This is a genomic window from Microcoleus sp. K5-D4 (assembly GCF_036704575.1).
Lineage (GTDB): Bacteria > Cyanobacteriota > Cyanobacteriia > Cyanobacteriales > Microcoleaceae > Microcoleus.
In genome coordinates this window covers 1-46,186 of sequence record NZ_JAUBSD010000050.1, presented here as the reverse complement: position 1 = coordinate 46,186, position 46,186 = coordinate 1, and the positions used below count along the sequence as shown (strand labels likewise).

33 protein-coding genes, 2 tRNA genes and 1 pseudogene are annotated in these 46,186 nt (G+C 45.6%); 25 read left to right on the top strand and 11 right to left on the bottom strand.

Translation table 11 applies throughout. The annotated features are described in order from the left end of the window. The first annotated feature begins 97 nt into the window (after nucleotides 1-97). The 3 genes and pseudogenes from QUA77_RS16840 to QUA77_RS16830 all read left to right on the top strand — a co-directional run bounded on the left by QUA77_RS16840 (nucleotide 98) and on the right by QUA77_RS16830 (nucleotide 3,473). Complete coding sequence (locus tag QUA77_RS16840) at nucleotides 98-823, top strand: hypothetical protein (RefSeq protein WP_333451325.1); 726 nt, start codon at nucleotides 98-100, stop codon at nucleotides 821-823. Nucleotides 824-963: 140 nt separating this feature from the next. Further along, nucleotides 964-2,376, top strand: a pseudogene (locus QUA77_RS16835) (DUF3370 domain-containing protein). A gap of 77 nt (nucleotides 2,377-2,453) precedes the next feature. Then, complete coding sequence (locus tag QUA77_RS16830; protein WP_333451323.1) at nucleotides 2,454-3,473, top strand: S-layer homology domain-containing protein; 1,020 nt, start codon at nucleotides 2,454-2,456, stop codon at nucleotides 3,471-3,473. Between the two features lie 95 nt (nucleotides 3,474-3,568). Here QUA77_RS16830 and QUA77_RS16825 read toward each other — a convergent pair whose 3' ends face one another. After that, on the bottom strand, nucleotides 3,569-5,149 hold the full coding sequence (locus tag QUA77_RS16825) for a peptidoglycan-binding protein (protein ID WP_333451321.1): 1,581 nt from the start codon (nucleotides 5,147-5,149) through the stop codon (nucleotides 3,569-3,571). Nucleotides 5,150-5,283: 134 nt separating this feature from the next. Here QUA77_RS16825 and alr point away from each other — a divergent pair, with 134 nt between their 5' ends. From alr to QUA77_RS16805, 4 genes are all read left to right on the top strand, one after another. Then, nucleotides 5,284-6,486, top strand: coding sequence for an alanine racemase (gene alr / locus QUA77_RS16820; protein WP_333451319.1), 1,203 nt, complete (start codon nucleotides 5,284-5,286; stop codon nucleotides 6,484-6,486). Between the two features lie 156 nt (nucleotides 6,487-6,642). Next, complete coding sequence (locus QUA77_RS16815) at nucleotides 6,643-7,581, top strand: mechanosensitive ion channel family protein (protein WP_333451317.1); 939 nt, start codon at nucleotides 6,643-6,645, stop codon at nucleotides 7,579-7,581. A 47-nt stretch (nucleotides 7,582-7,628) separates the two neighbouring features. Continuing rightward, on the top strand, nucleotides 7,629-8,768 hold the full coding sequence (locus QUA77_RS16810) for a patatin-like phospholipase family protein (RefSeq protein ID WP_333451315.1): 1,140 nt from the start codon (nucleotides 7,629-7,631) through the stop codon (nucleotides 8,766-8,768). A 98-nt stretch (nucleotides 8,769-8,866) separates the two neighbouring features. Beyond that, a tRNA-Ser gene (locus QUA77_RS16805) sits at nucleotides 8,867-8,955 on the top strand. Nucleotides 8,956-9,200: 245 nt separating this feature from the next. On the opposite strand, the gene QUA77_RS16800 is transcribed toward QUA77_RS16805, so the two are convergent. Together QUA77_RS16800 and QUA77_RS16795 are read right to left on the bottom strand one after the other, a co-directional pair. Beyond that, a complete protein-coding gene (locus QUA77_RS16800) occupies nucleotides 9,201-10,964 on the bottom strand; it encodes a macro domain-containing protein (RefSeq protein WP_333451313.1) in 1,764 nt (587 codons plus the stop codon). A gap of 219 nt (nucleotides 10,965-11,183) precedes the next feature. Continuing rightward, complete coding sequence (locus QUA77_RS16795; RefSeq protein WP_333451311.1) at nucleotides 11,184-12,122, bottom strand: serine hydrolase; 939 nt, start codon at nucleotides 12,120-12,122, stop codon at nucleotides 11,184-11,186. A 95-nt stretch (nucleotides 12,123-12,217) separates the two neighbouring features. Between QUA77_RS16795 and QUA77_RS16790 the strand changes: the two genes are divergently transcribed. Further along, nucleotides 12,218-12,949, top strand: a complete 732-nt coding sequence (locus QUA77_RS16790; protein ID WP_333451309.1) for a C40 family peptidase — start codon at nucleotides 12,218-12,220, stop codon at nucleotides 12,947-12,949. 52 nt (nucleotides 12,950-13,001) lie between these two features. Next, nucleotides 13,002-14,006 carry a glycosyltransferase family 2 protein gene (locus QUA77_RS16785; protein ID WP_333451307.1) on the top strand — a complete coding sequence of 335 codons (1,005 nt, stop codon included), beginning with the start codon at nucleotides 13,002-13,004 and terminating at the stop codon, nucleotides 14,004-14,006. A gap of 133 nt (nucleotides 14,007-14,139) precedes the next feature. Here QUA77_RS16785 and QUA77_RS16780 read toward each other — a convergent pair whose 3' ends face one another. Next, nucleotides 14,140-15,312, bottom strand: a complete 1,173-nt coding sequence (locus QUA77_RS16780) for an IscS subfamily cysteine desulfurase (RefSeq protein ID WP_333451306.1) — start codon at nucleotides 15,310-15,312, stop codon at nucleotides 14,140-14,142. Between the two features lie 96 nt (nucleotides 15,313-15,408). Between QUA77_RS16780 and QUA77_RS16775 the strand changes: the two genes are divergently transcribed. Then, the gene (locus QUA77_RS16775) at nucleotides 15,409-16,077 is read left to right on the top strand and encodes a hypothetical protein (protein ID WP_333451304.1); all 669 of its coding nucleotides are present in this window, start codon (nucleotides 15,409-15,411) and stop codon (nucleotides 16,075-16,077) included. A 192-nt stretch (nucleotides 16,078-16,269) separates the two neighbouring features. Then, nucleotides 16,270-17,592, top strand: a complete 1,323-nt coding sequence (locus tag QUA77_RS16770) for a four-carbon acid sugar kinase family protein (RefSeq protein WP_333451302.1) — start codon at nucleotides 16,270-16,272, stop codon at nucleotides 17,590-17,592. Between the two features lie 87 nt (nucleotides 17,593-17,679). Here QUA77_RS16770 and QUA77_RS16765 read toward each other — a convergent pair whose 3' ends face one another. Continuing rightward, nucleotides 17,680-17,835: a hypothetical protein gene (locus QUA77_RS16765; protein WP_333037303.1), complete on the bottom strand. Its 156-nt coding sequence runs from the start codon at nucleotides 17,833-17,835 to the stop codon at nucleotides 17,680-17,682. A gap of 183 nt (nucleotides 17,836-18,018) precedes the next feature. Here QUA77_RS16765 and ldpA point away from each other — a divergent pair, with 183 nt between their 5' ends. The 5 genes from ldpA to QUA77_RS16740 all read left to right on the top strand — a co-directional run bounded on the left by ldpA (nucleotide 18,019) and on the right by QUA77_RS16740 (nucleotide 26,124). After that, nucleotides 18,019-19,170, top strand: coding sequence for a circadian clock protein LdpA (gene ldpA / locus QUA77_RS16760; RefSeq protein WP_333451300.1), 1,152 nt, complete (start codon nucleotides 18,019-18,021; stop codon nucleotides 19,168-19,170). 122 nt (nucleotides 19,171-19,292) lie between these two features. Further along, the gene (locus tag QUA77_RS16755) at nucleotides 19,293-21,062 is read left to right on the top strand and encodes a R3H domain-containing nucleic acid-binding protein (protein ID WP_333451298.1); all 1,770 of its coding nucleotides are present in this window, start codon (nucleotides 19,293-19,295) and stop codon (nucleotides 21,060-21,062) included. A 497-nt stretch (nucleotides 21,063-21,559) separates the two neighbouring features. Then, nucleotides 21,560-23,128, top strand: coding sequence for a CheR family methyltransferase (locus QUA77_RS16750; RefSeq protein WP_333037300.1), 1,569 nt, complete (start codon nucleotides 21,560-21,562; stop codon nucleotides 23,126-23,128). A gap of 3 nt (nucleotides 23,129-23,131) precedes the next feature. Further along, nucleotides 23,132-24,262, top strand: coding sequence for a chemotaxis protein CheW (locus QUA77_RS16745; RefSeq protein ID WP_333037299.1), 1,131 nt, complete (start codon nucleotides 23,132-23,134; stop codon nucleotides 24,260-24,262). 401 nt (nucleotides 24,263-24,663) lie between these two features. After that, nucleotides 24,664-26,124, top strand: coding sequence for a methyl-accepting chemotaxis protein (locus tag QUA77_RS16740; RefSeq protein WP_333451295.1), 1,461 nt, complete (start codon nucleotides 24,664-24,666; stop codon nucleotides 26,122-26,124). A 205-nt stretch (nucleotides 26,125-26,329) separates the two neighbouring features. Here the strand turns inward: QUA77_RS16740 and QUA77_RS16735 are convergent, their stop codons facing one another. Continuing rightward, nucleotides 26,330-26,452 carry a hypothetical protein gene (locus tag QUA77_RS16735; RefSeq protein ID WP_333037297.1) on the bottom strand — a complete coding sequence of 41 codons (123 nt, stop codon included), beginning with the start codon at nucleotides 26,450-26,452 and terminating at the stop codon, nucleotides 26,330-26,332. 241 nt (nucleotides 26,453-26,693) lie between these two features. Here QUA77_RS16735 and QUA77_RS16730 point away from each other — a divergent pair, with 241 nt between their 5' ends. From QUA77_RS16730 to cheB, 3 genes are all read left to right on the top strand, one after another. Next, a complete protein-coding gene (locus tag QUA77_RS16730) occupies nucleotides 26,694-28,403 on the top strand; it encodes a methyl-accepting chemotaxis protein (RefSeq protein WP_333037296.1) in 1,710 nt (569 codons plus the stop codon). A 126-nt stretch (nucleotides 28,404-28,529) separates the two neighbouring features. Further along, nucleotides 28,530-31,028: a hybrid sensor histidine kinase/response regulator gene (locus tag QUA77_RS16725; protein ID WP_333451329.1), complete on the top strand. Its 2,499-nt coding sequence runs from the start codon at nucleotides 28,530-28,532 to the stop codon at nucleotides 31,026-31,028. Nucleotides 31,029-31,317: 289 nt separating this feature from the next. Beyond that, nucleotides 31,318-32,403 (top strand): chemotaxis-specific protein-glutamate methyltransferase CheB, encoded by a 1,086-nt coding sequence (gene cheB, locus QUA77_RS16720; protein WP_333451293.1) that lies wholly within the window; start codon nucleotides 31,318-31,320, stop codon nucleotides 32,401-32,403. Between the two features lie 149 nt (nucleotides 32,404-32,552). Here the strand turns inward: cheB and QUA77_RS16715 are convergent, their stop codons facing one another. Next, the gene (locus tag QUA77_RS16715; protein ID WP_015175702.1) at nucleotides 32,553-32,939 is read right to left on the bottom strand and encodes a response regulator; all 387 of its coding nucleotides are present in this window, start codon (nucleotides 32,937-32,939) and stop codon (nucleotides 32,553-32,555) included. A 741-nt stretch (nucleotides 32,940-33,680) separates the two neighbouring features. On the opposite strand from QUA77_RS16715, the gene QUA77_RS16710 reads away from it, so the two are divergent. Both QUA77_RS16710 and QUA77_RS16705 read left to right on the top strand, forming a co-directional pair. Further along, nucleotides 33,681-36,488, top strand: coding sequence for a GAF domain-containing protein (locus tag QUA77_RS16710; protein ID WP_333451291.1), 2,808 nt, complete (start codon nucleotides 33,681-33,683; stop codon nucleotides 36,486-36,488). Between the two features lie 101 nt (nucleotides 36,489-36,589). Continuing rightward, nucleotides 36,590-36,661: transfer RNA gene (locus QUA77_RS16705), tRNA-Gln, on the top strand. Between the two features lie 527 nt (nucleotides 36,662-37,188). Here QUA77_RS16705 and QUA77_RS16700 read toward each other — a convergent pair. Next, on the bottom strand, nucleotides 37,189-38,691 hold the full coding sequence (locus QUA77_RS16700) for a serine hydrolase (protein WP_333451289.1): 1,503 nt from the start codon (nucleotides 38,689-38,691) through the stop codon (nucleotides 37,189-37,191). A gap of 192 nt (nucleotides 38,692-38,883) precedes the next feature. On the opposite strand from QUA77_RS16700, the gene QUA77_RS16695 reads away from it, so the two are divergent. Further along, nucleotides 38,884-39,990, top strand: a complete 1,107-nt coding sequence (locus QUA77_RS16695) for an N-acetylmuramoyl-L-alanine amidase-like domain-containing protein (protein ID WP_333451287.1) — start codon at nucleotides 38,884-38,886, stop codon at nucleotides 39,988-39,990. Nucleotides 39,991-40,132: 142 nt separating this feature from the next. On the opposite strand, the gene QUA77_RS16690 is transcribed toward QUA77_RS16695, so the two are convergent. Both QUA77_RS16690 and QUA77_RS16685 read right to left on the bottom strand, forming a co-directional pair. After that, entirely contained in the window at nucleotides 40,133-41,464 is a 1,332-nt protein-coding gene (locus QUA77_RS16690) for a D-alanyl-D-alanine carboxypeptidase (RefSeq protein WP_445242213.1), read from the bottom strand. Between the two features lie 439 nt (nucleotides 41,465-41,903). Next, the gene (locus QUA77_RS16685) at nucleotides 41,904-42,239 is read right to left on the bottom strand and encodes a ribbon-helix-helix domain-containing protein (RefSeq protein ID WP_039886507.1); all 336 of its coding nucleotides are present in this window, start codon (nucleotides 42,237-42,239) and stop codon (nucleotides 41,904-41,906) included. Nucleotides 42,240-42,332: 93 nt separating this feature from the next. On the opposite strand from QUA77_RS16685, the gene QUA77_RS16680 reads away from it, so the two are divergent. The 3 genes from QUA77_RS16680 to QUA77_RS16670 all read left to right on the top strand — a co-directional run bounded on the left by QUA77_RS16680 (nucleotide 42,333) and on the right by QUA77_RS16670 (nucleotide 43,960). Continuing rightward, the gene (locus QUA77_RS16680; protein WP_333037290.1) at nucleotides 42,333-42,587 is read left to right on the top strand and encodes a hypothetical protein; all 255 of its coding nucleotides are present in this window, start codon (nucleotides 42,333-42,335) and stop codon (nucleotides 42,585-42,587) included. A 220-nt stretch (nucleotides 42,588-42,807) separates the two neighbouring features. After that, a complete protein-coding gene (locus tag QUA77_RS16675) occupies nucleotides 42,808-43,323 on the top strand; it encodes an HNH endonuclease (RefSeq protein ID WP_190660760.1) in 516 nt (171 codons plus the stop codon). Nucleotides 43,324-43,561: 238 nt separating this feature from the next. Continuing rightward, on the top strand, nucleotides 43,562-43,960 hold the full coding sequence (locus QUA77_RS16670; RefSeq protein ID WP_333037289.1) for an alr0857 family protein: 399 nt from the start codon (nucleotides 43,562-43,564) through the stop codon (nucleotides 43,958-43,960). Nucleotides 43,961-44,060: 100 nt separating this feature from the next. Here QUA77_RS16670 and QUA77_RS16665 read toward each other — a convergent pair whose 3' ends face one another. After that, nucleotides 44,061-46,103 carry a CHAT domain-containing tetratricopeptide repeat protein gene (locus QUA77_RS16665; protein ID WP_333451327.1) on the bottom strand — a complete coding sequence of 681 codons (2,043 nt, stop codon included), beginning with the start codon at nucleotides 46,101-46,103 and terminating at the stop codon, nucleotides 44,061-44,063. Nucleotides 46,104-46,186 lie beyond the last annotated feature (83 nt).

Sequence of the window (46,186 nt, the reverse complement as noted above, 5' to 3'; positions counted from 1 at the left end):
TAGCTGGTATTTATAATTATGAACTTTCTTTGAAGACAAATTAGCCATCGCCTGAGACTTTCGCAAGAGGTCTAATGAAGGATGGTTAAGCGACACATTGCGTACCGACGGTAATGCGCTTAATACGCTAAAAGGCTATGGCTTCAAAGGAGATATCGTTGAGTTTCAGGGGCAAGGTTTCATTGAAGGTAATCTGATCTCAACTGAGGATTTCATGGCAATGATTATGTATGCGGCTGTAATTGGTAGACGGAGACAAGCAATTGCTCTGCTTGCTGCCGCTTTCTACGAGACTTTGGAGAGACGTGCCGATCATGCCTTTGGAATCATTAGAGATGAAGATGAATACATTCAAAAGTTTGAGTTCCGCCATGCCTCCATCCTTTTGAATAAGGATCTGCGCTCGGCAATTGGAGAATGGATTGACGAAAATCAAGACTCTCTCCTAGTTTACACAAAAGAGTATTCAATTAAAGGAGGACAGAGGGGAATTTATGCTTCCGCTTTGGGTAAGATTTACCAACTTATTTTTGGTATGTACAAAAAATCGATCAATGAAGTTTTGGATGTGAAATACTATGAAACACCAAAAAATAATGTTCATGTCACTCAACTTCAGCGTATTGCACAAATTGAGGATCTTGCTTCTAAATACATTCGACGTAAAGGCATGAACCCAATTGAGGCAATTAATGCTGCCGCTGATGCTCTGATGATTGAGACCGAAGAACCGCGACTCGGCGACCGGATTACTCGACAAGATGTATACCGAGTCTTGGGAGCAAAGAAACAGTTGGGATGTGCAAAACAAAAGAAGAAATGAGATGTTCACTGAGTTAAAAGTCAAAGTAGGGGTGATTTTCACTGGAAATGCTGGCAATGGGTTAAACCGTAGATAAAGTGGCTCAGGCGCTGTCGCTGTCGGTGGAAGATGTACAGAGATTGAGTTGACAGTTAACTTTGATGATTCAGAAAAAAAATCTCTTTTCTCGAATTGCTGGTATTTCTACGATCGTCCTTTGTGCAGTCGGCGGATTGTTGTACGTCAAAAAACCCGTACAATCTGTTCCCGCAAAACCAGCACCCGCAGAAATTGTACAAGCTACGGAAGTGCGATCGCTCCCCGGACAACTAGACAGCATCCCCCTGTTCAACAGCAACAGTCCAGAATGGGTGAAAAAAGAAGGCATTTTGCTCTCAACTTTTCCCCCAGACGGCAAAAAAGTCCCCGCAGCTCACCTGAACTTGGGCTTTCAAGGGCAATTCAACCTGTTTGCTCACCACTTTTCTCACACTCCGCTGAATCTACGAACTTTGTATATAGGAGCTTTGCTATACAATCCCAGTTCCGCGCCCGTGACGGTGCAAGTATAGCAGGCAGCCAGTTACCTGATGGAACCAGACGCACCGTTCAAACAAAAACCAGCACTAAGTGAGAGTTCCAACGGCGAAGTATATTCCGGCCCTGGGATTCGCGCTGTCGATAACGTTTTGCGGGGAATCCGGCAGCCGGATTTTCCCAGAAAACTGCTCATTGCACCGGGAGAAACCGCATTGTTAATGAATCGCCCTATTCCCGTGCGGGGCCTGGAAAAGCCGATAAATGGTCGTTCTACCTTTGTGCGACTCAAGAGTAACGGCAAGGTTTACGCCGCTACTTTGGCAATGTATGCACCTCAAAATGCTGATGGGGGCGAGCGCGCGCCAACTCTGGAAGAATGGCAGCAATTGCTGAATAATGGCGGTTTGGCAGGTCCCCGCGACAAAACCCCGACTCCCCCCGAGGCGACTTCGGGAAGCCTGATTTACGGCCGCGTGGCAGGGGTGCAGCAAGGTTCTGGATGGGGAGCGGAGTTAGTTGATCGCGATGCTAAAAATCTGGCAATTCCCCAGACTGGAAAAGCGAGATCCTATGCGATCTCTAGCTTGCGCGGGGGCACTTTGGGAACCCAACAAGTGCAAGCCGGAAAAATGCTGGCGCGCTATCCCGACACCGCTTACGAAGCCCACGGCAATTACGGCGTACACTACAATCTGATTTTGCCGCTGCATAACACTGCCCAAAAACCGCAAACGGTAGCGGTGAGTTTGGAAACGCCTTTAAAAGAAGATCGACTCTCAACAAATGGATTGCGGTTTCGCCAACCTCCCCTAGATTTTCCCTATTTTCGAGGTACTGTGCGGCTGCGCTACCAAGATGATGGAGGTTACGATGTAACTCGCTACTTGCATTTATGGCATCGTGTCGGTCAAGTTGTCGAACCGATGGTAAATTTGAGGTTAGCTGCGACAGAAACGCGCTCTCTAAAAATAGATTTTATTTATCCTCCCGATTCTACGCCCCCGCAAGTATTAACAGTGAGAACCTTAGAATAGTTGATTTATTTATTTCAGTCACTACCCGACCCAAAAAATATGTGATTTAATTTCTACATTGGTATGTAGGTGACAATATGTCTTCTTCACAACCCCCGTCAGGGGAAAGAAATCCTCTAGGATTGGATGAATTGATTGCGATCTTGGTTGCCTTCGGCACGATGGGAGCAATTTTATTTTGGGTAACAGGTAAAAATCCCGATCGATTGAATGCCAGAAATTGGCAATTTCCAGCCGTTTTTTCTCAACCTGCTGTTACGCCCGCGAGTCCGGGAATATTAACACCCGAATCGCCAAGTTCCGATTTGCGATCGCCCGCTAAAACGCTCGTTCCCTCAGAACCGGATGCCGCACCTGTGGGACCTTTAGGGCCGGTTTTACCGCAAAATCCTCCTGTGGGTGTAATCGTTGTTCCTCCCAAGCCAATTGCGCGATCGACTCCTGCTCCAGCAATTACTAAACCGAAAGGCGATCAACCCAAAGTTGGGCCCGTTAGATTCTCCGATGTTCCAGACAAATATTGGGCGCGTCCGTTCATTTTAGCCTTAGTCGATCGGAAAATTTTTGCTGAGCCCACCGACAGCAAATTTCGTCCCGAGGAATCGATGACGCGAGCCGAACTAGCGCGCTTAATTCAACGAATGTCCGACGACAAAGAGCCGATCCGAAAAGCAATTGATTTTAAAGACGTAAAAGACAAGAGTCCTGTAGCTCCTGCGATCGACCACACCGTCACAACTGGATATCTTAAAGGATACCCAAACAATGAGTTCCGTCCCGAAAAACAAATTCCGCGTGTCGAAGTAATCGCAGCTTTAGCGAGCGGTTTGAGCCTGAAACCATCAACAAGAGCAACCAAAACTTTACAAGTTTATACAGATAGGGCAAAGGTACCGAAATGGGCAGCTAACAAAGTAGCATCAGCCACAGAAGCTGGCATTGTTGTTAACCACCCGAAGCGCACACTTTTGCAGCCTAATAGAACAGCAACTCGTGCTGAAGTCGCAGCCATGATTTACCAAGCTATGGCCAAAAACGGCAAAGTACCTGCTAAGTCTTCACAGTATGTTGTGAAGCCTTTAAAGTTGCCCAAATAATATTTTAGGGGCGTTGCTCCTAGCCCGCCCCACAATAACATTTAATCGTTATTGTTTGTAGTAAGGACTGAAGCCTTCACTACGAAGCAGCTAAATTAATCTTGAAACACCATAATACTGCCCGAATAGCAAGCTACCCAAACCTGATTAGTTTCCGGATCGTAAGTAATCCCGATCGGACTTGAATTAACCTTCACTGTTTGCAGCACTTTCATATCGCTCGTCCTAACCTTGCTAACAGTATTCGAGAAATAGTTGACCACATAAAGCAGTTGTCCCTGATCGGAAATTGTCATGCTGCGAGGTGCTTTTCCTGTAGAAACTTTGTCTACCACTTTACCCGTTTTTAGGTCAATTTTTGCCACATTTCCTTCACCATTTAAAGTGGCATAAAGATACTTTCCATTGGGATCGATCGTCAAATGACGCGGCGCATTGCCAATATTCTTTAGCCATTCTACCGAAAAGTCGATGAGATTCACTTTCGCAATATCGGAAGAACCCATGATGGCAACATAGGCATTTTTTGAGTCGGGAGTAACAACAATACCCCGAGGATATGCACCCAGTTTCACTCGCTCGATTTCGATATTTTTATTGATATCAACTACGCTCAAATCCCAACTGCACCAATTGCTAGCGAGCGCAAAGCGATTGTCAGGCGAAACAGCATTGAATTTCGGAACTGCACCTACAGGAATTACCTTTTCTATTGTCAAAGTTTGGGTATTGATGCGATACAGAAAACTTTGGTCGTGTTTTGCCGTTGGAGAACACCTGTCGGTTCCCGGATTTCTAAACCCGGAACCGTACATTTTGTAGTTGGAGACGTAGGCATATTTTCCATCGGTTGAAAAAGCAGCTTCTACGGGAGATCCTTTATAATTGCCTTTGAATTTAGAAAACCCGAACTTAGACAAGTTTACTGTATCGGGAATAGTCTTGACTAATTTAAAGTTCCTGTCATAAACTGTGATTGTGTGGCGGTACATCATGTTTTGAGCAAAAAACAAACCCGCTCCTGAATAAACTATGGATTTGGGCGATATGTTACCGTAAATGGTTTTTTTCAAGGTCATTTTTCCTTGAGTATTATCGGGAGGATTTACGAGCCTTGTGGGTGGTAACTCACTTTCTTTATCCTCGGAATTCTCAGTTTTAAAGGGCGGCAAAGAGGGTTCTTGAAATAGAGGTTCTTGGGGCTGAGTTTGAGTTTGCTCTTCGAGTTCGTTTGTGTTATCTGTCGCGGTAGGAGATGGCGAAGATCGATCGACCTTTGGCGAGATTTTTTCCGCAGCTTCCATGCTGGCGTCTTCCGGCTTACCTTTCAGTGCTGACAAGGTTTTAGGGCCAACAATTCCGTCAACTTTCAGGTTGTTCTCTGCTTGAAACTTTTTCACAGCAGCCTGGGTGAGAGAACCGTAAAATCCTGTAGCCTTACCGCGAAAATAGCCTGCGTTTTGTAGAGTTTTCTGGAGTTCGGCTACTTCCGGGCCTGAATCACCTTTTTTGATGGCGAGTGCGGGATTGACTAAATTGAAAATTGTGAGAGCGATCGTAAAGAAAAGTAAAGCAGAAGAGGCTAAATTGCGGTGCCTTTTTGAGTGGGTCGATCGAGTTTGACCCGCAGCCGTTTCCCAAGTTTCAGCTAAATGTAGGTAGGCCAGTCCGTCCATAGTTTTTACCGGGTATTTTTGGTGCTATGATACACCAGTTAACTTTGATGAAAGAGAGAATCTTATTATAATCAAACTTAGGGTAAAATCTCCAAGCAGTTTTTAATGGTGTAAGCAAGTAGGAGCGATCGACAATGTGGAGTGGGGAACAAACAACCGCAGAATCAACGACAAAAGAATCCCGCCAGACGTTGCTGTGGGACGATAACGGGGGACTTTGCCAGCGGGCTTGGGTAGAAATCGATTTAGCAGCTTTAACTCACAATGTAAAACAGCTTAAAAAGCTCTTATCTCCCCACACAGAACTGATGGCAGTTGTGAAAGCAGATGCTTACGGTCACGGTGCTGTTGCAGTCAGTCAAACAGCATTGCAAGCAGGTGCTAGTTGGCTGGGAGTGGCGACAATTCCCGAAGGAATAGAATTGCGAGAAGCTGGGATAGAAGCGCCGATTTTGCTGTTGGGGGCAACCCATACAGCCCAACAGGTAAAGGCGATCGCCCATTGGCACTTGCAGCCCACTATTTGTACTGCCAAACAAGCCCTAATTTTTTCGGAAGTTCTCGCCGATCTTAACCAATCTTTGCCGGTTCACGCTAAGTTGGATACGGGAATGTCTCGCTTGGGTACGCCCTGGCAGGAAGCTACAGAATTTGTACAATTAGTCAAGCGGTTGCCCAATTTAAAGTTAGCCAGTATTTACTCTCACTTGGCGACAGCAGATAGTCCCGACCCCGCAGTTATGACAGAGCAGCACCAGCGGTTTCAACAGGCGATCGAGCAAATTAAAATAGCAGGAATTACCCCCCCTCGCCTCCACTTGGCAAACTCTGCTGCCGCCCTCGCTGACCCCGATTTGCACTACGATTTAGTGCGAGTCGGCTTAGCTACCTACGGTCTTTATCCAGCACCTCACTTGCAGTCGATCGCCAATTTGAAGCCCGCAATGCAGGTAAAAGCTAGGGTAACGCAGGTGAAAACAATTGAAGCAGGAACCGGCGTCAGTTACGGCTATCAATTTATAGCTCAGCGCCAGACACAGATTGCCGTAATTGGTATCGGCTATGCAGATGGCATTCCGCGCAATCTTTCTAATAAAATGCAGGTTTTAGTCCGGGGTCAGTTCGTGCGGCAAGTGGGCGCGGTGACGATGGATCAGTTAATGCTGGATGTAACTGATATTCCCAATTTAGAAGTCGGCGAAGTGGTGACGCTGTTGGGCAAAGATGGGGAATATCAAATTACTGCTGACGATTGGGCCGCGACTTTAGGAACTATTTCGTGGGAAATTCTCTGCGGTTTTAAACACCGATTGCCCCGCGTAGCAGTACACTATTAGCAGTCGTCCGGCAGGGGTTTAAACCCCTGCCTCATAGCAAAAGTCGGTTTAAACCGACTCAAGAGTTTGAAGGATAAAATTATCGATTTTAGTCCTCTTTTAGAGGACTTTAGCTATGAGACAGGGGTTTTCAACCCCTGTCGGACTCTCCGACTTATGCAGAAGACTGAGACTGCGTTTACCAATGCCCAATTCCCAATTCCCAATTCCCAATTCCCAATTCCCAATTCCCAATTCCCAATTGATATGACAGTTATTCAGACGTTTTTACCCATAGCTCAAACCTTCTATTCTCAGCTAAATGCAGAAAGAACACAAGCCTTGGAAGTAGCCCAAGAATTCTCGAAAAAATTCGTAGAATTGGGGTTTAAAATTGTACCTCAACTGCTGTGGGCGATCGGCATTTTGTTAATTACGCGATTTGCGATCGGCTTTGCGGGCCGCGTGACTCGCCGAGCACTGAGTCGCACCGAAGCCACGCTGCGGAAATTCTTAGTTCAAGCTGCTGAAATTACGATTTTGGTAGTGGGAGTAGTCGCGGCTTTGAGTCAGTTGGGAATTCAAACTACCAGTGTGGTTGCGGTGGTGGGTGCCGCGGGTTTGGCCATTGGTTTGGCGTGGCAAAATACTTTGTCGCACTTTGCTGCTGGGGTAATGTTGATTAGTTTGCGGCCTTTTGAAGTGGGAGATGGGATTGAAGCTGGCGATGTTAAGGGAGTGGTGGACAGCATCGGGATTTTTTCAACCACCGTGGTGACAGACGATCGCATAAAAATTATTGTCCCGAACAATCAGTTGTTTAACGGTACACTGAAAAATACAACGGCAATGGGAACGAGGCGAGTAGACTTGAAGATTGATATTGGCGATCGGCCGATCCGTCCGACAGTAGCTGAGTTATTAGAAATTGCCCACTCCCACCCCCTGGTGCTGGAGAATCCGCCCCCGACTTGTTTGGTAGCCGAGATTACTCCCGATACAACTATTTTATCTCTCCGACCTTGGTGCGCGTCGGTGGCCTACGAACAAGTGCGATCGCAAGTTCAAGAACACGTCAAAGAAGCCATGAATGCCTACAAAAATCAAGAACAATAGATATAAATCTCAAATCTCAAATCCCAAATCGAGCCGAGGTATTTCCCATGAGTCAGTGGTATCCACAGCAAATTTTGCAAGAACCCGGTGTCAGAATCACCCCCACCGAGAAACAAACAATTCTCAGCAAATTTCCGCCTCCCGACGAAAACGGTCAAATCTATGCCGACGGTGTTTTTGAAGGCGGCGGCGTGCGCGGAGTTGCGTTTTTAGGAGCGCTCAGATGCTGTAGCGATTTGGGCATCAACTGGCGAAAATTGGCCGGCACTTCGGCAGGTGCAATTACTGCTGCAGTATTGGCAACCGACTTGTCAATTGATGATTTAGAGGAAATTTTAGGACAGCTCGATTACAGCATATTTTTAACTCAAAAAAACAGTCCTCTAATTTTAAACGGCGACCCCGCCGATGATTTGCAATCCCCAGCTTGGACGCTACTTTTCTTAACAGTTAGCCGTCAGATGGGAGAATATTCGGCGCAGCCGTTCCGGCAGTGGCTGGAAGCAATGCTCGGTCGAGGTAACTTGCACACTTTTGCCGATGTCAAACAAATCGTAAAAGAGCGGGAATTAAAAGTAGTAATATCCAACCTATCTCGCGGTGAAATGTTGGTAATTCCCGATGACTTGCGGCGGCAGGAATCTGCGGATTCCGATGCTTTATACCAGCAGTTGCGACTTGCAAATCCCGAAGATTTTAGCGTAGCTGAAGCTGTGCGGTTGTCGATGAGTATTCCCCTATTTTTTGAACCTGGAAAACTCGGCGATGACTTAATTGTAGATGGCGGAATTTTGAGCAATTTCCCCCTGTGGATTTATGACAAACAATCCGTCGGTGCGACTCCTGCGCCGCCCCGCTGGTTTACCTTTGGGTTTCGATTAGTCGATACCGGAATTGAGACTAAAGCTAAGATTGATACTCCCCTGTCGATGCTGGCGGCGATGTTCAGAACGATGATGAAAGCAAGAGACCGCTATCACCAGCGAGAAATGGATAAGGGCAGGGTGATTAATATTGATGTGACTGAAGCTGGGGTGACGACGACGGATTTTAATCTCGATGGCGATCGCAAGGCTCACCTGTACCGCTTGGGGTATTTGTATACTAAGAGGTTCTTTTTGAGTTCCAATTTTAGTTGGGAAAAGCACTTGAAGGCTAGGGGCTTTGGGGAAGAGGCTGGAGGTTGAGGTCGCCGAAAGTATACAGAGTAAGGGATTGAGGAATTTTTCAATAAGGGGGTTGGCAAAAAGAAGATGTGTGTGCTATAGTTAGTTACTGTCATCTTGGAGAGGTGGCTGAGTGGTCGAAAGCGGCAGATTGCTAATCTGTTAAGGGTGTTAACATCCTTCGAGGGTTCAAATCCCTCCCTCTCCGTTCTAAGTTGTTCTAAGTAAGCCCAGCTAAAAAAATAGAAACCCAGAGCCCCGACTTCTTAAAGAAGTCGGGGCTCTAAAAGCGAGATCGTTTTACCTTAGTTTTGTTACTAAGGAATGAGAATTAAATAACTTACAATGCGTGATGGTTCTTGTGGGATGGGCGTCCCGCCCGTCCAGAAAGGGCGGGCGGGACGCCCACCCCACAAACTTGTGTAAATTATTTAATTCGCGATCCTAAAACCATTACAAACCAGAAATTTTCAAGAATTCATTTTGGAAGCAACGATGAGTATCTGAATCGAAACAAACAAAAAGAATAGACCCGATCGCACTAGATGTTAAAAGAAAGCGACGGGTTTGTGCAAAAGCAATTTCCGCCGCACGATCGGCTGGAAAACCCATTTCTCCCGTTCCAATAGCTGGAAAAGCAATACTCCGCAGTGAATGCTGTACAGCTAATTCCCAACAACCCCAGTAACATTCTGCTAATAGGTCTTCCTCTCCCTGAGAGCCACCGCGCCAAGGGGGACAAACCGTATGAATAACCCACGGTGTCGGCAAATTATAGCCAGGAGTAATTTTCGCCTCCCCTTCCTCACAACCACCTATACGGCGACATTCTTCTAGAAGTTCTGGTCCTGCAGCTTGGTGAATTGCGCTGGATATGGCACCAGAGTTGGATAGGTCGCGATCGCACGAGTTAACGATCGCATCTACTCCTAAATCTTCAGTAATATTCCCCAAGATCGGGCCTTTGCGATAAGCGTATAAAAGGCTGACATGACCGCTACTGCGAGAAACAGCCCGGGTGTAGCTTTGATGAGTTGACATTTTGCGATATGTAGTATATTGTCGCTCCTGAAGTTGTACTTCTAAGTCGGTGATTGCCTCCGCTTCTGGCGCACTCATGGGAAGATCGGGATTGTTGAGCAACTGCTGTTTTGTCTCCTGCAATAGTTGGCTGGCGCGATCGTAATTCCCTCCATCTACCAGTCTGACGGCTTCTTTTTTGGCGCGTCCTGTCATCATTAAAATCGCTTGCTGTCGTACCTCAGAGTTGAAGGGAAATTCCTCTAATTGTGCAGCACTGACGACGGGTAAGCGCAAGGAAACGCGGATTTTTTGCTCCTGTGGTTGTTCGGGGTCGTTCCAACTGACGCGAAAATAACATAAATCTACTTCCTCTGTCATCGCTGGCACTTTCAGCCGCACGACTACATCAACTGGATTATTAATTACTAAATTAGGTAAGCGAAACCGACCATTTGGGGTGACATCTAGCTGATTGAGTACCTCAACCAATTCTACTCCAGCTTGTGGCTCAATTCCCAAGGTGACATTTGTGCCAACTGTCGCCATTAAGCCCAGTAATTCTTGTTGAAAGATACTTGGCAATTGTTCGGGAGATTGAATGTAATAATAATTGCCATCCCCACTCCGCGCCATTCCTTCTAGCAAGTCTTCGTTGTAATCATCACCAATTCCCATTGTGGTAGTGCTGACACCTCGTTTGGTTACACCGTTCACATCGGAGGCAATTACATCTGGATTTGTTTCGCCCACATTGGCTAGTCCATCTGATAAGAGAAGGACTCGATTTAAGTGTTCTGGATTGAGGTGTTGGCTAACTTGAATTCCTCCTTGCATCCATCCGGCGTGCAGTGCCGTCATGCCTCTGGCCTGAATTTTTTGAATTTGCTGCAAAAGGTGGGATTTATGAGTAGCAAGGGTGCTAGGAACTAGGGTTTCTATCTTGTCATCGTAAATTGTGATACTAACGCGATCGCTTGGTAACAACTGTTCGATCGCGTAACTAGCTGCTTGCCGTGCGTATTCAATTTTTTGTCCGCCCATAGAACCAGAGCGATCGATTACTAAACCTAAATTAAGCTGCGGTCGCTCAATTGTTTTTTCCGGTGCTGGGGGCGTAATTCTGACTAAAACATCTAGAGTCGTTGAGCGTTCGGAACAAACGGCAGCACGTAGGGGGATAAGCTGTATGTCCATATTTGACCTCTTTTAGAGCTCGACTATTTAAATGATACAGTAGAGTCGAGGTGAATAGAGTACGCTTTAATCCCAAGCACTTACGAAAGTGTTTTACAAACTGCTGCCACTGTACTCCATAAACCTGCACCCTGCTGTATCTTTAAGCTCCTAATTGGCGACTGGCATAAGAGCAGGCTCCACAAAAATTTTAAGTTTTGTCAATTTACAAGTTAAAGTTTAATTAAGCACTTTCATCGCTTCGACAAATTGCCGCGATATAAATGGCAAAATCTCTTCATTCTTGCTATTCTCTTTGCCCTCGGTAAATACAACCAACAAATACGGTCGCAAACCCGGTACTTCAATATAAGCAGCATCGTGACGAACTTGACTTGTCAGTCCCGCTTTTGACCACAATTTTGCTGATTCTGGCAATCCGCCACCTAAAAAACCTGTAACTTGATTTTCGGGATCTGCCTCTAATTCTGCTGGGTCTAAACTGCGTTTCATTAAACCCATCATTTCTTGCGATGCTTTGGCAGAAACAGCTACGCCGCCGATTATACTGTGCAGCAAACGCGCCGCTGCATTTGTGGTCAGCATATTTCTATTTTCCATTAATTCTCCCAAAACTGCTCGCTCGCGACCGTAGGGGCCGTCACACCAGGTTTTTTGATTGACGTTAATATTTTTTAATTCCGGCCAATCCAATGATTGAAAGTAACGGTTTACGATGTTTCGCTGCTGTTTCCAAGTTTCAAAGGGGGCGGGTGATAATTCTGGGCCGCTGGTGGTGCCGGTGAGGGCGTCTACTACTAAACTGGTGGCGTCGTTGCTGGAATCAACTATCATATCTCGGACGGCGCGTTCTAATTCTGGCGATGTTTGAATCATGCCTTTTTGCGCCCATTCCCAGATGGCAACGAGGTAGAATAATTTGACGATGCTGGCTGGATAAATTCGTTCGGAAGCTCTAGCGCTAAAACCTCGCGGTTGATATTTCCAAAATTCTTCTGGACTCAGGGCGCCACCTGTATTGACTCGCACCGGCGGATCGTAGACTATCCAGGTAATGGCTGTACGATCGCCACTTAATCCTGTAAATTCTGACAATGCGGAGTCTATAATGCTACTGCCGAGGGTTTCTAATTGTTCGTCTTTGTGAAAAAATGTCATGGTTAATGGCTGACGGTTAACGGTTAACGGCTAGCAGCTAATGGCAATCTATCGTTAAATGCGAACAATTAACAGCAAACAATGAGCAATTAGCAATGGCCAATTATCAATTATCTGATGTTGTGGAGTACCGGGCGCGATCGCACATAAATATTTACGATTCCCCAAAGTGCGATCGATTGGCAACTCAAGCAGCGCTGGGCCGACATTTGCGAGTAGTTGACCCCCCCCAGCTTATGAAGGGGGGGAGAAATGGCATAGACTCGGTTGTTGAGGGGGATACAACGGCTGTGATGGTGCGGCTGTGCGAAGATGATTATCCGGGATGGTTGGATATTCGAGATGTTGAGTTGCTCGACCCGACAGAAACAGTGTATCATCCTCTGGTGCTTTCTGAGGCCCAAATCAAGGAAAAATTACCAATAGTAATTACTTTTAGTCGTGAGGCTATGAACCAATCCAATTATTATCTTTGGGGCGGTACAGTCGGGCCAAATTATGATTGTTCTGGCTTGATCCAAGCTGCTTTTGTTGCTGCGGGCATCTGGTTGCCGAGGGATGCTTATCAGCAGGAAGCTTTTACTAAACCTATTAGTATTAGCGCTTTAGAACCGGGTGATTTAGTATTTTTTGGTACGCCGGAAAAAGCAACTCATGTAGGATTGTATCTCGGAGATAATCGCTACATTCACAGTTCTGGACAAGCACAAGGTCGCAACGGTATCGGTATCGATGTTTTGTCGGAGGATGGGGATCTAGTCAGTCAAGCTTATTACCAGCAATTGCGGGGATATGGTAAAGTTGTGGCAAGTTATCAACCTAGTTAGTTGTTGACGGTTGACTGTTGACGGTTGACTGTTGATATTATCGAATAAAAAAATGGACGCTGCATTATTTTTGGAAAAATTGGCTGCACAGCAGGCTGGCGCTGAGGTTGTTCTCGACGTTTCAGTGGTGGTGCCGGTGTATAATGAGGTGGAAAGTTTGCCTCATTTGATTGAGGCGATCGCCTCTTCTATCCAACCATCTGGACTCAGCTATCAAATTATTTGTGTAGATGACGGTTCTAAGGACGGTTCTGCTGAACTTCTCCAGCAATTAGCCAGCACTCGCGATGACCTTTGTGCTGTAATTTTGCGCCGCAATTACGGGCAAACTGCTGCCATGTCGGCAGGTTTCGATCGCGCTCGTGGTCGTGCTATTGTGACGCTAGACGGCGATTTGCAAAATGACCCGGCTGATATTCCGCTATTGTTGGCCAAGTTAGATGAAGGCTACGATTTAGTAAGTGGCTGGCGGAAAAATAGGCAGGATAATACTATTAGTCGGTTGATTCCTTCTAAAATTGCGAACTGGTTAATTGGTCGCGTTACAGGCGTGACTTTGCACGACTACGGCTGTTCTTTGAAAGCTTATAAATCTGAGTTGGTAGCAGACTTGAATCTCTACGGGGAATTGCACCGCTTTTTGCCGGCTTTGGCGTTTATTGAAGGGGCGAGAATTGCAGAATTGCCTGTGCGACACCACGCCCGCCGTTTCGGTCAAAGTAAGTACGGGATTTGGCGGACTTTTCGCGTGTTGATGGATTTGTTAACTATTTCTTTTATGAAAAAGTTCCTGACTCGACCGATGCACGTTTTCGGACTTTTGGGACTGAGTTCTATGACGTTGGGAACGGTTTTAGGAATTTATTTGACAGTCTTAAAATTGGGTTTTGGTCAAATTATTGGGAATCGTCCTTTGCTGATTTTGGCTGTGGTTTTGCTGTTAACTGGCGTGCAGTTATTTTGTTTTGGTTTGTTGGCGGAAGTGATGATGCGGACTTATCACGAGTCGCAGGGAAAACCGATTTATCGGGTGCGCGAGGTGTTTGGTTCTAAATAAGGGGTTGATTCCAATTAGACTAGGTGATAAAAAGAGGAAAAGTTTTGAGTTATAAGTTAAATAATTTAAAACTCAAAACTCAAAACTACTTCCTAATCTTCAATTCTCTTATCTAAAATCTCAAATTTCAAATCTAAAATTGATTGACTTTTTGAGCTTGTCGGAGAGATGTAATAGTTGCGATCGCGTGTTCGGCGACTGCATCTATTTCGGCTTCGGTATTGAACCGGCCAATACCAAACCGAATTGAAGCATAAGCTAATTTGTCCGATCGCCCGATCGCTGCTAAAACATGAGATGGCGATATTTTCGCCGAAGTGCAAGCAGATCCCGAAGAAACTGCCGCCGCCGGTTGCAAACCCAACATCAACGCTTGACCGTCAACCCCGGCTACACTAATATTGAGATTCCCCGGCAATCTCTTCGTAGCGTGACCGTTGAGAAAAACATCGCCCAATTCACTCAATTTTTCCCACAAACGCTGGCGCAAATTAACCACTCGTTCTGTTTCCGACGGCATTTCTGCAATTGCCAATTCTACTGCTTTGGCAAACCCAACTATTTGCGGTGGGTAGAGAGTTCCAGATCGCATTCCCCGTTCGTGTCCTCCTCCGTGCATTTGCGGCGCTAGCTGCACTCTCGGTTTGTTGCGGCGCACGTAGAGAGCACCGATCCCTTTTGGCCCGTAGATTTTGTGGGCTGTCAAGGACATTAGATCGATATTCATCTCCTCTACGTCGAGGGGAATTTTGCCGATCGCCTGTGCCGCATCTGTGTGAAAAAGAATGTCATTTCCGCGACAAATTGCAGCAATTTCTGCGATCGGCTGAATGACTCCTATTTCGTTGTTAGCCGTCATCACTGAAACTAAAATTGTCTCAGCCCGAATCGCTTTGATCAAATCGCCTATATCAATCAGCCCGTCGCTTTTCACCGGTAAAACAGTAATGTCAAACCCCAATTTTTGCAAATAGGTACAGGGGTCAAGAATTGCATTGTGTTCGGTTTTTACTGTAATAATGTGCTTTCCTTTACTGAAATAAGCTTCAGCGATGCCTTTAATCGCTAAGTTATTTGCTTCGCTGGCGCCGCTGGTAAAAACAATTTCTTCAGGAGAAGCATTGATCGCTTCTGCTATGATTTGTCGTGACTGTTTTACCGCTGCTTCTGCTTCCCAGCCGTAGACGTGGTTGATACTGGCTGCGTTGCCGAATTGTTCGGTGAAATACGGCAGCATCGCATCAAGTACCCGTGGATCTACGGGGGTTGTGGCGTGATTGTCGAGGTATATAGGACGTGCGGACATAGTGCTGTTTTGGGTGAAAAAAGTGTTAGGTTTATTGTAGACGAGCCCTTTGTTCTACAACAAAACTTTATAATTAACATATATTTGTAAAGATTTATGCGAGCTGACATTCAGGGATTAGAAATTACTCTCGGTGAGCTCAAGCACCTCACCGGCGCCGGGCCCGATCGCGTATACCGGCCGCCGACAGCGACTAAGTTTGCCCGCGAAGCTTTGAAAACAGTCGGTTTAATTTTTTTGGTTCTAATCAGTTGTTGGCTGCTGGTTGCGATATTTCCTAGAGCTTATTTGTTGTGGTTCGCCTGTCACTTCGCCGCGATAGTTGGTTTAATCTTTGAGGATGCGTGGAAAATTCGGTGCAGTCGGCAAAACCAACATTTAATCAATCTTTTTGATGATGTGGATCGCTATAATGGTATAATTGAAGCGATCGCTATTAATGATCAGATAGAAGATGCTGGCAATGCGGAAGTCAAAATCGGCGATCGCGCAAAAGTAATTCAAGCTTTGCAACTAATCAGAGACGATTTAGTTCGAGCTTTGAAAACAGAAAGAATTCTTAGGGAAAACAAAAAATTTGTCGCTACTAACTCCGACTTGTTTGCCAATAACTTAAGAAATTTGAATGCCCTACAAATTAGCGATCGAGCCAGCGAACAAGGGCGATTGCTCAACGAAGCTTTGCAGGTAGCTGTCGGAGTTCAAACAGAAATGAAAAAGTTGCAAGATCGAAACGCTGCTAATTTTAAAAATGGCAAAACTTAGTAGCGTGCACGGCTGCGTGCGCCTCTTACCCACTAGCAATAGGCAGCTTATTGAACCGATACAACTAAAACACATTCTCCAAATTATAAGTTATGAGAATTGTGAAAAAAATATCATAACTATTGTAAATTTTTTCCTGTTACGTAACAGGTAACGATATCTTGGAAAGGTGACGTTAACAACCAGGTCAATATGTCTTCTGTTAAACCCAAAATTATAGTTCTCGACGACGATCCGACTGGTTCTCAAACCGTGCACAGTTGCTTGCTGCTGACACGTTGGGACGAAGACACCCTGCGTTTGGGGCTGCGGGACAAGTGCCCGATTTTCTTCATACTGACAAATACTCGATCGCTAACTCCCGAAAAAGCAGCCTCCGTCACCCGCGAAGTGTGCCAAAATCTAAAAAGGGCGATCGCCAGCGAAAAAATCGAAGACTTCCTAATAGTTAGCCGTTCCGATTCTACCCTGCGCGGCCACTATCCCATCGAAACCGACGCGATCGCCGAAGAACTTGGCCCCTTCGACGCCCATTTTCTAATTCCCGCCTTTTTTGAAGGAGGGAGAATTACCCGCCACAGCGTGCATTACCTAATGGTTAACAGCGTCGCAACGCCTGTTCACCAAACCGAATTTGCCAAAGATTCAGTCTTCGGCTACAGTCACAGTTATTTACCAGACTACGTAGAAGAAAAAACTAAAGGTCGCATCCCCGCTGATGCAGTCGATCGCATTTTACTCGCAGACATTCGCTACGGAAGTTTAGATCGACTGATGGAGATGACAGACAACCAATGTGCAGTTGTTGACGGCGAAAGCCAAGGCGATTTAGACACATTTGCCAAACACGTTCTCGCGGCAGCTAGTCAAGGCAAAAAGTTTTTATTCCGCAGCGGGGCGAGTATTTTAACATCCTTAGCGGACCTCGGCCACCAGCCAGTAGCAGCCGACGAAATGGCAAAATACGTGAGAGACGGCAAACCGGGTGCAGTAATAGTTGGTTCCCACGTTAAAAAAACTACTGAACAATTGGAACGCTTGTTAAAAGAACCCAATATAGTTAGCCTTGAAATAGATGTATCTCACTTGTTAGAAGATTCACCAGAGTATCGCACCCAAATGCTCGATGAAATTCTTGAAAAAGTCCGCAATTCTCATGCCGATGGCAAAACGCCTGTAATTTATACCAGCCGCCAGGAACTACAATTTGACAATACCGAAGTTCGGTTAAAATTTGGAGAAGCGGTTTCTGCTTTGTTGATGGATATCGTGCGGGGACTGCCTGCAGATATCGGGTTTTTAATTAGCAAGGGCGGCATTACTTCTAATGATGTTTTGAGTACCGGTTTGTCGCTCAAAAGTGTCAGGCAAATCGGTCAAATTATCGCAGGTTGTTCGGTGGTGAAAACCGATGCAGATCATCCTCTGTTTCCCAATTTACCAGTGGTTTTGTTTCCGGGAAATGTGGGGGATAGCCATGCTTTGGCTACGGTTTACAAGCGGCTGAGCAAGTAGTATAGCTCGACCAATCGCAGATTAACCCAGATGAATTTAGCTTCAAGTTAGGGAGGATAATTTTCATCTGCGGTTGGTCTATGGGTTTCAATGCTCGATCGAACTTGATGGCAACTGCCACTGCACCACCACTTCAAAAAAAATCTCTCGCCTACTTTTTCCTTGCCCAATCCACCCAACTATGATATGATAGAGAGTCTGTCTGTAAGTAAAGCCGATCGCCAAACTTAAAAATCGCGTCACCGTTAGGCACTCTCAAAAAAATTAGATTTCTCAAAAATAGTTACCTCCGAACTCTACATATAGGGCCAACAGCACCAGAGCTACTGCTATCAGTAGCGTTTCCAGCTTGTACCAGCCTAAATTTTAAAATTAAGTAGAAATTTCCACATAGTAATTTTTAGCTCAAAGGATTAGCATATAAGGGTGACAGAACATTATCATCCCCTAAACTCATTAAAAGATGGCCATTGGTTCAAGCTGATCTGTGGGGCGAGCTTTCAACACCTGCCTGCTGTACGGAATCTCACCTTGGCTTACACCTTAGCAGGCGCTGACTGTATCGATGTCGCGGCCGATCCCGCCGCCGTCGCCGCAGCGAAAGAAGCCCTACAAGTGGCCAGCGACTTACAGGCAAGAACTCAAAACCGCAGGTTTGGCGGCAAAGGGTTGCCGTTGCTGATGGTGAGTTTAAACGATGGGGAAGACCCGCATTTTCGCAAAGCCGAATTCAACCCAGCCGATTGTCCGGCGGACTGCTGGCGGCCGTGCGAAAAAATATGTCCAGCCGAAGCAATAGTTTTTCAGAGTGCTGGCAGTGGTTTTTCCGGGGTGATAGACCAGCAATGCTATGGCTGCGGTCGCTGTCTGCCGATTTGTCCGAGCCAACTAATTTATACTCGTTCTTACGTGTCTGCTCCCGCCGCGATCGCACCTTTAATCTTGCAATCCGGTGCGGACGCCCTAGAAATTCACACGCAAGTAGGCAGAGAGGCAGATTTTGCGCGACTTTGGTCGAGTATAGCTCCCTGGGTCGCTCAACTCAAGGTAATAGCAATTAGTTGCCCGGATGGAGACGGTTTGATTGATTATTTGCGGACACTGTATCAAATAATTTCCCCCCTTCCTTGTCCCCTAATTTGGCAAACGGACGGTAGGCCAATGAGCGGAGATATCGGAACAGGAACTACTAGAGCCGCGGTCAAACTCGGTCAAAAAGTTTTGGCTGCCCAGTTGCCGGGATACGTGCAACTTGCAGGCGGCACTAATGCTCACACTGTCAGCAAGCTGAGAGCCGAGGGACTGATGAAGGATGCCGGGAAAAATTTGTCAGTTCCCCCTGTCCCATACATTGCAGGTGTAGCTTACGGCAGCTATGCCAGGGTTTTGCTATCGCCAATTTTAGAACAGTTAGAAACAATGCAGAGCGATCGAGCCTATGCCGTTCCGGTGGCAGTCGCGCGGCCAGGAGCCAGAGTTCAAACATCTCGGCTACCTCAGCTCGAAGCCGTCCCAGAACTTCTCTCACAGGCCGTGAGTTTAGCTCGTTCTCTAGTTTCCCCGCTCAAAGAATTTTAGTCAGTAGTCAGTAGTCAGTAGTCATTAGTCATTAGTTACAAGTAAAAAACAACTGGCAACTGACAACTGTTAACTGACAACTGACTAAAAAGTTGAAAACGTCACCGAACACATCGAGGCGAATGCAGATTACAGACGACCTCAACAGATTATTAGACATCGTGCCAGATGAGATCCGGCAGCCCTTAGAGCAGCACCCGCAGCGCAACAATCTCATTGAGATTGTCATGGATTTGGGCCGCCAACCTGAAGCTCGTTTTCCATCCTTGGCCGAACCTCTTTCCCAAACGCCAGTTTCCAAGGCACACCTCAACTATTGCATCGAGCGAGTCGGCCACTTCGGCGGCGACAACCGAGCCGGTATCGAGCAAACCCTGCACCGAATTAGCGCCCTTCGCAACCGCAGCGGCGAGATTATCGGCTTGACTTTGAGGGTGGGCCGCGCTGTGTTCGGGACGATCGGCATTATCCGCGATTTAGTGGAAACCGGTCAGTCAATTTTGATGCTCGGCCGCCCTGGGGTTGGCAAAACCACGGCCCTGCGGGAAATTGCCCGCGTGCTCGCCGATGACTTGGAAAAACGGGTGGTAATCATCGACACCTCCAACGAAATTGCCGGAGATGGAGATATTCCCCACCCAGCGATCGGCAGAGCTCGCAGAATGCAAGTTTCCCGTCCCGAACTCCAGCACCAAGTCATGATCGAAGCAGTGGAAAACCATATGCCGCAAGTGATCGTGATTGACGAAATTGGCACGGAACTCGAAGCTTTGGCGGCTCGGACGATCGCCGAAAGGGGCGTGCAGTTGGTCGGTACCGCCCACGGGAACCGGATCGAAAACTTGATGAAAAATCCAACTCTGGCAGATTTAATTGGGGGCATCCAAGCGGTGACGCTGGGAGATGACGAAGCAAGACGGCGCGGTTCTCAAAAAACGGTTTTGGAGCGCAAAGCACCGCCAACTTTTGAAATTGCCATCGAAATGCTGGAACGCCAGCGCTGGGTAATACACGAGCGAGTTGCAGATTCGATCGACACTCTGCTGCGGGGACGCGAACCGAGCCAGCAAATCAGAAGCGTCAGCGAGACTGGAGAAGTAATTATCGAGCAGGAGTCGGCAACTCCCCCCGCCCGGTTTCCGGGGATGGCAGCTTCCAGCGGCCCGGCTGCGGTATCGGCAATCCGGCCCGTCACACCGATCTCTGGGTGGCGGAGTGCTGGCAAAATGGTGCCGATGCCCGCTCCCAGCGAGAACTTTGCTGCTAAAAGCGCGCCGGTTTCTGAGACTCGGTATTTCGAGCAACTGCTCGAAGAATCCCTGTCCGTCGAACCGGTACCCAAGGCGGCCGGACGCTATTCCCATAATGTCGGCCCTAACGGCGAAGATTTGCCCCTCCACGTTTATCCTTACGGCATACCTCGCCACCAGCTCGAACAGGTGATTTCGACGCTGAACCTGCCGGTACTGCTGACGAAGGATATTGAGAGCGCTGACGTGGTTGTGGCTTTACGATCGAACGTTCGGAACCAGTCGAAATTGAGGCACTTGGCCAAAACTCGCCAAGTTCCCGTGCACACAATTAAGGCCGCCACTATTCCCCACGTAGCCAGAGCTTTGCGGCGTCTGTTGGACATGGATGACCCCGGCACCCCGGAAGTGGCAGACCTCGCCTTATTCGCCCGCAGCGGTTCTTCTGACGAGCTCGAAGCTCTGGAAGAAACGCGCTTAGCAGTCGAGCAAATTGTCATTCCCAAGGGACAGCCGGTGGAACTCCTGCCCCGTTCTCCGAATGTCCGCAAAATGCAGCACGAACTTGTGGAACACTATCACCTGAAATCCCACAGTTTTGGGGAAGAACCTAATCGCCGCCTGCGGATATATCCAGCTTAAAGTGGGAGATTAGTGCCTTTGAAGGCAGAAGGTGGAAGGCAGAAGGGATAATTTTTTCCTGGCTTCTGTCTTTTACCTTTTGCCTTTTTCCTTTAAGTAGCTGGCAAGTTTCTGATATGATGTGGTGTAACACTGTTCTTGTTAAGGCGATCGGCTAAATGCCCGATTTCTAATTCCAAATTCCCCAATTCCCAATTCCCAATACTTCTACTACACGAGCTTACAAGTTCTCCAATTTCCAATAGTTCAGCTACGCACTTCCCTTCTGCTCCCTGCAGCTTTGCGAACCGACGAGCCGCAGGCTAGCAGCTATGCTCAGCCCAAACTCAGCACCAGATCAGTAAAAGTTGCCACTTCCCAAATTATTAAATGAATCTACCTCAGTTGACATGAATGATTCCATAATTCAGCTATTTATCAACTTAATTACTACTGAGATGGGTGTGCGAATCAGGTCTCAAGATCGAGCGGGTTTGTCTCATAAAATCATGACTCGGATGAGAGAACAAAAAATTGCAGAACCAGAAAAATATTATAAACTTTTAACCGCCAAAACTTTTGAAAGTAAAAATGAATGGGCAAAATTAGTATTGCTATTAACAACAACTGAAAGTTATTTTATGCGAGATAAAGGACAGTTTGCTCTGTTAAACAGAGTAATTTTTCCTGAATTGATAGAGCAGAAAAGAAACTTGCACAAAACCTTGGGAATGCAGCCGACACTGCGAATCTGGAGTGCGGGCTGCTCCACCGGTGAAGAACCTTATTCTTTAGCTATTGTTTTAAAACAATTGATTACTGATTGGGAGCAATGGAAAATATTAATTTTAGGTACAGATATCAATGAAAAAGTCATCAAAAAAGCGCCCAGAGGAGTTTACAGTCATTGGTCGTTTCGCTTGGTTGAACCGCAGATACAAATGCAGTATTTTCATCAGAGGCAAAATGATTGGGAAATTAATCTAGAATTGCGCGAAAGTGTCAATTTTAGTTGTGTAAATTTAATCACAGATGACTTTCCTAATATTTACCAAAATCTTTATAACATAGACTTAATTTTATGTAGAAACGTTTTTGTGTATTTTGAACATAAGTATATTTCACTGGTACTGAAAAAATTTTCCAACACCCTGAGACCTGGAGGGTATTTAATGACCGGTCACGCTGAAGTTTATGGTCAAATTATGAACGAGTTTGAACCCAAGATTTTCCCGGAGTCCGTGGTGTATCAGCGTCGGGATGCAGTACCGGAGGAAGGCTGTCAAATAGAGTCTAGGGTTGCGACGCTAGGGGAAGCCAACTCGGCATTTCGGGAATTCCCGAAAGCAGATACTATGGGCGATGATAGTGGTGAGTTGCTAACAGGGGAAACTATGCCACCTCGTTTTACTACTAACAGCAATTTTCCAGAGATAGAGATGCCGCCCGTATTAAAAATAAGTAATCCGCTGGGGAATATGCTGCCCTCTCGCTATCTGGAGGACGGCTTGCCGAACAATGCCGTGTCAGTTACAGAAAAAATACTAGCAGAAAATACTCAAAATCAAACGCCTCAAATGCTAATTTTAGAGGCTAAAAAATTATTTAAAAATCAAGATTATGCTGAAGCAATCAACAAGGCACAACAGGCAATAGAGTTGCAGGGGCCTAATTTTGATGCTTATTTTTTAATCGCTCAAGTTCAGGCAAATGCCGGTAATTATTCTCAGGCAATAGAATACTGTAATCGAGCTAGAAAAGTAGAGCCTGGATCAGTATATACGGATTATTTACAAGCTCAAATTGCTGAAGAACAGGGACAATTGGAAATAGCAAAAAAATTATTAAAGAGGACTATTTATATGTGTCCCTCTTTTGTTTCAGCTTATATAGAACTAGGGAATATATACAATAAAGAAGGTCAAGTAAAAAGAGCTCTTAAAATGTACAATTCATCTTGTGAAATCCTGAAAGCACTACCGCCCCACACTCCCATAGATTCCCAGGGGAAAATGACAGCTAGTCAAGTGCTGATGAATGTTAAAAAAAAATTGTTAAAATTATACAGTAAAGAAACTGTACACTAAAATATGGAAACTAAACCGTATCTTATCTTTGAACAGAACGGTTTTCTCTGCGGTATAGAAGCCTGCTACGTTCGGGAAATTTTCTTTTTGCCGGAGTTGACAGCAATTGCAGAAGCACCTCAAGATATTGTTGGGGCGATCGACCTTCGCGGCGAAATTCTGCCCGTGATGGATCTAAATCTTCGTTTTGGATACGTTTGGCAAGAGTATTCTGTGACAGATAGTACGATCGTCATAGAGTGGCAAGAATCGAAAGTCGGTATAATTGTCAATCAAGTTCGCGAAGTTAAGGAACTCTCAGAAGAGGCCATCACTCCGCAGCTATCTTACGGGCGAGAGAATTCAGAAGCCTCTCATTATTTTGTAGCTGGACTTGCCCGCAGCGAAGCCGATATTATCATGCTGCTGAATCTCGATCACTTAATTCGATATTCTCCCGAAAAGTCACAGGAAAGCTGGTTTGTTTCTCCAAGCAATGCAGGTAGTGAAGCAGCAGCAGGTGAGGCAGAGACGGAAAATTTACACGGGCAAATAAGTGCAAAATTGTTAGGTAAAACTCCTAAAATTTTGAGCAAGCGTCACGTTTTTTGCCCGCAGGCTACCCCGGAAGAAAAAGCAATTTTTCAATCGCGCGCTAATCATTTGAGGCGGCGAGGCGAGGGGGAAAATGATGCTGCAATTAATATGTCCTTGGCGGTGTTTGTTTTGAATGGCGAATACTTTGGTATTCATTTAGATCTAGTCCGCGAATTTACTGATATCAACCAAGTAACTCCGGTTCCTTGCACTCCCGATCGCATAGTGGGAAATATAAATTTACGGGGAGAAATTGTGACGCTAATTGATATTCGCAGTGTTTTAAATATGTCTTTAAATATGTTAGAGACTGCAAATTATCTCTCTAAGGCGATCGTTGTTGAAGTGGTCGATTTGGTCGCGGGTATAGTTGTTGACGAAATCTTAGATATTATATACTTAAATGTGTCGGAAATTGCGGCTGTTCCGGCAGCACTGCATTCTGCCAACCGCGAATATCTACGGGGGACAGCTATTTACGGGGAAAAAATGATGGCTATTCTGAACTTGCAAAAACTGCTGACAAAAGGAGGAGTAGTTGTTGATGAAGAGGTTTGAATCCAGAACAGGACTTACGCAAAGCATATCTGTCATGAGTCCAGTGAAGCATCTCGCTTGATGCTTCATTTCGTTCGCAATCCCGATCCAACGCAGAGATCAGAACGGGTAACGAGCGGGACTTAGCATGAGAGAATTATCTTGAAATGCGTCCAGGACTAAAGAAGTTAGTTATGCCACAATACGGTTGAGTTAAGCTCGATCCCCTAGCCCCCCTTCTCAAGGCGGGGACAACAACTTACTCAAAGTCCTCGCAACGATGCGGGGGATGCGACGGGGATATCTGAGGAATAAATAGTTTTAACCCAAGCGTATTGAGTTATACCAAATCCGCTTTTCAAGTGAGATTTGACTAAGCAATCTAATTCGTGTATGCACGTGCTTAAATTAAGGAGAAAAATATGTTTTCTAAGTTAATAAAATTAAATATTAGAAATAGAATGCTGCTGGCTTATGTAGCACCTGCAACTATATACTTGGGTTTTCCCGTCCTAGTTTATACAACTACTAATCAGGTTTTGAATAATTTTGCCGAAGTAGAAAGGATTGAAAATGTAATCAGACACACAAGTGATATGTCCGCAGGTGCTGAACAAATGGTACGCGGAATGCGCGGGTATTTAATTAATAAAAATCCCCAGTTTTTAAATGATTTTCAAACAGGGGGAGAATTAGCTCGGGAGTCGGGGAATAGTGCGGAGTTGAAAATGGAAAATCCTGAACAGAGAATGCGTTTAGAGAAGATGCTAGAGCTATGCAACGAATATTATGACGGTTCTACCGAAATAGTTGCTTTATTACAAAAAAATAATAGAACCGCAGCATTGGCTCTCTTTAACACCGGAAAACAGACACGATTTGTGGATGAATTTGTGGAAGTGAATAAGCAATTTCGCGCACTAGAAGTAAAAGCGATTAAGCAAGCTACAGAAAAAACGAAGCAATCTTTAGTTTTTTTGATCTCGGCATTGGTATTTGGTTCCGTGTTTTTATTGGTGTTAGGTGCGGTTATAGCTTGGGTGATTTCGTCAGGAATTGCCCAAACTATCGATCGGGCAATTAGCTCGATCGCCACTTCTTCCACTGAGATTGCAGCCACCGTGGAAGAACAGGAACGGATGGCAAGTCAGCAAGCAGCTTCAGTAAATCAAACTACTACTACAATGGACGAATTGGGAGCATCTTCTAGGGCGACATCACAGCAAATAGAAACCGCCGTGGTTCAAGCAATGCAAGCTTTGAATTTAGCTGGAGGTGGCACAAAAGCTGTAGAACAAACTTTAGAAGCAATGGCAACTCTGAAAACTAAAGTTCAGGATATCCAAGGACAAATTATAGAGTTGAGCGAACAAACAGATCACATTGGTAATATCTCAACTGTAGTTAGCGATTTGGCAAATCAAACTAATATGTTAGCACTCAATGCTGCTGTTGAAGCAGTGCGGGCGGGAGAACACGGTAAGGGGTTTGGCGTGGTGGCGTCAGAAATTCGCAAACTTGCTGATCGCAGTAAAAAATCAGGAGCCCAAATTAATTTATTAGTTGCTGATATTCAAAAGGCGATTAACTCAACAGTAATGGTAACAGATGAAGGAACTAAAACAGTGGAGTCTGGCGTGAATATTGCCTCAGAAACCGCAGCGGCATTTGCAGGAGTTGCCAATGCCATTAACAATGTGGTTTTGAGCTCTCAGCAAATTTCGCTGAATGCCAAACAGCAATCGATCGCGATCGAACAGGTAGTGCAAGCTATGAACTCTCTCAATCAAGCCGCAGCCCAAACCGCTTGCGGTATCAGTCAAACTAAAGTCGGTACTCAAAAATTGAATGAAGCAGCCTTAGATTTGAAAGCAGTTTTGTAGGAGATCGATGAATTATAAATAGTTCCCAAAAAATGCGAAATATATCCTTAAAAATTAAATCAATTGCTTTGGCGATCGGCCTCGCTACAATTCCAGCGATATTAACGGGAGTAATAACTTGTTTCTTAGCCAATCCGAACCTACTCTCAAATCAGCAGTGTAGTTAGTTGTAAGTTATTATTTGGGAGTTGTTATTTTTACTTTACTACCAATTCCCAATTACCCATACTTGGGCTAAGCGAGCGTACAATTTTCCAATTCCCAATACTTGGGCTAAGCGAGCGTACAATTTTCCAATTCCCAATACTTGGGCTAAGCGAGCGTACAATTTCTCAATTCCCAATACTTAGACTATGCGAACGTACAAGTTACCAGTAACCAATTCCCCGTAACCAATGATGAACAAATTTTTCCAAAAAATGCAACACCGACTGCTCCTCCTCCTAATTTTAAGTACATTGATTCCAGTATCTATTGTTGGTTGGTATGGAATTTCTTCTTCAACAGAAGCATTACAAAACTTAGCATTAATAACCCTTAGTGACAGTGTTGATTCCACCGCAAATCAAATGATTAACAAATTTGAAAATCTGAGAGCTGATATTTTGTTTCTTCGTAAAACTCCCCCAGTCCAGGGAATGATTAGAGCTAGAGAAGGAAATGGAGTAGATAAACAAACTAATTCAACTTATAAAGATTGGGTTTATCGAATGCAACTCACATTTTTATCCCTGATGGAAGCCAAGTCATATTATATGCAATTGCGTTACATAGATAACAGCGGTAAGGAGATCGTGCGCGTAGATTCTGACGGCACAAATATTAAAGTTATTCCAGATTCTCAACTACAAAATAAAGCAGACAGAGATTACTTTATGGCAACTAAGAAGCTAAAATCAGGAGAAGTCTATGTGTCTTCTTTAGAGCTAAATCAGGAAAGGGGGAAAATAGAAATTCCTTACAAGCCAACCATTCGCTACGCAACTCCAATTTTTAATTCCAAAGGAGAAAGACAAGGTATTTTGATTAGCAATGCTCTGGGTAGCACTCTGATCGATAGGGTTAAAAATTTTAATCATGAATTATCAGATCAATCTTTTATCTTAAATCAAGATGGGTATTATCTGGCTCATCCCAATCCGAAAAAAGCATGGGGATTAGAACTAAAAACCAAGGAAAATGTCACAAATGATTATTCAGCAGACATTGTTGCTAAAATAATCTCAGGTGGCGAGGGAAATATTGAGAATAGGGATCTAGTAATTAGCTATAATACAGTTTTTCCCAGCAAACAAAATACCAAGAAATTTTTAGTAGTTGTGGATACTTCACCCAAGAAATTGCTATTCAATTCTATTGATGATCTTCAAAAGATAGCAGCGATTATTGCTATGGTTTCTCTGGCTGTGGTGCTGGGATTTGGATGGTTTTTTCTGCAAAAGATTGTTGCTCTCATTCGGGGGCTGATTTACCAAATCTCGTCATTTTCCCTGGAAATAGAATCTAATATGAGTCGGCAAGAGCAAATAGCAGATAGGCAATTTGTTTCGGTTAATCAAACAACTATAACTCTAGAAAATTTGGGCAGATCTTCTCAGCAAACAGCCGAGCAAGCTGAGTCTGTTGCCATTGCCGCTCGCCAAGCTTTAAATCTAGCCGAAGAAGGTACTAAAAAGGTAGATCTAACTCTCAATCAAATGCTGAATCTTAGAGAAGCTGTGGTGGCAATTTCTCAGCAAAATCATCGACTCGACGACAGCACGAGTCAGATTGGCAATATATCGACTCTCGCAAGTTTGGTTAGCGATTTAGCCAGTCAAACTAATATGCTGGCTCTCAACGCCGCTGTCGAAGCAGTCAGAGCCGGCGAGTACGGTAAAGGTTTTGCGGTGGTAGCAAGCGAAATTCGTAAGTTAGCAGATGAAAGCCAACAAGCAGCACAAAAGATTAATGGTATTATTCCAGAAATTAAGGGCGCGATCGACTCAACGGTGAAAGCAACTGAAGATAGTCGCAAAACGGTTGCAGAAGGGGTAAAAACAGCACAAGATACGGCAGAAGCTTTTACGGGTGTGAGGGAAGCTTGCAATCTGGTGTTTGCTAGCAACCAGCAAATTTCATTTAATGTTAAACAGCAGGCGATCGCGATTCAGCAAGTAGGTGATGCGATGATTTCTATGAAGGAATCAGCGTCTCAAACAGTCAGCGGCATTACTCAAGTAAAAATCGGTACTCAACAACTCACAGAAGCTGCATTTAATCTTAAAGAAGTAGTGTAGTCATGAGTCATTAGTCATAAACTATGAGGCATTAGTTATTAGCAATCGACTGATAATTCAACATAACTATCATTACCAATCACCCATGAGCCATGCTCAATTCCCTATTACTCAACAACATATATGATGATTGAAGATCAAGAACTTCGAGATGTATTTAAAGTCGCTAGTCAAGAACACTTACAGAAACTAGACGACGGATTGCTGTACTTAGAACAACATCCGAGCGACTTAGCTAAGGTAGAACAATTGTTGCGAGAAACCCATTCTCTTAAAGGTGATGCTGGGATGCTAGGCGTAAAAGATGTAGCATCTTTAGCTCATCAAATGGAGCATATTTTGGGAGCTGTCAAGCGGGGAGAAACTCAACTGAATTCCGATATTAGCGATCGACTTTCGCAAGGTTTAGACGCCATGCGAAAACTCGTTAACGAAGCCGTTACCGGCGAAGATTCCGGCGTTAATACTTTTTACATCCTCGCTAGCATGATGGGTGCTTCTAGTGAGTCACAGCCACAGGCAGCAGCCTCAATAGTAGATTCCTCATCTTCACAAGTACCAGAACAACCGTTGGTAGAACTGCAATTTACTGAGCCTGTTACCCCAGAACTAGAAACAAATGTTGAAACTTCTGAAGTCCTTAACTTAGAGAAAAATTCCTCTTTTTTACCACCCCTACAATCCAAGCCCGAATTTCTACTGCAAGCTCAAAACTTGCCTGCACCTTCTGGGCGCGCCACTGAGTCGGCTTTGCAGTCGGCAGTTACTGCATCATCAACCTCATCTTACCGCATTGAAACCATTCGCGTTGCTACTCAAAATTTAGACGATTTAATGACTCAAGCAGGGGAACTTACTGTCACAAAAACTCGGCTAGGACACCGAGTTGCAGAGATCGAACAAATTACAACTTTGTGGGAAGAGTGGAGCCGAGAATATTTTGTAACGAGCTTGACTGTTGATCGGATGCAAATAGATGAAAACGGTATAAAAGCCAACGGTAAATTTAGCCAATTGCAGGATTACTATCAACGTACAGAAGAACGTTTAGAACGTCTCGGAACTTTAGTCAACCGCTTGAGAAATCGAGTTTATGAAGATACTGCCAGACTCGAATTAATCGCTGAGGCACTAGAATCAGGAATTCGCACTCTGAGACTGCTGCCTTTGTCTACTATTTTTAATTTATTTCCTCGAACTGTTCGAGACTTAGCAAAACGGGAAGGTAAAGAAGTTGCATTAGTGATTGAAGGAGGCGACACTACAGCAGATAAACGCATTTTAGAGGAAATGAAAGACCCTTTAATGCACATGATTAGAAATGCGATCGACCACGGCATTGAAACTGTTGAGGAGCGGAAAAAAATAGGTAAACCTCCCGTGGCCACTCTCCGAATTAAAGGCTATAATATTGCTAGCAATATTATTATTGAAGTTGCTGATGATGGCCGGGGACTAAATCTAGAGAGCATTAAACAAACGGCGGTAAAACGTAATATTTGTACGCTTGAACAACTGGCAGAAATGACCGAAACTCAAGTACAAGCTTTAATTTTTACTCCAGGTTTTTCAACCAAGAAATTTGTTACCGAAGTATCGGGTCGCGGGGTGGGTTTAGATGTAGTTCGCACTAATGTTGAAGCCCTAAAAGGTAGTATTCAAGTAGAGTCTTTACCGGGAAAAGGATGCACTTTGAGGCTGCAAATTAGCACGTCTTTAGCTACAGCAAATGTATTAATTGTCCTAGTTGAAGACATTCCTTATGCTCTGCCAGTCGAGTTTGTAGACACGGCACAACAGGTGGCTCAGTCGGAGATATTTGCTATAGAAGGTAAGGAAACTATACTTTCCAATGGTCAGCCTCTGTCAGTGGCTCATCTGACAGATTTACTAGAATTAAACAATAGAAAATGGTGGGACAAAAATAGGAACTTGAGACAGGAAAACGGGAGCGAACTTCAGAGAAAAAATCACAACTACTTCCGAAATTCAACTTCTTCAAAAATGCCTTGTATTGTTTTAAAAGTTGGGGAGGAAAGATTGGGATTATTTGTAGATGCTTTGATAGACGAACAGGATGTGGTGATGAAACCTCAAAGTCAATTGCTGAAACGGGTGCGAAATGTTTCGGGTGCCACAATTCTCGGTACAGGGGAAGTTTGCATGGTACTCAATCCCCACGATTTGATAAAATCTGTACGCCAGCAAGTTTCGTCCCGTGGGGTTTCTGGTGCGCGATCGCAACTTGAGACTGCCAGCAGAAAACAAGTTATACTATTAGCAGAAGACTCGATCGCCACGCGCACTCAAGAAAAGCGCATCCTGGAAGGTGCGGGTTACGAAGTTGTGACTGCGGTAGACGGATTGGATGCTTTCCATAAATTAAAAACTCGCGATTTTGATGCTGTGATTTCTGACATACAAATGCCAAATTTAGACGGTTTGGCCCTGACTATTAAGATTCGGGAGCAAAAAGAATACAGTGAGTTGCCGATAATTTTAGTGACCTCTTTGGCATCGGATGAAGATAAAAAAAGAGGGGCTGATGCGGGGGCAAATGCTTATATTCCTAAAGGTACTTTCAATCAAGATGTGTTGGTAGATACACTCAAAAGGTTAGTTTAGTCATTAGTCATTACTCCTTGGTTATTAGGCATTTGTTATTTACTACCAATTAGCAAGCCCAATGCCCAATGCCCAGTGCACAATTACCAGTGCATCGATGCTGATCCAGGCCCAATACTTTGACTACGCGGTTACTGAGCGACTCGTGCTGAGCTTAGCCAATCGCCCTGCGCGCCTTGCCCGCTAAGCTTCGCCGAAGAGAAGTAAGTCGAAGGGCAGCACAAGTGCCCTATTTCCCATTCCCCATTCCTCATTTCCCATTCCCCATTCCCCATTTCCCAGCAAACTGATGTTATCGCCCATTAAACTATTGTTAGTTGAAGATTCTCCAGTAGTTACGCTCGTCCTCAAACGAATTTTTGAGTCCTCGCCAGACATCCAAGTTGTAGGAACCGCTTGCAACGGATTAGAAGGACTAGAATTAATCCCCAAACTTCAGCCCCAAGTAATCTGCACGGATTTGAACATGGCACCAATGAACGGGTTAGAATTTACGGAAGAAGTAATGAAGAAATATCCGCTACCAATTTTAGTAATTAGTGCTTCAGTACAAGCGAATGATACTCAGAATGTATTTCAAGTGTTAAAGGCGGGTGCATTGGATGTTTTTCCGAAACCGATTGGCGGGTTGGTATCTGATTACGCTCGCCTAGCCAATCAATTAATAGCTAAGGTGAAAATACTCTCAGGAGTTAAAGTATTTACACGGCATCAAAAAAAGATGCCAACAGAAGATAATAATCAAATAGTAAAAATCAACCAAGCACCAGTTCCTAATTACAAATTCTCCAACGAAAATGTTAAATTTTCACCTATTAAAGTATTGGCTATAGGGGCTTCGACAGGCGGGCCGCAAGCACTGTACGCGATTATTTCTAAACTTCCCGCTAGTTTTCCAGTGCCTATAATTTGTGTCCAGCACATCAGTGAAGGTTTTTTGCAAGGATTAGTTGATTGGCTGGGTTATGAATCGAAACTGCCTGTTAAGATAGCTGCTTTTGGAGAATTGCCACAAGCAGGAACTGTTTATTTCCCGCCAGAAAAGCGTCATTTAGAATTGGACGCTCAAGGGCGATTTGTTTATTCAGAAGCTCCTCATGCTGCGGGACACTGCCCTTCTGTAACGGTGACATTTAAGTCAGTAGCTAATTTTTATAGTCGGGCAGCAGCGGGGGTTTTGCTGACAGGAATGGGTAGAGATGGTGCTGACGGAATGTTGGCGATCGCCAGAGAAGGGGGGTTGACAATCGCCCAAGACGAAGCTAGCTGCATTGTCTTCGGAATGCCCAAGGAGGCGATCGCCCTCGGTGCCGCCCAATATGTTCTACCTGTCAGTGCGATCGCCCCCCTACTCTTGGCTAAATTAAAAATTTAGGACTAACCTCGCAAATAGTGCAGAAGGGCCCGCCCCTCGACTTGTTAAAGAAGTCGAGGATCAGAGAGCGCGATCGCAACTTTTTAGTTCATTAATTACTCAAATTACTTCATTAATTACTCAAAACTGATTTTTTTTCCTAAGTCCGATTATTTGATTTTGATAAACTTACCAATTACCTCGCGCAACTTATCAGCATCAAACGGCTTAGTTAAATACTCTGTTGCTCCCGCCAAACGCCCCTGTACCTTATCAAAGGCTCCATCTCGCGCTGTCAGCATTACGATCGGCAAATTCTGAAACTGAGGCAAGCTCCGCACCGTGCGGCAGAGTTCCAATCCGTCAATACCAGGCATCGAAACATCCAGCAACAAAACAGAAATTTGTTCGTGATAAATCGTTGACAAAGCATCCACTGCATTGTCGGTTACGAGAACTCGAAACTCTTTGCTTAAGGCCTGTTTAACAAGTCCTTGCATCACGACGCTATCATCAACTGCCAAAATAGTTGGTACTTGACTGCTACTTGCAGACATATTCTTCTCCCTGTTTATTTATAGTTCTTGAAAATACAAAACATACTTCGTTCAGTTATTTTTAGAGAGTTGCCTCTACCCAATAATTGTCAACTCCGTTGGAGAGTTAGTTGAAGCTTTACCCCTGTTTTTTTACCTCAAACTCGAAAAAAGGGATTGGGAGAGTGGTCGATCGGCAATTACAACAGTTGCAAAATGTGCATCAGGGCCCAGAAACCCTAAAAGGTCGAGTTTGAACAACTATTGTTACAAAGTTTAACATCTTACCAATCTTTTGTAATTCATCTCCTAACTGTAGTTGAACTACCGGCTAAGGCACAGCTCGGTAAAGGACACTGGTATTGTGGCACAAACCCCTGATTTAAATCTACCAGCAAGCCAGCTACCCACGATTAGACAAGTCTGTTAAAATACAATTAAACTGATAAAAAAATTCTAGGTAAGCAATAGTCATATATTTTGGAAAGCTGCTTCCTCCCAACAGAGGCTCTTAGATTTAGAGAGCCGGAGGTATTCAAAAGCATAGTCAACTGGAAGTATAATTTATATAGTCTTAGATCTGGGGTGCTCTAACTCCGATAACTCAAAAGTTTCCCGATCAGTCAAGAGGTTAGTCTGAATTTGGCGCAAGCAACCTGCGCCGAACTTGCGCCCCGAGTCTCCCAGCACAGAATTCATAGCTTGTTTTTCAAGGGAAGTATTGAGAAGGGCGGTTGCCAGCAACTAAACGGGCAGTTACACATGATGAAAGCACCCTTGCCTCTTGGTAAAAAAGTGTTCAAGCTCCATAACATTGATTTGTATCAGCTTCTTGGCTCTGATCCAGAGGCTTGCTTGGACAGTTTGGTTAGTTTGGCAGCTCATATCAGCCGAAGTCCTATTGCTTTCTTGAGCTTGATTGACGGTAACCGCCACTGGTTGAAGTCGCAGTTAGGTATCGATCGAACTTTGGCCCAGCGTTACCTGAATTTTTGCGATCGCGCCCTAGACCCAACTCCCGAAGATTTCCCCCAGAGTTCAAACTCAAACTCGGAATTTGACCGGGCAATTTCCCTGCAACAACCGCCCGTTGCTCCCGAATTTGCGATCGAACTTCCTATAAATTCCTTTAAAGAACTGCCTGCCGCCATTGTTCGAGACGCTTCCACAGATATGAGATTTGGCGATCATCCGCTGATCGTTTTCTACCCCTTCGTGAAATTTTACGCCGGAATCCCAGTTGTTAGCTCAGAGGGGCAGGTGCTGGGAGTGCTATCCGTCATGGACTCGGTGCCGCGAGACTTGACAAAAGAAACGATAGAAGCTATGCAAGCTTTGAGTCGGCAAGTTGCGAGTTTGGTGGAGTTGCGCTGGCAATTAGTCCAAGCCCAGAAACAGTTGCCAGAGGTAGAAGATATCACCTCGGAGAACCCGCAAATCTCGGAGTTAGTTCCTGGCTCGAACCGCGACAGCTTGTGTGCCGTCCATACGCCACAGAGCAGCATGAGAATATACGCAACAAAAGAGCTCCCAACGCTGGGGGAAACAGGCAAATCTCAATATGTGTGGGAAGCTTCAGCGGGCATCGGACACGCGGACGATACCCAACAAATCCGAGAAATCGTTGCCGGCCCCCGCGACACCTCCGATCGCCAACTAACGGCAGCGTCCCTACAAGAGCGATCGCGCTTGGGAACCCTGCAAGCTAAAGTCGGTGCAGCCCTCGGACAAGGCGGGAAAATATCGGTCATCCTCAACCGCTGCACTGAGGCAATGGTAGAGTACCTCGACGCCACAGGGGTGAGCATCTGGACTTTTAACTTGCAGACAGAGCGGTTAGAATTGCAGGCCAACTCAGGACTTAGCAGCCAAGAGTGGGCACCGGAAATAGAAGATTGGGTGCGAACAGAAGCCGGAAACCTCCAAACGGCTCCTGTGTGCCTACTGTCGAACCCGTCTCTTTGCACCATTGCCTATCCGCTGATTGTGGAAGAGCGACTGGTGGGAGTGATGGCTCTGTGCAGTAGCGCTTTGGCAAGCGAGGGAGCGCTAGAAGTTCTCGGCTGCATGACTAACGCCATCGCTGTGGCGATTGATCGCCACGCAGCCCGAGAAGAATTGTTGAGCCGCCGGGAAGGCTTGCTGTTCGGCCTCGCCAGCCAGATGCGAAATTCCCTCGACCTCGACAAAATTTTAGATACGGCTGTCAACGAAATTCGCAGCTTGTTACAGGTTGACCAGTGCTACTTTTTGTGGTATTCCATCTCGCGAGACGGGCAGCCAAGCTTTGCAATCACCCACGAAGCGGCAAATCCCGAAGTGAAAGACCGGCTTACAGAATACCCGATCGAACAAGTAACCCTGCTGGCCGAGAAAATTTGCCACCGCCAAACGCTCCGGATTGGCGACGCGGCAACAGCACTCTGCATCGAACAGCCGACGCGAGATTTTTTGACCAGTATCGGGATTGTTTCTAACCTGCTGCTGCCGCTCAAGACTCGCTCCGGTCAAATGGGGGCTGTAGTTTGCAACCATTACAGCAGCCACCGTTCCTGGGCGACGAGCGAAGTGGAATTGCTGCAAGCGGTGGTGGATCAACTGGCGATCGCGATCGACCAAGCCGAACTCTACGCCCAAACCCGCGCGGCAGCCTTAGCCGCCCAAACTCAAGCCCGCCAACTGACGGAAACTTTGCAGCAGTTGCAGCAGAAAGAAGCTCAGCTCATCCAAAACGAAAAAATGTCCTCTCTCGGTCAAATGGTCGCCGGCGTCGCCCATGAAATTAACAATCCGGTTAATTTTATTTACGGCAACTTGACTTATTGCAAGCAGTACATGAAAAATCTGCTGGATTTACTGCACTTGTATCAAAAGCATTACCCGGAGCCTTGCCCCGAAATTCTCGACAAAAGCGAAGAAATCGATGTTGATTTCATAGTGCCGGATTTGCTGAAAATTCTGTCTTCAATAGAGATGGGAACTGAACGCATCCGCCAAATTGTCCTGTCTCTGCGGAACTTCGCGCGGCACGACGAAGCAGAAATGAAGCTGGTGGACATTCACGAAGGAATTGACAGCACGCTGCTGATTTTGCAGAGCCGCGTCAAGTCAAATGGGCTAATACCGGGAATTGAGGTAATTAAAGACTACGGTAACTTGCCGAAGGTAGAGTGCTATCCCGGACAGCTCAACCAAGTATTTATGAATATTTTGGCGAATGCGATCGACTCTTTGGAAAATCAGCCTCCACCCAAGACGATCAAAATCTCGACGGCGGTGGTGAACCCAAACTCGGAGGCTGATGAGTCAGGAAAGTCAAGCGGTCAAGTTGTGGTGATTCGGATTCAAGACAGCGGGCCCGGATTGGCCGAAAAAGCTAAATGCCACTTGTTTGACCCTTTCTTTACCACTAAACCTGTGGGCAAGGGTACGGGACTCGGCTTGTCTATTAGCTACCAGATTGTGGTGGAAAAACACGGAGGAAGCTTGAACTGTATCTCGAAACCAGGACAGGGAGCGGATTTCAGGATTGAAATCCCGGTAGCTCGCCCCCGTGCGATCAGAGCATAAACCTGCGGGCGATCGCTTCCAAAAACATTTTTAAAATTTTCTTGTCAAAATGCTTGACAGATTGCTGTGTTTGAATGTTAAGATAGTGAAGGTTAAGACGTTGGGGCGTCGCCAAGTGGTAAGGCAGCGGGTTTTGGTCCCGCCATTCAGAGGTTCGAATCCTTTCGCCCCAGTTAAATTGTGTCAGGTCAATCAATTGTTTAACTCATCGTTGAGAGTTAGCGATCGACCGACGGGAGACAAACAACTTCCTAACTACAAATCTAATTAGGACTTACTCACAGGATATAAGAAACTGGGTTTCTTGCTGCGGGTTTTACCTAAAATCCTAGATTTGTGGTCAAGAAATTGGTTTTTTTGGTCGCCAGTGCCCATTTTTCGCAGAAACCGTTGTTTGTGCGTAATCTCACTTCTGACTGCGCCGAAATAGTATAGCAGAAGGAAGAAGGAAGAATCAATAAAATCAATCGTTTCAGCCATTAACAGCGTCCTAACCGTCGGGCGCGGTTGCTATAAAATCGAGTTAACATTCAACACTCATATCAAATCCGGTTGCATTGGAATGATTAAACCAATCTTGATGCAGAGAATACAGAGGAAGAGAACAGAGAGATGAATAATTCCGATGCAACCGGATTTGAGATCAACCATCCTTCAGTTTTTCAACTAATAGTCAACATTCAACAAGCCCTACTCCATATCACTGCAAAGTGCTGGGGCCACGAGCGTTTAGCCGATCGAAAACGTATCGGGAAATGGCCGGAAAAGCTGTTTCGTCCTTGGCATAAGCCGGATCGTCTGCGAAAACAACTAAGATATAAATCGCGCGATCGTCTAAAGTTCTGACAAAGGCCGCTTCGCTGCGGGATTTGGAAGTATAGCCTACTTTGGAACCAAAATAAATATTAGTTGGTAAAGATTCGCCCAGAAATCCTTGTATCGAATTGCTAGGGTCATTTTTCCACGCCTTGGGGTCTAAGTCTCTCGTTAGCAAGTAAGCCATTTTGCGGCTGGCGACGCTGGAAACGGCTTGTCTAGTATAGATTTCATATATTAATCTGGCGGCTTGGTCGGTAGTTACTTGATTACGAATCGGCTGAGAAGCATCGCCCCGCAATTGCAAGTCGCGACCGATTGGTCCTTCTTGTCTTAAATAGTATATGGGATAATTTTTGGTGCTTATACGAAGATCATTGTAGCCTGCAGACTGGAAAAATGTGTTAATTTGAGTGCGCTTTTTCAGCCATGTTTGCAACTCTTCTCCTGCGAGCCGTCCGCCGGATTTTGTATCTGTGATTTTGTCTAAAAGCCTGCTAGCAGAATCGTTGTTGGAGATGCGAATCATTTGCTCCAGGTCGTTTTTAAAGGCAGATTCTTTTTGCGTAATGAGGCCTTTTTCAATGGCTGAGTAAAACGCTGCCATCCAAAATAACTTGGCAACACTAGCGGGAAATCGGAGAGTTTGATTTTGATATCCGGCGAAGGTGTGAGTTTTGGAATTGCTAACATCAAATAAGGTAATTGATAGCCGTTCTGCAGGCAATCCTTTGCTGGTTGCAATTTTCACAGATTCATCAACAATCCCTTGCAATTCTTGAGAGTAAACGGGATTGGGAGGTGTTTTGATGTTGTAGCTAAACGTAGGCTCGCTTTGACGATCGGCTAAATTTTCCGATGGTTCAATTGTCGGAGGCGAGAGTGCTTCTTGAGGCGAGACGGCCTGTTGAGCCAAGATGACTGGCGGTTCTGGGGGACGGCGAATTCTGAACGGTATTGTGACAATCCAACCGATCGCGATCGCCCCGGCGATTAAACACAAAATGTTACGGTATTTTAGCCGAGAAAATTTCGTCCTCACTCGGCGACGAGAAGGCACTGGGCTTTCGCTGCTTTGGCGTCGGCGTCCGACTGGGCGCTGGCTGCTTTGGGGTCGGGATTGGATTAGACCTGTTGCATGAATCTTTGCTCGATCGGTCAACCGCAGATACAAGGGAGATGAACGCAGATTAACCCAGATAATTTCAAGAATTGAGAGCGACTTTTGAAAGAGGTCTATGGGGCGTCGGGTCTGGATTGGGCGACGAGATGGGACTGGGCGCTCGGTGCTTTGGCGTCGCGACTGGACTGGACGCTCGGTGCTTTGGCGTCGGGACTCGATTGGGCGTTGGGGCCCGATGGGGCGGCGTCGGCGTTCTACTTGCATTACAGTTTTGTGCTATCAAACTCGCACGATCAGTTTATAATAGGGCGGCATCTAAATGACAAGTGTATCGATCTAGTCCGCTGTTGCCAATTTTATCGGTCTACTAGGCTGATTGAGACTTCTAGTAATTGTAAAATGTAATTGTAAAATTTTCAGGATAGCACTGAGTTGAAGCAAAATCCTTTGAAAAACATGAGAAATTTTTGGAGTCTGGCTGTTTTGGGATTTGCGATCGTCGGCGTGAATAACTCTTTGATACCTGATGTTTGGGCATTTCAGTCTCAATCTGCTACGGGATATGTTGTCGAGCGACAAACAGCAGGACAGGGCGCGGATTTAGCGTTTTCCTTGACGGGAAAAAGCGAAAATCGGGAAATAACAAATAACCAAACTGTTTCCAGTTTTCCGAGTATGTTTTGGGACTTCAACAATTTAGCGGAAATTTCCTATTCCGAATTGCTGAAGGTGCTGGCGAGACGCTCGGACTCAAATAATACGGAGAGAGAAACCGTTGCACAACCTGAAGACATAGCACGTTTTGAAAAGGTTGTACAGTATGCAAAACAACAAAATTTGCACGATCGCTCGATGGGAGAAATCGTCCAGGCGATCGCCGATAATTTCCTAGGAAAGCCCTACGCCGCGGGTTTGCTGGACAAATCCGGCGAAGAAAAGTTGCTCATAACTTTGAATAAATTTGATTGCGTTTTGTTTGTAGAAACCGTTTTGGCGATCGCGAGGGGCGTAGCAGTACAAGATTACGACTATCAAAATTTTGTAAATCGCATAGAAGAACAGCGGTATTTAAACGGTAAAATCAACGGTTATTGCAGCAGATTGCACTATTTTTCCGACTGGATTAACGACAATCAAAAACGGCAAACAGTAGAAAATATCACGGCTGAATTAGGCGGAGTGTCCATGAATAAAACACTAAATTTCATGAGCCAGCACCGCAGCAGTTACCCGCAAATGGTCAAAGACGAAGCAACTTATCAGTGCATAGTCAGCCAAGAAGCAGAATTAGCAAAAACTACTGTTAATTACATTCCGACAAATCGGATAAAAAGTGTTTATTCTCAGTTAAAACCAGGGGATATTGTAGCAGTAGCTACGGATGTTAAAGGATTGGATGTCACGCACACAGGTTTAGTTTACCGCAATGCTGACGGCAATATGGGCTTAATTCACGCTTCGCCGGCTGGGGAGGTGACAGTTGCTTACGACTTGCAGAGATATATTAGGAGAGTCGAAAGTGCGATCGGCATTGTAGTCGCTAGGGCCAAAACACCTGATTAAATTAGTTTGTACTCCTAGGGTGCATCAGCTTGCATTATTTTAGCTGAAAATTTAAAATTTCTGTGCTGACGCACCCTATAAACTCTCTTGTGGGGTGGGCACGCGAGCTCGCCCGGAATATACAATTTCAATGCACAACAGCTTATTGAACAATTTCGCTGCGAGATACCTTACTACTTCTAGCAGGATTTGGCGTTAATTCCGGCGGCGAAACTTGAACACTTCCCCACTCATTCAAAAAGCTTTTCAGCAAAACCTCTTGCTGAGTGCGAAATGTCTCGACATTTGCCCCTCCATTCATAATCACAAACCACACAGTTTCTTGTTTTTGAGTTGGCAGGGCTCCGCCCAAAGCGCTAACATTATCCAACGTGCCAGATTTGACTACTGCTAATTTGGGAAGCGCCCGTTCTGCCAGTATTCCTTGATCTTTCCCAACTACAGTTAAGACATCCGCAACTGTCATGCTGTAAGGTTCAAGATAGCGTTCTAAAGCTATAAATAACGCGCAAGCAGCCCGGGGAGAAATGAGATTTTCTTCGCTCAATCCCGAACCGTTGACGAGTTGAATTTCTGCGGGAGGAACTCCGGTTGCTGCTGCTGCTTTTTGCGCGACTGTTTTGGCGCCGCCGACAGTATCAGCTAGCATATCTGCCATGAGATTGTTGCTGTACTGATTCATTTTTTTGATCAGTTCGGTAAGGGGCAAAGAATAATGTTTGACTAAAGGCTGCACATCGTTGGGAGATGCTGGCAAAACTTGTACAGTACCCTCAATGGCTATTTGGGGTTTCGGCGTATTGGGAGGCAGGGTTTGATACTGGGCGGCGGCTTCGCTGGGCCAGATTTGACTGTTCAATCCTTGTTTGAGCAATTCTCCCGATTTGAGGGGATCGAGTTCAAAGTTCATGTAAAACTTATCGACAATTATCAAATTGCCACTGACTCGCTTGATCCCTTTTTGATTTAAGGCGTTACCGAGGGCGATCGCCTCTTCCCATACAAACAACGGGTCGGCGTTTCCCTGTACAATTAAATCGCCTTTTAATACGCCGTTTTCAATTTTTCCCGTTGTACCAATTAAGGTGATAAATTCATGTTCCGGCCCGAATTCTTGCAGGGCTACCAGAGATGTTGCTACTTTGGTAATAGAAGCGGCTGACAGAGGAACTGTACCTTGATGATTGGCTAGCAAAGTATTGCCAGATTGCATCCAGACGCCTTGGTTTTCTTTGGCAAAACCTTGGGCTGCCAACCCGTTAAGATATTGCTGGATTTTGGTATTTGTGGCGGTTTCGGGATTGCTAACAGAGACTATTAAGGGCTGAGGTTGACTTGGTTTAACTGGGGGCGGAGAAGATTCAGCTACAGGAGTGGGAGATGCAAGTTGAGGTGATTCAGTAGCTGCACATCCGGCAATAATTGTGAGAAGGGCGATCGAACTCGCAGCAGTTAAGTAGGGGTTTTTCAGCATTACCTTAATTTTTTTCATCAAATGTACGATCGTCTGTTCGGCACGCCCGATGGAAATTTTAGCACTAGCCAGCGCGTTGTAGAGCCTCCGCATCTGCGTTACCAGAATTGCGAACTGCTAACATTACCTCTCTTCTTCTCCATCTTCCTTCGCGTTCTTCGCGTCTTCGCGGTTCGTTCAATAGAGATTGTTTAAAGACTGCGGAATTTTATACCAATAGTCCGGACTGTTTTTAGTTCGTAGTCTGAAACCCTCGATTTTTCGTTGGTAGCTCGATTGCCTTGGAGCAGGGAAACCCTTATTCTACGGTTGGTAATCAAAAACTGTCCGAAGTATTGAAATCTAAAATCTAAAATCTAAAATCTAAAATAGTCTGATCTTCAGCGCCTGGGGCCTTCACCCCAGGCCGATCGCTCTCACAAATTTTCGATAAACTGGTTTATCCGGCCATACTCCCTATACTCAGCGGCACCATTTCGCCGTGCATCGTCAGGCCTAATAACATCGGCCCGCCCGGTCGAATCAACTCTCCTGTAAGCGCGCAGCGTTCCTCCTGCTGTGCTGTGGCATTAATGCTGGCTCGAATATCCGATCGAGAAAACATCTGGCGATACTCTCCAGACTTCTGCTGCACGTAATTCCAGAGCAAATCTCGAATCAAAGCTTGATAGCCTTGATTGCCCGCGAGCTCTTTAAGTCTCTCCTTGAGCTCTCTTTCTAGTCGAATGCTGGTGACTTCCATTTCGGTGGTTGAGGTTCTAGGTAGGGTATGCATAATTTTTTCTCCGTGACGGGTGGACATATGTGTAATATCAGTGTAGTATGTTTACAGCTAGATTGAAAGCCTCTTAACCACCTTCTGCCTACAGTGAAATTTCTCCCCACCTACTCCACCTATCAACTGAAGTGCGATCGCCCCACAGGTCACTCCGAGTCGTTACAGCACGTCTTTAGCACGGGTTTTGCGACTGTCGCAGCGACCTCGTGGGCGGGCTTGGGCCTAATTAAACGCGGTTATAGTGGATTAGAACAAATTGCAGAAATTAATTACAACGAGGTAGACCGGGACGGTCTGCAAGTGGCACAGCCACATCGAGATACGCGAAGCGGGAGGTACAGCTAAACGACTGTACCAAGACAGGATGAAAATTTGCATGAAAGCAGTTTTTCTAGCCCCCGCTTCTAAGTAAGAGAAGCGGGGGCATTTGATTGGATATTTGAGAAATTCGATCCGCTTGGGGAACTGGGAAAAAACCAGATGTAGCCAATGCTGACGAAGCAAGCAAAATTCAAAATTCAAAATCTAAAATCTAAAATCCAAAATTGATGAGGAGGAGCAAGCCGTGACCGTAGTAACTGATGTATTGAGGCAATCTGTGGTGGTGTTTTCTCAGAATTACCTACCAATGAGCCGTGTCAACATCAAACGGGCGATCGTACTGTTGGTAACAGGCAAGGCTGAACCTCTCGATTTTAGCATCGGCAACGGCTGGCTGGTGCGATCGCCCAGCACCAGCATCCACGTACCCGAACAAATCCGCTTGACTTTTGGTAACAGGGAACGCCTGTGGAAAGTGCCCCCGGTCAATCGCCGGGAAGTTCTGCGCCGCGACGCTCATTCTTGCCAATACTGCGGTAGCAATCGGCATTTGACGCTGGATCACGTGATGCCTCGATCGAAGGGCGGCCCGCATACTTGGGACAACGTGGTGACTGCTTGCGAAAGGTGCAACTCTCGTAAGGGTGATCGAACTCCCATAGAAGCTGGAATGTCTCTGCGAACTAAGCCGAAGGCTCCTATACACCCCACTGTTGCTTTTGCCGAACTGTTTTGGCACGAATACCAAATTGGGGAATAGGGCATGGGGCATGGGGCATGGGGCAGGGGGGATTGGTAATTGGTAATAGCTAATAGTTAATAGCTAATTCAGTCCTGTAATTGAAAAGGATTTTAGTTCGGAATAGCAAACTTTTCATTCCGACCTATCCAATGCCCGATGCCCGATGCCCGATGCCCAATTCCCAATTCCCGATGCCCAATTCCCAATTCCCGATTTTCAATTTTAAACTTTCAATTCCAAATTTAGGGCTGTCAATATGCTGAAGTTGACTTACACTGAAACGGGCTTTAACCTAGAGCGTTTGGCTCAATCTCCCGAACAGTTAGTGGCGCTGCGAGTTGTGCTGGCTATGCGAGTTGGTCAAAGCATCAGCGTCGAACCGAGCACTGCGGCATTTTTGCTGCCCGCGAATTTGCCGGCGCTGTCTCTGTTGGAATCTGAGGCGCGCCGAAACGACAATGATGCGATCGAGCTTTGTGTTGCGGATACTGACTTTGTAGAAGTGACTCTGCGCGGTACGTGGATTTCTGAGGCGTCTGAGGGGGCTGACGGCGTGTTTGCGACTGTGTTGGGCGATCGGGTGGAGCTCTTGCTGCTCAAACTCTGGCTCGAAACTCAGGCTGCTGCGGAGGTTGTCGGGGAAGTCGGCGATTAATATCGGATGTGGAAGGAAGAGGGAAAAAGGAAGAGGGAAATATTTTCTTCATATCGGACTCCCCCACTTTTTCCCCTTCTGGCGATCGTCAGTGGCGCACTCAATTCCATTCTCCTTGCAGCCCAAAAGCGGCCCAATAATAAGGAGATTGCCATTCTGGAAGCTGTAGCACTTCGATTTGCGCCGATCGCAGTGCCGCAGCAGGCGGCAATTTATCTTGGAGCATTTTTTTGTAAAATCGTGTCATCAACTCAGAAGTTACTGGATCGTCAACACTCCACAGAGAAACCACCACACGCGGCGCCCCCGCATACATAAACCCTCTCGTCAAACCCACCAACCCTTCTCCTTTAATGTCTTTTCCCAAACCCGTCTGACACGCACTCAGCACCACCAACTCAGCCGGTAAATTGAGATTAAAAATATCATTCAGTCGCAAGTAGCCATTTTGTAACGTACCTTTCTCATCAACCAAAGAAAGCACCAATCCCGATAATTCGGGATGTTTGCTATTAGCAAATCCGTGCGTAGCGAAATGAACAATGCGATATTGAGATAAATCAGGATCAGTTGTTGTGGTACGATTAGCCGTAAAGTCAAGCGCTTGTTTTTCCAAATCATCAGGAACCAAAGCCAAGATTTGCTGAGCTTCAGTTCGCGTGAAAGGTAGGCGAGTCCAATAAATGTTAGCCTCAGAGGCCGATCTCTGTAATTGTTGCGCTTCCACTGGCAGATTTTCAACAGTTTGATTCTTGGTTGCAGGCGATGTACTCGTGCCTTTGAGCCGTTCGTCGTCCGGGCTAAAAACTGGATCGGCAAACAAGGCGATCGTCTTTGGAGCCTGTTGACGAGTCGCCATATCCCGCCGCAGAATAGCTAAAGTTGAGGCAGAAGGCAGATTAACAATTTCATGCTTAACTATTAGCGGCGCTTCAGATTTTTCCAGCGTAAGGGCGCCAAAAGGGATGTATTGCAAGGCTCCATCCGCAACAATTAGCAAGCGCTTGTTGCCCAACTCAGAAGCAACTGGAGCGAGGATCATTTGGCTTATAAGTGCAGCAGATTCGGCAACCATTTGAGGAGAGGTTCTCGTGGTATCTTTGGTTAAAGTATCGCGGAAATTCTTAGCCGTAGCTTCAATCTCGGTGCGAGAAGGAAGTTCGTAACTGGTGAAAGAAGTTTTCGTCACCGCCCACAAATAACTGCGCTCCTCACCCAAAGAATATTCTAAAAGTAGCGTTTTGTCATCGATTACCTGTTGTTGAATTTGTTGCAAGTTGAGAGGTTCGGGATATTTGAGAGCAGCGTAACGAGGACTGTTGGCGCGAATTTTAGCTTCTATTTGAGCGAGTTCCTTGAGAACTGTGTCGATTTTTTGTTGAACTTCCTCCCGAGCTTCTTGCGTAGATTGAGCGATGACAATTTGGTATTTGCGAGTCTGAAAATCACTAAGTTGTTGTTGCAAATTTTGTTCTTGTGCTAGCAGTTGCGGGTCAACACCTTGGCGAATATTTGCGCTGGCTTCGCTGAGGAGTTCAAGCAGACTGCGGGCACGGGCACGTTCGCTAGCATGAAAGGCTTGTGCGTCGTAACCTCGATCGGGATTTTTCTGGTGCAGTTGCATCAACAAATCGATGTAAAACTGGTAATAATCTTGGTTGCGGGCAAAGTAAGACTGGCGCAGTTCTTGGCTAGCGATTTGGGTGCGGAGGTTTTCAATAATATTAATGGCGGTTTCGATTGGTGTTTTGGCGGCGGCGAGGTTATTTTGTTGGCGGTTTAAGATGGCAAGATTGTAGAGGATGTGCGCTTCTTCTGTTTTGTAACCGAGTTGTTGGGATAGAGATAAAGCTTGGTTATAGTTTTCAAGGGCGGTAGAATTCTGCCCTAAAGCAGCTTGTATTTTCCCCATTTGGTTGAGGACTGTGGTTTCTTTTACTTGGTCGTTTAAGTGTCGGGAGATGCTCAGGGCTTGGTTGTAGGCATTCAGGGCCGTTGACCATTCTTTTGAAGCGATGTAGGTGCTACCAATGCCAGTTAAGGCAGTAGCTTCGGCTGCTAAATTACCTGCTGGTCTGGAGATTACCAGGGCTTTGTTGTAGGAGTCTAGGGCATTTTTCCTGTTTCCTGTAGCAGCGTGAATATCACCAATAGACCTCTTGCAAAAAAAATCTATGTTATAATTAAAGGTTTTGAATTTTAGATCTGAAAGCTAACTCATAATTG

Coding starts and splice junctions, on each gene's coding strand:
- QUA77_RS16830 (WP_333451323.1), top strand. CDS start 2,454: ATGTCTTCTTCACAACCCCCGTCAGGGGAAAGAAATCCTCTAGGATTG.
- QUA77_RS16825 (WP_333451321.1), bottom strand. CDS start 5,149: ATGGACGGACTGGCCTACCTACATTTAGCTGAAACTTGGGAAACGGCT.
- alr (WP_333451319.1), top strand. CDS start 5,284: ATGTGGAGTGGGGAACAAACAACCGCAGAATCAACGACAAAAGAATCC.
- QUA77_RS16815 (WP_333451317.1), top strand. CDS start 6,643: ATGCAGAAGACTGAGACTGCGTTTACCAATGCCCAATTCCCAATTCCC.
- QUA77_RS16810 (WP_333451315.1), top strand. CDS start 7,629: ATGAGTCAGTGGTATCCACAGCAAATTTTGCAAGAACCCGGTGTCAGA.
- QUA77_RS16800 (WP_333451313.1), bottom strand. CDS start 10,964: ATGGACATACAGCTTATCCCCCTACGTGCTGCCGTTTGTTCCGAACGC.
- QUA77_RS16795 (WP_333451311.1), bottom strand. CDS start 12,122: ATGACATTTTTTCACAAAGACGAACAATTAGAAACCCTCGGCAGTAGC.
- QUA77_RS16790 (WP_333451309.1), top strand. CDS start 12,218: ATGGCCAATTATCAATTATCTGATGTTGTGGAGTACCGGGCGCGATCG.
- QUA77_RS16785 (WP_333451307.1), top strand. CDS start 13,002: ATGGACGCTGCATTATTTTTGGAAAAATTGGCTGCACAGCAGGCTGGC.
- QUA77_RS16780 (WP_333451306.1), bottom strand. CDS start 15,312: ATGTCCGCACGTCCTATATACCTCGACAATCACGCCACAACCCCCGTA.
- QUA77_RS16775 (WP_333451304.1), top strand. CDS start 15,409: ATGCGAGCTGACATTCAGGGATTAGAAATTACTCTCGGTGAGCTCAAG.
- QUA77_RS16770 (WP_333451302.1), top strand. CDS start 16,270: ATGTCTTCTGTTAAACCCAAAATTATAGTTCTCGACGACGATCCGACT.
- QUA77_RS16755 (WP_333451298.1), top strand. CDS start 19,293: ATGCAGATTACAGACGACCTCAACAGATTATTAGACATCGTGCCAGAT.
- QUA77_RS16750 (WP_333037300.1), top strand. CDS start 21,560: ATGAGAGAACAAAAAATTGCAGAACCAGAAAAATATTATAAACTTTTA.
- QUA77_RS16745 (WP_333037299.1), top strand. CDS start 23,132: ATGGAAACTAAACCGTATCTTATCTTTGAACAGAACGGTTTTCTCTGC.
- QUA77_RS16740 (WP_333451295.1), top strand. CDS start 24,664: ATGTTTTCTAAGTTAATAAAATTAAATATTAGAAATAGAATGCTGCTG.
- QUA77_RS16730 (WP_333037296.1), top strand. CDS start 26,694: ATGATTAACAAATTTGAAAATCTGAGAGCTGATATTTTGTTTCTTCGT.
- QUA77_RS16725 (WP_333451329.1), top strand. CDS start 28,530: ATGATTGAAGATCAAGAACTTCGAGATGTATTTAAAGTCGCTAGTCAA.
- cheB (WP_333451293.1), top strand. CDS start 31,318: ATGTTATCGCCCATTAAACTATTGTTAGTTGAAGATTCTCCAGTAGTT.
- QUA77_RS16715 (WP_015175702.1), bottom strand. CDS start 32,939: ATGTCTGCAAGTAGCAGTCAAGTACCAACTATTTTGGCAGTTGATGAT.
- QUA77_RS16710 (WP_333451291.1), top strand. CDS start 33,681: ATGATGAAAGCACCCTTGCCTCTTGGTAAAAAAGTGTTCAAGCTCCAT.
- QUA77_RS16700 (WP_333451289.1), bottom strand. CDS start 38,691: ATGCAAGTAGAACGCCGACGCCGCCCCATCGGGCCCCAACGCCCAATC.
- QUA77_RS16695 (WP_333451287.1), top strand. CDS start 38,884: ATGAGAAATTTTTGGAGTCTGGCTGTTTTGGGATTTGCGATCGTCGGC.
- QUA77_RS16690 (WP_445242213.1), bottom strand. CDS start 41,464: ATGCTGAAAAACCCCTACTTAACTGCTGCGAGTTCGATCGCCCTTCTC.
- QUA77_RS16685 (WP_039886507.1), bottom strand. CDS start 42,239: ATGCATACCCTACCTAGAACCTCAACCACCGAAATGGAAGTCACCAGC.
- QUA77_RS16670 (WP_333037289.1), top strand. CDS start 43,562: ATGCTGAAGTTGACTTACACTGAAACGGGCTTTAACCTAGAGCGTTTG.